Annotated in this window: 50 protein-coding genes (2 of these 50 cut by a window edge); 27 read left to right on the top strand and 23 right to left on the bottom strand. The window is 62.9% G+C overall.

What is annotated here, in order from left to right; translation table 11 throughout:
• Positions 1–720: the 3' portion of a class I SAM-dependent methyltransferase gene (locus tag PF66_RS02940; protein WP_054058476.1), read on the top strand. The gene continues 63 nt to the left of window position 1, outside the view; 720 of the gene's 783 nt are visible here — the last part of the coding sequence; its start codon lies off the left edge, out of view; it ends in the stop codon at positions 718–720.
• A gap of 80 nt (positions 721–800) precedes the next feature.
• On the opposite strand, the gene PF66_RS02935 is transcribed toward PF66_RS02940, so the two are convergent.
• The gene (locus tag PF66_RS02935; RefSeq protein ID WP_054061848.1) at positions 801–1,436 is read right to left on the bottom strand and encodes a TetR/AcrR family transcriptional regulator; all 636 of its coding nucleotides are present in this window, start codon (positions 1,434–1,436) and stop codon (positions 801–803) included.
• 93 nt (positions 1,437–1,529) lie between these two features.
• On the opposite strand from PF66_RS02935, the gene PF66_RS02930 reads away from it, so the two are divergent.
• Both PF66_RS02930 and PF66_RS02925 read left to right on the top strand, forming a co-directional pair.
• The gene (locus PF66_RS02930; RefSeq protein WP_054058474.1) at positions 1,530–2,630 is read left to right on the top strand and encodes an efflux RND transporter periplasmic adaptor subunit; all 1,101 of its coding nucleotides are present in this window, start codon (positions 1,530–1,532) and stop codon (positions 2,628–2,630) included.
• A 6-nt stretch (positions 2,631–2,636) separates the two neighbouring features.
• Positions 2,637–5,708 carry an efflux RND transporter permease subunit gene (locus tag PF66_RS02925; protein ID WP_054061847.1) on the top strand — a complete coding sequence of 1,024 codons (3,072 nt, stop codon included), beginning with the start codon at positions 2,637–2,639 and terminating at the stop codon, positions 5,706–5,708.
• 39 nt (positions 5,709–5,747) lie between these two features.
• Here the strand turns inward: PF66_RS02925 and PF66_RS02920 are convergent, their stop codons facing one another.
• Together PF66_RS02920 and PF66_RS02915 are read right to left on the bottom strand one after the other, a co-directional pair.
• Positions 5,748–6,437 carry a DUF4197 domain-containing protein gene (locus PF66_RS02920; RefSeq protein WP_054058472.1) on the bottom strand — a complete coding sequence of 230 codons (690 nt, stop codon included), beginning with the start codon at positions 6,435–6,437 and terminating at the stop codon, positions 5,748–5,750.
• A gap of 166 nt (positions 6,438–6,603) precedes the next feature.
• Positions 6,604–7,224: a hypothetical protein gene (locus PF66_RS02915; protein ID WP_054058471.1), complete on the bottom strand. Its 621-nt coding sequence runs from the start codon at positions 7,222–7,224 to the stop codon at positions 6,604–6,606.
• A gap of 350 nt (positions 7,225–7,574) precedes the next feature.
• On the opposite strand from PF66_RS02915, the gene PF66_RS02910 reads away from it, so the two are divergent.
• Positions 7,575–8,708, top strand: a complete 1,134-nt coding sequence (locus tag PF66_RS02910; RefSeq protein WP_054058470.1) for a hypothetical protein — start codon at positions 7,575–7,577, stop codon at positions 8,706–8,708.
• Positions 8,709–8,769: 61 nt separating this feature from the next.
• On the opposite strand, the gene plsB is transcribed toward PF66_RS02910, so the two are convergent.
• Positions 8,770–11,271 carry a glycerol-3-phosphate 1-O-acyltransferase PlsB gene (plsB, locus tag PF66_RS02905; protein WP_054061846.1) on the bottom strand — a complete coding sequence of 834 codons (2,502 nt, stop codon included), beginning with the start codon at positions 11,269–11,271 and terminating at the stop codon, positions 8,770–8,772.
• Positions 11,272–11,515: 244 nt separating this feature from the next.
• On the opposite strand from plsB, the gene PF66_RS02900 reads away from it, so the two are divergent.
• Positions 11,516–11,725 (top strand): cold shock domain-containing protein, encoded by a 210-nt coding sequence (locus PF66_RS02900; RefSeq protein ID WP_054058468.1) that lies wholly within the window; start codon positions 11,516–11,518, stop codon positions 11,723–11,725.
• A gap of 84 nt (positions 11,726–11,809) precedes the next feature.
• On the opposite strand, the gene PF66_RS02895 is transcribed toward PF66_RS02900, so the two are convergent.
• The 4 genes from PF66_RS02895 to PF66_RS02880 form a co-directional block, all read right to left on the bottom strand.
• A complete protein-coding gene (locus tag PF66_RS02895) occupies positions 11,810–12,187 on the bottom strand; it encodes a hypothetical protein (RefSeq protein WP_054058467.1) in 378 nt (125 codons plus the stop codon).
• Between the two features lie 84 nt (positions 12,188–12,271).
• A complete protein-coding gene (locus PF66_RS02890; protein WP_054061845.1) occupies positions 12,272–13,081 on the bottom strand; it encodes a putative RNA methyltransferase in 810 nt (269 codons plus the stop codon).
• Positions 13,081–14,232, bottom strand: a complete 1,152-nt coding sequence (gene dapE / locus PF66_RS02885; protein ID WP_054061844.1) for a succinyl-diaminopimelate desuccinylase — start codon at positions 14,230–14,232, stop codon at positions 13,081–13,083. The genes PF66_RS02890 and dapE overlap by 1 nt, the downstream gene beginning before the upstream one ends.
• Positions 14,233–14,465: 233 nt before the next feature.
• On the bottom strand, positions 14,466–17,057 hold the full coding sequence (locus PF66_RS02880) for a glycosyltransferase (RefSeq protein WP_054058464.1): 2,592 nt from the start codon (positions 17,055–17,057) through the stop codon (positions 14,466–14,468).
• A gap of 244 nt (positions 17,058–17,301) precedes the next feature.
• Here PF66_RS02880 and tcdA point away from each other — a divergent pair, with 244 nt between their 5' ends.
• A complete protein-coding gene (tcdA, locus tag PF66_RS02875) occupies positions 17,302–18,114 on the top strand; it encodes a tRNA cyclic N6-threonylcarbamoyladenosine(37) synthase TcdA (RefSeq protein WP_054058463.1) in 813 nt (270 codons plus the stop codon).
• A 34-nt stretch (positions 18,115–18,148) separates the two neighbouring features.
• On the opposite strand, the gene PF66_RS02870 is transcribed toward tcdA, so the two are convergent.
• The 4 genes from PF66_RS02870 to PF66_RS02855 form a co-directional block, all read right to left on the bottom strand.
• Entirely contained in the window at positions 18,149–18,556 is a 408-nt protein-coding gene (locus tag PF66_RS02870; RefSeq protein ID WP_054061843.1) for a SufE family protein, read from the bottom strand.
• Positions 18,553–19,758 carry an aminotransferase class V-fold PLP-dependent enzyme gene (locus PF66_RS02865; RefSeq protein WP_054061842.1) on the bottom strand — a complete coding sequence of 402 codons (1,206 nt, stop codon included), beginning with the start codon at positions 19,756–19,758 and terminating at the stop codon, positions 18,553–18,555. Before PF66_RS02865 ends, PF66_RS02870 begins: the two co-directional genes overlap by 4 nt.
• 227 nt (positions 19,759–19,985) lie before the next feature.
• On the bottom strand, positions 19,986–21,020 hold the full coding sequence (gene dapD, locus PF66_RS02860) for a 2,3,4,5-tetrahydropyridine-2,6-dicarboxylate N-succinyltransferase (protein ID WP_054061841.1): 1,035 nt from the start codon (positions 21,018–21,020) through the stop codon (positions 19,986–19,988).
• A 46-nt stretch (positions 21,021–21,066) separates the two neighbouring features.
• Entirely contained in the window at positions 21,067–21,375 is a 309-nt protein-coding gene (locus PF66_RS02855; protein WP_239687978.1) for an arsenate reductase, read from the bottom strand.
• A 271-nt stretch (positions 21,376–21,646) separates the two neighbouring features.
• Between PF66_RS02855 and PF66_RS02850 the strand changes: the two genes are divergently transcribed.
• Positions 21,647–23,293: a Na+/H+ antiporter gene (locus PF66_RS02850; protein ID WP_054058458.1), complete on the top strand. Its 1,647-nt coding sequence runs from the start codon at positions 21,647–21,649 to the stop codon at positions 23,291–23,293.
• A 17-nt stretch (positions 23,294–23,310) separates the two neighbouring features.
• Here PF66_RS02850 and PF66_RS02845 read toward each other — a convergent pair whose 3' ends face one another.
• From PF66_RS02845 to PF66_RS02815, 7 genes are all read right to left on the bottom strand, one after another.
• Positions 23,311–23,730, bottom strand: coding sequence for a hypothetical protein (locus PF66_RS02845; RefSeq protein ID WP_054058457.1), 420 nt, complete (start codon positions 23,728–23,730; stop codon positions 23,311–23,313).
• 27 nt (positions 23,731–23,757) lie between these two features.
• Complete coding sequence (locus PF66_RS02840) at positions 23,758–24,747, bottom strand: threo-3-hydroxy-L-aspartate ammonia-lyase (RefSeq protein WP_054061840.1); 990 nt, start codon at positions 24,745–24,747, stop codon at positions 23,758–23,760.
• 73 nt (positions 24,748–24,820) lie between these two features.
• On the bottom strand, positions 24,821–26,086 hold the full coding sequence (locus PF66_RS02835; RefSeq protein ID WP_054061839.1) for an aminotransferase class I/II-fold pyridoxal phosphate-dependent enzyme: 1,266 nt from the start codon (positions 26,084–26,086) through the stop codon (positions 24,821–24,823).
• A 4-nt stretch (positions 26,087–26,090) separates the two neighbouring features.
• A complete protein-coding gene (locus PF66_RS02830; protein WP_054058454.1) occupies positions 26,091–26,435 on the bottom strand; it encodes an AzlD domain-containing protein in 345 nt (114 codons plus the stop codon).
• A complete protein-coding gene (locus PF66_RS02825; protein WP_054061838.1) occupies positions 26,432–27,166 on the bottom strand; it encodes an AzlC family ABC transporter permease in 735 nt (244 codons plus the stop codon). The genes PF66_RS02830 and PF66_RS02825 overlap by 4 nt, the downstream gene beginning before the upstream one ends.
• Positions 27,167–27,218: 52 nt before the next feature.
• Positions 27,219–28,100 carry a sugar phosphate isomerase/epimerase family protein gene (locus PF66_RS02820; protein ID WP_054058452.1) on the bottom strand — a complete coding sequence of 294 codons (882 nt, stop codon included), beginning with the start codon at positions 28,098–28,100 and terminating at the stop codon, positions 27,219–27,221.
• 124 nt (positions 28,101–28,224) lie between these two features.
• On the bottom strand, positions 28,225–28,824 hold the full coding sequence (locus tag PF66_RS02815; protein ID WP_054061837.1) for an acyl-homoserine-lactone synthase: 600 nt from the start codon (positions 28,822–28,824) through the stop codon (positions 28,225–28,227).
• A 145-nt stretch (positions 28,825–28,969) separates the two neighbouring features.
• Here PF66_RS02815 and PF66_RS02810 point away from each other — a divergent pair, with 145 nt between their 5' ends.
• Positions 28,970–29,197 (top strand): hypothetical protein, encoded by a 228-nt coding sequence (locus tag PF66_RS02810; protein WP_239687977.1) that lies wholly within the window; start codon positions 28,970–28,972, stop codon positions 29,195–29,197.
• Here the strand turns inward: PF66_RS02810 and PF66_RS02805 are convergent.
• The gene (locus PF66_RS02805) at positions 29,177–29,857 is read right to left on the bottom strand and encodes a helix-turn-helix transcriptional regulator (protein ID WP_239687976.1); all 681 of its coding nucleotides are present in this window, start codon (positions 29,855–29,857) and stop codon (positions 29,177–29,179) included. The two genes, PF66_RS02810 and PF66_RS02805, sit on opposite strands and share 21 nt — an antisense overlap.
• Before the next feature lie 142 nt (positions 29,858–29,999).
• Here PF66_RS02805 and PF66_RS02800 point away from each other — a divergent pair, with 142 nt between their 5' ends.
• On the top strand, positions 30,000–30,950 hold the full coding sequence (locus PF66_RS02800) for a PDR/VanB family oxidoreductase (protein ID WP_054061836.1): 951 nt from the start codon (positions 30,000–30,002) through the stop codon (positions 30,948–30,950).
• Between the two features lie 48 nt (positions 30,951–30,998).
• Here PF66_RS02800 and dapC read toward each other — a convergent pair whose 3' ends face one another.
• From dapC to map, 3 genes are read right to left on the bottom strand one after another with little or no spacing between them, the layout of a single operon-like run.
• Positions 30,999–32,207, bottom strand: coding sequence for a succinyldiaminopimelate transaminase (gene dapC, locus PF66_RS02795; RefSeq protein ID WP_054061835.1), 1,209 nt, complete (start codon positions 32,205–32,207; stop codon positions 30,999–31,001).
• Between the two features lie 41 nt (positions 32,208–32,248).
• The gene (locus tag PF66_RS02790) at positions 32,249–34,951 is read right to left on the bottom strand and encodes a [protein-PII] uridylyltransferase (protein ID WP_054061834.1); all 2,703 of its coding nucleotides are present in this window, start codon (positions 34,949–34,951) and stop codon (positions 32,249–32,251) included.
• 22 nt (positions 34,952–34,973) lie between these two features.
• Positions 34,974–35,756 (bottom strand): type I methionyl aminopeptidase, encoded by a 783-nt coding sequence (gene map, locus PF66_RS02785; RefSeq protein ID WP_054058445.1) that lies wholly within the window; start codon positions 35,754–35,756, stop codon positions 34,974–34,976.
• Between the two features lie 396 nt (positions 35,757–36,152).
• Between map and rpsB the strand changes: the two genes are divergently transcribed.
• The 18 genes from rpsB to tilS all read left to right on the top strand — a co-directional run.
• On the top strand, positions 36,153–36,887 hold the full coding sequence (gene rpsB, locus PF66_RS02780; protein ID WP_017906276.1) for a 30S ribosomal protein S2: 735 nt from the start codon (positions 36,153–36,155) through the stop codon (positions 36,885–36,887).
• A 191-nt stretch (positions 36,888–37,078) separates the two neighbouring features.
• Positions 37,079–37,942, top strand: coding sequence for a translation elongation factor Ts (gene tsf, locus PF66_RS02775; RefSeq protein ID WP_054058444.1), 864 nt, complete (start codon positions 37,079–37,081; stop codon positions 37,940–37,942).
• Between the two features lie 202 nt (positions 37,943–38,144).
• Positions 38,145–38,888 (top strand): UMP kinase, encoded by a 744-nt coding sequence (gene pyrH, locus PF66_RS02770; RefSeq protein WP_017906274.1) that lies wholly within the window; start codon positions 38,145–38,147, stop codon positions 38,886–38,888.
• On the top strand, positions 38,885–39,442 hold the full coding sequence (gene frr, locus PF66_RS02765; RefSeq protein ID WP_054058443.1) for a ribosome recycling factor: 558 nt from the start codon (positions 38,885–38,887) through the stop codon (positions 39,440–39,442). Before pyrH ends, frr begins: the two co-directional genes overlap by 4 nt.
• A gap of 17 nt (positions 39,443–39,459) precedes the next feature.
• The gene (uppS, locus tag PF66_RS02760; protein ID WP_054058442.1) at positions 39,460–40,215 is read left to right on the top strand and encodes a polyprenyl diphosphate synthase; all 756 of its coding nucleotides are present in this window, start codon (positions 39,460–39,462) and stop codon (positions 40,213–40,215) included.
• Positions 40,215–41,027 carry a phosphatidate cytidylyltransferase gene (locus PF66_RS02755; RefSeq protein ID WP_054061833.1) on the top strand — a complete coding sequence of 271 codons (813 nt, stop codon included), beginning with the start codon at positions 40,215–40,217 and terminating at the stop codon, positions 41,025–41,027. Before uppS ends, PF66_RS02755 begins: the two co-directional genes overlap by 1 nt.
• Entirely contained in the window at positions 41,024–42,214 is a 1,191-nt protein-coding gene (gene ispC, locus PF66_RS02750; RefSeq protein ID WP_054058440.1) for a 1-deoxy-D-xylulose-5-phosphate reductoisomerase, read from the top strand. The genes PF66_RS02755 and ispC overlap by 4 nt, the downstream gene beginning before the upstream one ends.
• A 54-nt stretch (positions 42,215–42,268) precedes the next feature.
• Positions 42,269–43,621: a sigma E protease regulator RseP gene (gene rseP / locus PF66_RS02745; RefSeq protein ID WP_054058439.1), complete on the top strand. Its 1,353-nt coding sequence runs from the start codon at positions 42,269–42,271 to the stop codon at positions 43,619–43,621.
• A 75-nt stretch (positions 43,622–43,696) separates the two neighbouring features.
• Positions 43,697–46,084, top strand: a complete 2,388-nt coding sequence (gene bamA / locus PF66_RS02740) for an outer membrane protein assembly factor BamA (RefSeq protein WP_054061832.1) — start codon at positions 43,697–43,699, stop codon at positions 46,082–46,084.
• 45 nt (positions 46,085–46,129) lie between these two features.
• Positions 46,130–46,633 (top strand): OmpH family outer membrane protein, encoded by a 504-nt coding sequence (locus PF66_RS02735; protein WP_017906267.1) that lies wholly within the window; start codon positions 46,130–46,132, stop codon positions 46,631–46,633.
• Between the two features lie 3 nt (positions 46,634–46,636).
• Positions 46,637–47,692: a UDP-3-O-(3-hydroxymyristoyl)glucosamine N-acyltransferase gene (lpxD, locus tag PF66_RS02730; RefSeq protein WP_054058437.1), complete on the top strand. Its 1,056-nt coding sequence runs from the start codon at positions 46,637–46,639 to the stop codon at positions 47,690–47,692.
• Between the two features lie 105 nt (positions 47,693–47,797).
• Positions 47,798–48,238, top strand: a complete 441-nt coding sequence (gene fabZ / locus PF66_RS02725) for a 3-hydroxyacyl-ACP dehydratase FabZ (protein WP_017906265.1) — start codon at positions 47,798–47,800, stop codon at positions 48,236–48,238.
• The gene (gene lpxA / locus PF66_RS02720) at positions 48,235–49,011 is read left to right on the top strand and encodes an acyl-ACP--UDP-N-acetylglucosamine O-acyltransferase (protein ID WP_054058436.1); all 777 of its coding nucleotides are present in this window, start codon (positions 48,235–48,237) and stop codon (positions 49,009–49,011) included. The genes fabZ and lpxA overlap by 4 nt, the downstream gene beginning before the upstream one ends.
• A gap of 2 nt (positions 49,012–49,013) precedes the next feature.
• A complete protein-coding gene (lpxB, locus tag PF66_RS02715; RefSeq protein ID WP_054061831.1) occupies positions 49,014–50,144 on the top strand; it encodes a lipid-A-disaccharide synthase in 1,131 nt (376 codons plus the stop codon).
• Positions 50,145–50,155: 11 nt separating this feature from the next.
• Positions 50,156–50,773 (top strand): ribonuclease HII, encoded by a 618-nt coding sequence (gene rnhB, locus PF66_RS02710; RefSeq protein ID WP_054058481.1) that lies wholly within the window; start codon positions 50,156–50,158, stop codon positions 50,771–50,773.
• A 72-nt stretch (positions 50,774–50,845) separates the two neighbouring features.
• Positions 50,846–54,370, top strand: a complete 3,525-nt coding sequence (gene dnaE / locus PF66_RS02705) for a DNA polymerase III subunit alpha (RefSeq protein ID WP_054058434.1) — start codon at positions 50,846–50,848, stop codon at positions 54,368–54,370.
• Positions 54,371–54,519: 149 nt separating this feature from the next.
• Positions 54,520–55,467, top strand: coding sequence for an acetyl-CoA carboxylase carboxyltransferase subunit alpha (locus PF66_RS02700; protein WP_054058433.1), 948 nt, complete (start codon positions 54,520–54,522; stop codon positions 55,465–55,467).
• A gap of 164 nt (positions 55,468–55,631) precedes the next feature.
• Positions 55,632–56,291, top strand: the 5' end (the start) of a protein-coding gene (gene tilS / locus PF66_RS02695) for a tRNA lysidine(34) synthetase TilS (RefSeq protein ID WP_054058432.1). It continues 669 nt past the right edge of the window; 660 of the gene's 1,329 nt are visible here — the first part of the coding sequence; the start codon lies at positions 55,632–55,634; its stop codon lies beyond the right edge, outside the window.

Raw genomic sequence — 56,291 nt, 5'->3', positions numbered from 1 at the left:
CAGGCCCAGGCCTGGGCCCAGCGTCTGGAACTGCCATTGCAGGAACCCGAGGCGGAGTTCGCCCTGCAGGTCGGCGGGCAGGGTTTGCAGTTGCAGCAACTGGGGCCGGATGCACCGGGGCCGGTTCGGGTGGATTTCGTGGAGGGCGGGGCGGCACACCGGCGCCTGTACGGTGGTGGTAGCGGGCAGATGATCGCCAAGGCGGTCGGTATCCAGCAGGGCGTGCGCCCACGGGTGCTGGACGCCACGGCCGGGCTGGGCAAGGACGCGTTCGTTCTGGCGAGCCTGGGCTGCGACATGAGCCTGGTCGAGCGCCAGCCGCTGATCGGTGCCCTGCTGGAGGATGGCCTGGCCCGTGCCCTGGAGGATCCGGAGGTGGCGCCGATCGTGTCCCGCATGCGTCTGCTCAAGGGCAACTCGATCGACGTGATGCGCCACTGGGAGGGCGAGCCGCCGCAGGTCATCTATCTGGACCCGATGTTTCCCCACCGTGAGAAAACCGCCCTGGTGAAGAAGGAAATGCGTCTGTTCCGGCCGTTGGTGGGCGATGACCCGGACGCCCCGGCGCTGCTGGAGGCCGCCCTGGCCCTGGCGACCCACCGGGTAGTGGTCAAGCGCCCGCGCAAGGCACCGTGCATCGACGGGCCCAAGCCCAGTCACGGCCTGGAGGGCAAGTCGAGCCGCTACGATATCTACCCGAAGAAAGCGCTCAAGCCCTGAAGGCCTCTTCGCGGGCAAGCCCGTTTCCACAGTGGATCATGTCATTGCCGTGGGGCGGCTCGCCCGCGAAAGGAACCGGCTCAGGGCCGATAGGCCCGCATGAACAAGCCCACCACCTCGCGCACATGGGCTTCGCTGTCCTCGGCATTCAATGGCTCGCCGCAGCCATACAGCACGCGGAAGTTCGCCGCGCCCTTGAGCAGGCAGAAAAAGTGCTCGGCGGCGCGGTGCGGCTTGTCGATGACCAGGACCCCGCTCTGATGGATTCTGCTGAGCAGTCGCTCCATTTCGCTCAGCATCCGCTGTGGGCCGGCCTCGAAGAAAATCTGCGACAGCCTGGGATCCTGGCTGCCCAACGCGATGATCAGGCGATGCAGGTTCACCGACTCGTCGCTGTTGATCAGCTGATTGAAGCCACGGGCGATATTGAGCAGCACCGATTCGACCGGGACGCCCTCGGGCAGGGCGAACAGCAGTTCGGGTAGCTGCGCCTCGCACTTGGCCACCACCGCGGCCGAGAACAGGGTCTCCTTGTCAGTGAAGTGGCTGTAGACCGTCAGCTTCGAAACACCTGCCGCTGCTGCCACCGCATCCATGCTGGTGCTGGCGTATCCATTGCTCAGGAACAGATCTTTCGCGGCTTCAAGAATGGCCTGGCGTTTTGCCAGGTCCTTGGGGCGACCCGGGCCGCTGGGCACAGAAAGATTGTCGGACATTTTTCACTTTAATACTGGACTGGTCAGTTTGGTATAAATACCATACTGACCAGTATAATTATTTCAAGCACTCTTTAGCGAAGGGTCTCCACCATGTTCCGCTATGTCCTGCCCCTTGTGTTACCCGCCAGTCTAGCGTTTTTCCTCGTGGGCTGTGATCGCGAAGAGGCGGTTCAGGTTACCGTGCGTCCCGCCATGGTGGTTCAGCCGCAGTTGTCGGCTCAGGCCATGGACAGTTATCCCGGTGAGGTGCGCGCCCGCTTCGAACCCGAACTGGCGTTTCGTATCGCTGGCAAGGTGGCCCGGCGCCTGGTCGAGGAGGGGCAGCGGGTCAAGGCCAACCAGCCATTGGCGGAGCTCGATCCGCAGGATGTGCGCCTGCAACTGGAGGCCACCCGGGCCCAGGTGGCGGCTGCCGAGGCGAACCTGAACCTGGTGCGCTCCGAGCGCGACCGCTACAAGACCCTGCTGGAGCGGCAGATGGTCAGCCGCTCGCAATACGACAATGCGGAAAATGCCTACCGTGCCGGTGAGGCCCGGCTGAAGCAGATCCGGGCGGAATTCGATGTCTCCAGCAACCAGGCCGGTTATGCGGTGCTGCGGGCTCCTCAGGATGGCGTGATCGCCAGGCGCCAGGTCGAGGTCGGCCAGGTGGTGGCCGCCGGCCAGACGGTCTTCACCCTGGCCGCCGACGGCGAGCGCGAGGTGCTGATCAGTTTCCCGGAACAGGCCTTTGGCCGCTTCAAGGTCGGTCAGGAGGTGGCCGTCGAACTCTGGTCCCAGCCGGACCAGCGCTTCAACGGGCATATCCGCGAGCTGTCGCCGGCGGCTGATCCGAAATCCCGGACCTTCGCCGCGCGCATCGCCTTCAGTTCCGGAAAGATCCCTGCCGAGCTGGGGCAGAGTGCCCGGGTCTTCGTCCAGAATGCCGGTGCCGTGCCGCTGTCGGTGCCGTTATCGGCACTCACGGCCGAAAACGGCGCCGCCTATGTCTGGAAAGTCCAGCCGGACAACACCCTCAAGCGCACCCCGGTGCGGGTTGGCGCCTTCGGCGAGAAGAGCGTGCCGGTGCTCGAAGGCCTCAGTGCCAGCGACTGGGTGGTGGCGGCCGGGGTGCACGTGCTGCACGAAGGGGAACAGGTGCGTCCGGTGGACCGCTCCAACCGCGTCGTCAACCTGGCGGCCAAGGAGTAGTCCCCGATGGGTTTCAATCTTTCCGAATGGGCATTGCGCAACCGCCAGATCGTCCTGTTCCTGATGCTGCTGCTGGCGATGGTCGGGGCCATGTCCTACACCAGGCTTGGCCAGAGCGAAGATCCGCCGTTCACCTTCAAGGCCATGGTGATCCAGACCAACTGGCCAGGCGCCACGGCCCAGGAAGTTTCGCGGCAGGTCACCGAACGCATTGAAAAGAAACTGATGGAGACCGGCGAATACGAGCGGATCATGTCGTTCTCCCGGCCAGGCGAGTCCCAGGTGACCTTCATGGCCCGCGACTCGCTGCACTCGGCGCAGATCCCCGAGCTCTGGTACCAGTTGCGCAAGAAGATCGGCGACATCCGCCAGACCCTGCCGCCGGATATACAGGGGCCGTTCTTCAACGACGAGTTCGGTACCACTTTTGGCAATATCTATGCGCTGACCGGCGACGGTTTCGACTACGCGGTGCTCAAGGACTACGCCGACCGCATCCAGATCCAGCTGCAGCGGGTCAAGGATGTGGGCAAGGTCGACCTGCTGGGGCTGCAGGACGAAAAGGTCTGGATCGAACTGTCGAACGTCAAGCTGGCCACTCTCGGGGTACCGATGGCGGCAGTCCAGCAGGCGCTGCAGGAGCAGAACACGGTTTCCACCTCGGGTTTCTTCGAAACACCAACGGAGCGGGTGCAACTGCGCGTCAGTGGCAACTTCAAGAGCGTCGACGAGATTCGCAACCTGCCGATCCGGGTCGGCGACCGGACCCTGCGTATCGGCGATTTCGCCGAGGTCCGCCGCGGCTTCAGCGATCCGCCCGCCCCGCGCATGCGTTTCATGGGTGAAGATGCCATTGGCCTGGCCGTGGCGATGAACGACGGTGGCGACATTCTGGTGCTGGGCAAGGCGCTGCAAGCCGAATTCGCCCGTATCCAGAAAAGCTTGCCGGCGGGCATGCACCTGAGCAAGGTTTCCGACCAGCCGGCGGCGGTCAAGACCGGCGTCGGCGAGTTCGTCCAGGTGCTGGTGGAAGCCCTGGCGATCGTGCTGCTGGTGAGTTTCTTCTCCCTCGGCGTGCGTACCGGGATGGTGGTGGCGCTGGCGATTCCGCTGGTGCTGGCGATGACCTTCGCCACCATGTACTACCTGGGCATCGGCCTGCACAAGATTTCCCTCGGCGCCCTGGTGCTGGCGCTCGGCCTTTTGGTCGACGACGCGATCATTGCCGTGGAAATGATGGCGATCAAGATGGAGCAGGGCTTCGACCGGCTCAAGGCGGCGAGCTACGCCTGGACCAGCACGGCGTTCCCGATGCTGACCGGTACGCTGATCACCGCCGCCGGTTTCCTGCCGATCGCCACCGCGCAGTCGGGGACTGGCGAGTACACCCGCTCGATCTTCCAGGTGGTGACCATCGCCCTGCTGGCGTCGTGGATCGCCGCCGTGATGTTCGTGCCCTATCTGGGAGAGAAGCTGCTGCCGGACCTGGCGAAGATCCACGCTGCCAAGCATGGCGCCGATCAGCCGGACCCTTATGCCACGCCGTTCTACCAGCGGGTGCGGCGCCTGGTGGAGTGGTGCGTGCGGCGGCGCAAGACGGTGATCGTATTGACCGTTCTGGCCTTTGTGGCTTCGGTGGCACTGTTCCGCTTCGTGCCGCAGCAATTCTTCCCGGCTTCCGGGCGACTGGAGCTGATGGTCGACCTCAAGCTGGCCGAGGGCGCGTCGCTGAGCAACACCGCCGAGCAGGTCAAGCGCCTGGAGAGTCTGCTCAAGGGGCATGACGGCATCGACAACTACGTGGCCTATGTCGGTACCGGTTCGCCGCGCTTCTACCTGCCGCTCGACCAGCAACTGCCGGCGGCCAGCTTTGCCCAGTTCGTGGTGCTGGCCAAGACCATCGAGGACCGGGAAAAACTGCGGACCTGGCTGATCGATACGCTCAACGAGCAGTTCCCCGACCTGCGTGCGCGGGTCACGCGCCTGGAGAACGGTCCGCCCGTGGGCTACCCGGTCCAGTTCCGTGTCACCGGCGAGCACATCGAGGTGGTTCGGGCCCTGGCCCGCAAGGTGGCGGCCAAGGTGCGCGAGAACCCCCATGTGGTCAACGTGCACCTGGATTGGGAAGAACCGAGCAAGGTGGTCTACCTGAATGTCGATCAGGACCGTGCCCGGGCCCTGGGGGTGAGTACGGCGAACCTGTCGCGCTTCCTGCGCAGCTCACTGACCGGTTCGACCGTCAGCCAGTACCGCGAGGACAACGAGCTGATCGAGATCCTGCTGCGTGGCACCGTGCACGAGCGCAGCGAGCTGTCGGCACTGTCGAGCCTGGCGGTGCCCACCGACAACGGCACCAGTGTGGCGCTGTCGCAGATCGCGACGCTGGAGTACGGTTTCGAGGAAGGCGTCATCTGGCACCGCAACCGCCTGCCGAACGTGACGGTCCGCGCCGATATCTATGGCCAGGAGCAACCGGTGACCCTGGTCAAGCAGATCATGCCGACCCTGGATTCGATCCGGGCCGAGCTGCCGGACGGTTATCTGCTGGACGTGGGCGGTACCGTGGAGGACTCCGAGCGGGGCCAGGCGTCTGTGAACGCCGGCGTCCCCTTGTTCATCGTGGTGGTGCTGACCCTGTTGATGCTGCAATTGCGCAGCTTCTCGCGGGTGGCGATGGTGTTCCTCACCGCGCCGCTGGGACTGATCGGCGTGACGCTGTTCCTGCTGGTGTTCCGCCAGCCGTTCGGTTTCGTGGCGATGCTCGGCACCATTGCCCTGTCCGGGATGATCATGCGCAACTCGGTGATTCTGGTGGACCAGATCGAACAGGATATCCGGGCCGGCATGTCACAGTGGCAGGCGATCATCGAGGCGACGGTACGGCGCTTCCGGCCGATCGTGCTGACCGCGCTGGCGGCGGTGCTGGCGATGATTCCACTGTCGCGCAGCGTGTTCTACGGACCGATGGCGGTGGCGATCATGGGTGGGTTGATCGTGGCGACGGCCCTGACCCTGTTGTTCCTGCCGGCGCTGTATGCCGGCTGGTTCCGGGTGAAGAAGACCGCCGCCGGGGGATGAGGTCAGTCGGGAGCCAGCGCGCTGGCTCCCGCTGCTGCATCACAGCGCGCCAAACACCTTCTTCGCCAGGCTGGTAGCCGCTTCAGCCGGGTTGGCCCGGATACCTTCCTCTTTCTGGGCGATCAGCTTGAACAGACCGTCCAGCGCCTTTTCGGTCACGTAGCTTTCAATGTTGGCACTCTTGGCGTCGATCACGCCGAGGGTCGCCGCCTGTCCGGCGAACGAGTTGTACTGCTGGGCCAGGCCGACCTGGTCGGTGGCCTGCTTGACGATCGGCAGGAACTTGGCGCGGATCTGCTCGCGGCTGGTCTTGTCCAGGTACTGCGTGGCCGAGTCCTTGCCGCCGCTGAGAATGCTCTTGGCGTCATTCACGGTCATCTTCTTCACCGCATCCACCAGCAGCGCCTGGGCCTGGGGCATGGCTGCCTCGGCCGCCTTGTTCATGCTGGTTTCCAGCTGGTCGACCTGGGCACCCATGCCGAACTGCTTCATCTTGCTGGCGACCTTGCCCAGCTTGCCCGGCAGTTCGATCTTCACTTCAGGGTTGTTGCTGAAGCCACCCGGCTTGCCGAGCGTCGTGACGGCGGCGACGGCCCCCTGGGCCAGGGCGTCCTTGAGCCCGCCCGAGGCTTCGCCCTGGGACAGGCTGCCCAGGGACAGGGCCAGCGCGTTGGCGGAGATCAGCAGGCCGGCGCAGAGGCTGGCCAGACGTAGGGAAGGACGGAGCATGGAAAGCTTCCTTATGCGAAAAGAGAAAATGACCGGGCGGAGTCGGCACGCTTCGGCGAAGGCTGTGGAAACAGGCCGCTCGAACGGGCGCCGGGCTGTCCGCTGGTGATAACAGTAGCTGGCCGGCGAGTTCGATGCGAGCGCTGATCGAAGACATTGCCGGGCTTCAGGCCCTGAGGGTCAGGTTCTGTGGCTTTTCCTTCTGCAATACGACGGTCCGGGGAATGGGTTTCATGGTGAACTTGCGCCGGCTGCCGAAGCTGCCCTGGGTTTCGTAGAGCTGGCCGGGCTTGACCCGGCTGGGGTCATAACGCAGGTAGCGGGGGATCGCGCCCTTGAGCAGGGTGATCTCCTCGCAGAGGATGTAGGGCGGCAGGCCGGAGTCGTTGAGGGCGACCAGTTTCAGGTTGGCCAGGGTGTTCTCGTCCGTGCCGATCAGCGGCACCAGCGCCGCGCTCAGGTACAGGTAGCCAGGTGGGCTCAGGTGAAAGCTCGCCTCCTGGTTGTCCTTGCGCCATCTGAAGTTGTAGCGGATGTCGGCCAGCAGCGAGGCGCCATCGACGCTCATGTCGAACTCGATCTCTATCCTGCTGTTGTAGCGCAGGTCCTGGGGCAGTTCGAACACGAAGCGCCAGGGGCTGCGTGATGGCAGGTCGGCGCTGCTCCAGGTGCCGAGGATGGCATGGGTATCGCGGTTGCGCAGGGTGATCCGGGTTTGCGCCCGGGCCGGAATGGCATAGTCCGGCGGAAAGTGGAAAACAGCTGTGACGAGGTTTTTCGCAGTCATCTCGATATCCTTATCGAACGCGTCAAAGGCAACGCAGGGTCCAGTCTATACGAGTGTTTGCCGGGGAAATTCGGCGATGAAATATCGTTGTTGCTTTGCCGAATTGTCTGTCGTTGGGTTGCCGGTTATCTGATGTAGATCGGCTGATTGGCCCTGTGCCTGTCGCCTTGCAGGGCTGCCTGCAGCCGAGTGTTGCCAGCTGTGGGCAAGAGCGTGTTTTTACAGTTCTTGTCGGAATAGCCCGACATTTACTGATCCTTGTTGCTACGACAGAAAAGGACATGGGGTTATCGCTTGCGTTGCGGCGGGTGCGATACATGTATTGCGCTTGAGAACCGTGGAGTGAACCCATGTCATCCAGACGATACCTGTGCGACGCGCAAATCAGCCAGGCCATGCAGATTGCCGATCTTTCCGAGTTCGAGGCACCTGTGCATGCGGTGGGGCTGATTGCCCAGTGTGTGCTCGGCGGGCTTGAGGCACAGGGTTGGCCGGCTCCCCGGGTTATCCGCGGACCGCGGATCGTCACCGCCGAGCAGAACTACGCCCTGCTTGGGTATGCGCCTGACGAAGTCACTCTCGGCAGCGACCACACCCGCTGGATCAGCGAATCACAATTGTTGCGAACCCAGACGACCAGTCTGATTCCTCCCGCACTGGTCGAGGCAGCAAGGGCGCGAAAGCCGGGGGAAACCATGCTGCTCGCTGCCCCCGGTATTACGTTCAGGCGCGACACGCGCGACCGTCTCCATTGTGCGCAACCGCACCAGATGGACATTTGGGTCATGGGTGATCCACCGCTGTCCTGCCGGGAGTCGCTGCTGAAGCTGGTCGGCGATGTTCTGAAGGCCGCGCTGCCCGATCATGCCTGGACGTGTCAGGACAGCCCTCACCACTACACCGAGGGGGGGATCGAGATCAATGTCGTCTCGGCGCAGCAGTCGGTGGAGGTGCTTGAGTGTGGTTGTATCGCCCGCTCCCTGCTCGAAAGACTCGGGCTCGATCCGCTTCAGCATGGAGGCCTGGCCATGGGCATGGGGTTGGATCGTCTGGCGATGTTGCGCAAGGGAATTCCCGATATCCGCCTGCTCAGGGACCCTCTGCCCCGTATCCAGGCACAAATGAATAGCCTCGATCCCTGGGTGCCGGTCTCTCGTCTGCCTTCGGTCACTCGCGATATCTCGCTGGCCGTGACGCCGGGACAGAGCGAGGAGGAACTGACCGAGTCGATGTTGCAGGCCGCCGGTGTGCGTAGTGGCTGGATTGAAGAGATGCGCCTGCTGGGACGCTGGAGCCATGGGCAATTGCCACCGCAGGCACTGGATCGTCTGGGCATGCTCGAAGGGCAGGAAAACGTGCTCTTGAGAATCGTCCTGAGAGACTGTGCCAGATCCATTACGGCCCAGGAGGCCAATCAACTCTATAACGATATCCAGCATGCCATGCACGAGGGAAAGGCGGGGGGTGGATATCGCAACGGCTGAGTTGCGCACAGCCTTTGCGCGATGAACCCCAGGTTGGCTGGCCTGGGGTTGTCGGTGAGGATCAGGCGGCGTCGGGACTGATGTCGCTCTTCTGCTCCGGGCCGGTGTCGTGCAATGTCACCTGGCGGATCGAAAGGCGTATTTCCGCCGGCAGTACCCGCTTGGCCGCACCTTCGGCCAGTTCGCCGAGCAGTTCGTGGTAACTGAGCTTGCCGGCTTCGTCGCGGCGCAGAACGTCGAGGTCGAGCAGAGTCTGGATGAAGTGGCGGAACAGGCTCTTGTCGAAGAACTCCGGGGCATTGAGACCGTGCAGGATCGACAGGCGCTGGGCCATGATCGTGCACAGGTCCTCCAGTTCCTCGGCGCTGATACTGTGCTGGCCGCTGTTGAGCAGCAGCGAGATTGCCATGTAGAAGCGTTGCAGGGTCTGGGCGATGCTTCTCGACAACAGGGTCAGCAGCACGAAATGCCGTGAACTCGGCGCCGGGCGCAGGTAGACTGCATTCTCGAAACGCAGCAGTCCCTGCTCGACGAAGGCCTCAAGCCATTGATCGACCACCGCGTCGAGTTCGTCCAGCGACCAGCGGATGAACAGCTCCGACTGCAGGTACGGGTACAGCGCCCGGGTGTAGCGCAGCAACTGCTCGCGGCTCATGCGTGATGAGCTCTGGAAGAAGCTCGCCAGCAATGCCGGCAGGGCGAAGATGTGCAGGACGTTGTTGCGGTAGTAGGTCATCAGTACCGCGTTCTGTTCGTCCAGGTAAAGGATCTTGCCCAGCGCATCGTTCTGTTCGGCGAGCAGGTCCATGTCCTTGACGTGCTGGATCAGCGCCCGGCCATCTCCCTCGGGCAGGGTGGTGTGCGGCGAGTAGGGGACGCGGCGCAGCAGCGCCAGGTAGAGGTCGAGCACTCGGGCCAGGGCACGGTCGTCCAGGGCCAGGCGGCTGGTGGAGAGCAGGGCCAGGGCCACCAGGTTCACCGGGTTGATCGCCGCCGCTTCGTTGAGGTTGCGCGCCACGCGCTCGCCCAGGCGGTTGGTGGTCGCGCTCAGCCAGTCCGGCTTGAATTGCGGGCCGAGTTCCTCGGCGCGCCAGCCCGGCTGTTCCTGGTCGAGGAAGTCGGCCAGCTTGATCGGCTCGCCGAAGTTGACCGCGACCTGGCCGAAGCGCTGCTTGAGCGCACCGATGACCTTGAAGATGTCGAAGATCGACTCCTTCTTCTTGCTGGCGCCGCGCAGTTCGCCGAGGTAGGTCCGGCCTTCCAGCACCCGTTCATAGCCGATATAGACCGGGACGAAGACGATCGGCATCCGCGAGGAACGCAGGAAACTGCGCAGGGTAATGGCCAGCATGCCGGTCTTGGGCCGCAGCATGCGTCCGGTACGCGAGCGGCCGCCCTCGACGAAGTACTCCACCGGAAAACCCTTGGTGAACAGCGTATGCAGGTATTCGTTGAAGACCGAGGTGTAGAGCGGGTTGCCCTTGAAGGTGCGGCGCATGAAGAACGCCCCGCCACGGCGCAGCAGGCCGCCGATCAGCGGCATGTTGAGGTTGATCCCGGCGGCGATGTGCGGCGGGGTCAGTCCGTTGCGGAACAGCAGGTAGGACAGCAGCAGGTAGTCGATATGGCTGCGATGGCAGGGCACGTAGATCACCTCGTGCCCCTGCGCCACGGATTGCACGTTTTCGATATGGTTGACGCGGATACCGTCGTAGATCTTGTTCCAGAACCAGCTCAGCACCACTTCGAGGAAGCGGATCGCCGTGTAGGTGTAGTCCGAGGCGATTTCGTTGCCGTAGCGCAGTGCCTGGGCCTTGGCCTTTTCCGCGGGGATGTTCTCGCGCTGGGCGTGTTCGAGGATCGCCTGGCGTACCTGCGGCTCGTTGACCAGGCCCTTGACCAGGTTGCGCCGGTGCGACAGGTCGGGACCGATGACCGCGGTTTTCAGGTTGCGCAAGTGTACCCGCAGAATGCGCTGGGCCATGCGCACGGTGCGCTCGTGGCCCTTGTTGTGTTCCACCAGTTCGCGCAGGTGGATCGGCGCGGAGAACTGCACGCGGGTCTTGCGGCCGAGAATCAGGATGCTCAGCAGGCGGCGCAGGCGACCTGTGACCGCCCAACTGTCGGCGAACAGCAGTTTCCACGGGCTCGATTCGCTGTCCGGCGATTGGCCCCAGAACACGCTGACCGGGATGACCTGGGCGTCCTCGACAGGATTCTGGCTCAGGGCATCGACCAGGCGGGTCAGGGTTGGCGGCGCCCCGCGCTTGTCATGACGGCCGAGCCAGTCGGGCTCCGGAGTCAGGTAGAAAAACGCCGCCGGCTCCAGCAGCGGGCCGACCGACACCGGTAGCACCGGGCGTGGCAGACCGGCCCGGCTGCATTCGTGGTCGACCACCGCCAGGTCGCTCAGCGACGGCGATTGCAGAACGTAGAACACCGGGCGGCTGCGGTCGAGGTTGAGGGTCAGGGACGACTGGTTGATCGTCTCCGAGCGCACCCACAGGTACAGGAGGCGGCGCAGGGTGCCAAACACTAGACGGCGGAACGGCGAACGGGTCATACGATTTCTGCTTCAGATGGAATGAACCGAGCGTTTGCTCGGGCGGGGAGTAGTGTGCCGTATCTGGCGAAAATCGGCAAAAACGCAACGAAGTAATATTGATTGAGAGTTTTTCGTGCTGTCTTATACTCCGGTATTCGCCCTCAGCGGTATGACCCCCGAGCGTCATCCGAAGTTCTGGCGATCAGGCTTGGAGAACCCTGCGAGCGGGGTTCACTCGATAATAAAAAAGGAGTACGGATTCATGGCAACTCGCGAGACAGGCAGTGTGAAGTGGTTCAACGATGCCAAGGGCTATGGCTTCATCCAGCGTGAAGGTGGGGCGGATGTGTTCGTGCACTATCGCGCGATTCGTGGCCAGGGCCACCGCTCGCTGACCGAGGGACAGCAGGTCGAGTACGCGGTGGTGGAAGGCCAGAAGGGCCTGCAGGCCGAGGACGTGGTGGGCTTGTAACCCTCACGCCATCCTGTGGGAGCCGGACTGCCGGCTCCCACAAGCACTCGCGTCGTGCATCAATCCTGCGAACGACGTTCCCCCTCAGGCTGTGCGCCAGGTGATCTCTTCTTCGCCGTCGGCGCTGACACGAATCCAGCGGTCGGCACTTTCCTCGCCTTCCTCCTCGACCCAACTTCCCGGCGCGCAACGCACCTCCACCTGCAGCGCGGCAAAAGCGGCGCGGGCACAGGCGATGTCGTCGTCCCACGGCGTCTGGTCGCTTTCCAGGTACAGGCTGTTCCACTTGCCCACGGCTTTGGGCAGCCAGGTCACCGGTACGCCGCCGGCCTTGCATTTCCAGGTCTGGCCCTTCTGCGTCCACTCGCTGCACGGACCGAGCGCTTCGCCCAGCCAGGCGGTAATCGCCTTGTGGTCGACGTCGGCGTCTTTCAGGTAAATCTCGATATCAGGCTGGCGCATGGATGTCCTCGCTGCGGCTGCTGAAAAATCCATTCGCGGATTCTGGCGCTCGCCAACCGGGGTTGGCGAGTTGGGTCATGGGGATCATTGCAGAACGAAGTAATCGTAGCGCATCGACACGCTGACCTCGAACGGTTCGGCCTGCTCGATCACCCGGGCGCGACGCTCGGCGCTGGCGCGCCAGCCGTGCGGGGTCATGGCCAGCAGGTTGGCACGGTCGGCGGGCCGTTCCAGGCGCAGCTTGAAGTCGAGGACTTCGCTGTGCTGCAGCGCCATGCCTTCCGGCACCAGGGCCAGGTGCTTGTCGTCGGTGTACTCGCGGACTTCGTCATAGAGCTGCTCGCGCAGTTCCATCAGGTGGCCGTTGGTCGGGCCGACCTTCATCAGGCCGCCACCGGGGCTGAGCAGGCGTTTGGCTTCCTGCCAGTCCAGCGGGCTGAAGACACTGGCGAGAAACTGGCAACTGGCGTCCGGCAGTGGAATGCGTGCCATGCTGGCGATCAACCAGGTCAGTTGCGGATTGCGCCGGCAGGCCCGCTTCACCGCTTCGCGGGAGATGTCCAGGGCATAGCCGTCGGCCGTCGGCAGTGCCTCGGCGATCTGCGCGGTGTAGTAGCCTTCGCCACAGCCGATATCGACCCAGCGTTGCGGGGCCCGTTCGGCGGCCAGTTCGGCCAGGCGGCGGGCCACCGGCGCGTAGTGGCCGGCGTTGAGGAAATCACGCCGGGCCTCGACCATGGCCTGGTTGTCGCCGGGATCGCGGCTGTTCTTGTGCTGCACCGGCAGCAGGTTCAGGTAACCCTGGCGGGCCCGGTCGAAACGATGCCCGGCCGGGCAGGCCACGCCATTGTCGACCGCGCCCAGCGGTGCACTGCAGAGAGGGCAGGTGAGCATCAGGCGAGCAACTTGATCAGGGTCTGGTAGTAGATTTCGGTCAGCACATCGAGGTCGCTGGCCAAGACCCGCTCGTTGACCTGGTGAATGGTCGCGTTGACCGGGCCGAGTTCCACCACCTGGCTGCCGAGGGTGGCGATGAAGCGTCCATCGGAGGTGCCGCCGCTGGTCGAGGCCTTGGTTTCGCGCCCGGTGATCTCGCGGATGCTGGAGGAGACCGCGTCGAGCAGCGCGCCCGGCTCGGTCAGGAACGGCAGGCCGGACAATGCCCAGTCCACGTGCCAGTCCAGCTGGTGTTTGTCGAGGATCGCCGCGACCCGTTGCTGCAGGCCCTCGACGGTCGACTCGGTGGAGAAGCGGAAGTTGAACAGCGCCACCAGCTCGCCGGGGATCACGTTGGTCGCGCCGGTGCCGGAATTGACGTTGGAGATCTGGAAGCTGGTCGGCGGGAAGAAGGCATTGCCGTCGTCCCAGTGCTCGGCCGCCAGCTCGGCGAGAGCGGGCGCGGCCAGGTGGATCGGGTTCTGCGCCAGGTGCGGATAGGCCACGTGGCCCTGCACGCCGCGGATGGTCAGCTTGGCGCCGAGGGAGCCGCGACGGCCGTTCTTCACCACGTCGCCGACCAGCGAGGTGCTCGACGGTTCGCCGACGATGCACCAGTCCAGGCGCTCGTTGCGCGCGGCCAGGCGCTCGACCACGGCCTTGGTGCCGTGATGGGCCGGGCCCTCTTCATCGCTGGTGATCAGGAAGGCCACCGAGCCCTTGTGGTCCGGGTAGTCCGCGACAAAACGCTCGGCCGCGACGACCATCGCCGCGAGGCTGCCCTTCATGTCGGCGGCGCCACGCCCGCAGAGCATGCCGTGCTCGTCGATCAGCGCATCGAACGGATCGTTCTGCCAGGCCTGGACCGGGCCGGTCGGGACCACGTCGGTGTGGCCGGCGAAGCACAACACCGGACCGTCGTGGCGACCGTGGGTGGCCCAGAAGTTGTCCACGTCCTCGATGCGCATCGGTTCCAGCTGGAAACCGGCATCGCCCAGGCGCTGCATCATCAGTTTCTGGCAGTCGGCGTCGACCGGTGTCACCGATGGGCGGCGGATCAGATCACAGGCAAGTTGCAGGGTCGGCGAAAGCTCGGCGTGGGCCGTCATGGGAAACTCCGAAAACATGAAAGACGGGCTCGGTCTGCTGTGGGAGCGGGCTTGACCGCGAAGGGGGCACAAGCGCGCCGCAAGCTTCGCGGGCAAGCCCGCTCCCACACAAGTCCGCTGCCACAGTATTTGGGTTTGGCCGTGGAGTCGTGCTCGACCAGGGCGCAGAAAATGGCGGATATCTTAAAGCAAAACGGCGACCATAGGCCGCCGTTTAGAGGATCGCATCGACTTTATGCCGCCGGCACCTGCTCGGGCTCTTCGGCCGGTTTCGGCAGCGAGGAAACGAAGGCCATGAACAGCGCGGCCACGTACGGCAGCGACTGCACCAGCAGCATGGCGACCCAGAAGCGCATGTCGTTGCTCGGCATGCCCTGCACCAGGTAGATCCCCAGGGCTGCGCCCCACAACAGCAGCATGATGAACAGTTCTTCACGGGCTTCCGAGATCGCCACCCAGAAACCGTGCTTGTCGGCGTTCTTCGGCGTGCGGAAAAACGGAATGCTGCTGGTGAAGAAACCGTACAGCACCGCCTTGGCGATGGTGTGCGACAACGCCAGGCCTGCCAGCGCGGCGGCGAAGGCGTCCTTCATGTTGACGCCGACCGCGCGCCGGTACAGGAACAGGATCTTGCCCACCTTGAAGGCGAACAGCGCCAGGGGCGGGATCGCGAAGATCATCAGCGGCGGGTCGACCCGTTGCGGCACGATGATCATCGCCGACGACCAGAGCAGCGCGCCCACGGTGAAGAAGATGTTCATGCCGTCGGCGATCCACGGCAGCCAGCCGGCGAGGAAGTGGTAGCGCTGGCCACGGGTCAGTTCGGTGTCGCGGCCGCGCAGCAGGCTCGCGGTGTGCCGCTTGATGATCTGGATCGCGCCATAGGCCCAGCGGAAACGCTGCTTCTTGAAGTCGATGAAGGTATCGGGCATCAACCCCTTGCCGTAGCTGTGGTGGTGATAGGCAGCCGACAGGCCTTTTTCGAACACCCGCAGGCCCAGTTCGGCGTCTTCGCAGATACACCAGTCGGCCCAGCCCAGTTCTTCCAGGACCGAACGACGGGTCATGGTCATGGTGCCGTGCTGGATGATCGCGTCACGGTCGTTGCGGGTGACCATGCCGATGTGGAAGAAACCCTTGTACTCGGAGTAGCAGAGCTTCTTGAAGGTGCTCTCGTTCTGGTCGCGGTAGTCCTGCGGCGACTGCACGATGGCGATCTTCGGATCGGCGAAGTGCGGCACCATGTGCTTGAGCCAGTTGCGGTCGACGCAGTAGTCCGAGTCGATCACCGCGATGACCTCGGCATCCTTGGCGGTATGCGGAATCAGGTAGTTCAGCGCACCGCCCTTGAAGCCGGCCAGGGGCGCGACGTGGAAGAAACGGAAGCGCGGGCCGAGGGTCTCGCAGTAGGCCTGCACCGGCTCCCAGACCGCCGGGTCCTTGGTGTTGTTGTCGATGATCAGGACTTCGTAGTCCGGATAGTCGAGGGCGGCCAGGGCGTCGAGGGTCTGTTTGACCATCTCCGGCGGCTCGTTGTAGCACGGCACGTGGATCGAGACTTTCGGGCGGTAGTCCGACTCACCCTCGACCGGCAGGAATTCCCGGCGGCGCTTGTGGGTCCACACCGCTTCGGCCAGTTCGTGGGCCTCGGTCAGCAGCACGATGAACACCCCCAGCGCACCGAGGGCGAGCAGGAAGCCCACGGTCAGGCTGAACCAGGTGCTGTATTGCTGGCTGTAGTCGTAGCCGATCCACACCAGTACCGAACCGCAAAGGAAGGCGATGAAGGTCAGGAAGGTGCGGCCGCGCTGGCGCAGTGCCGAGCCGTCGATCAGCAGGACCGCCAGGGACAGCATCGCCAGCACCACCGAGCCGATGGCCAGGACCCGCCACTGCGGAATGGCCACCACTGGCCCTTCGAAGTTGAATTTCTGCTGGCGCGCGGCGTTGTACACGCCCCAGTAGGCGCCCACCGAGCCTTCGTCACTGGCTTTCCAGGGCTGGTCGAAGGCTTCGATGACGAAGTAGTTGAAGCCCTGGCGGTTGAGCTTGTTCACCAGCGTACGCAGGTAGATCGCCTGGTCGGCCTGGGTCGCATCGGCGCCACCGCGCATGCGGCCGTTGCTCGGCCAGCCGACTTCCGACAGCAGCAGCGGCTTTTTCGGGAACATGCGTTTGAGTTCGCGGGCGCGGTCGAGTACGTACTGGCCGGATTTCTCCATCGGGATGAATTCCCAGTACGGCAGGATGTGCGCGGCGATCAGGTCGACGTGCCTGGCCAGTTCCGGGTTGTGTTCCCAGATGTGCCACTGTTCGGAAGTGGTCACCGGCACCTTCACCGCAGCGCGTACGCGATCGAGCAGCACACCGAGTTCCTTGGCGGTGATTTCCTTGCGGAAGATCGCCTCGTTACCCACCACCACGCGAACCACGCTGCGCGAGGTGTTGGCCAGCTCGATGGCCCGGGCGATTTCCCGCTCGTTGCGCTCCTGGTCCGGGCTGATCCAGATGCCCAGGGTCACCCGCAGGCCGAATTCCTCGGCCAGCTTGGGGATGTCCTGCAGCGTGCCGTCGACCGAGTAGATCCGGATGTTGTCGGTCAGCTTGCTGATGATCTCCAGGTCACGACGCATTTCATCGTCGGTCGGGTACTGGTCCTTCTGGGGGAACTGACCCTGCTGGAACGGAGAGTAGGAGAAGCCGGAGATGTGTTCCGGCCAGTTGGGGGCCGAGACCGGACGGTTGATCAACGCCCAGAAACCGGTGAACAGCGCGGCGATTGCCAGCACCACCACCAGGTTGAGTCCAAATTTACGCGATGACATAGAGATTTCGGGTTCCGAAGTAGAACGTTGAACTGCGCGGCGCGCATCCTACACGTGGGATTCGTGCTGGAACACCGCCGAGCTTAGGCAATGGCCTTTGGTTTAAGTTCTTTCCTGAGTCTTTGTAGCTGGTTTCTTGTGAAGATGTTGTCATTTTCGCTCATGTGGCCGCCATTCGTAGGCTGAAGGTGCCTGCTGCCTGCGATGGGCCTATAATGCGCGCCGATTTTTCCGGTGATTGGTCATGAGTGCAGAAGATCCGCGGTTTGCCGGCGTTGCCCGGTTGTATGGCATTGAAGGTCTGGAGCGGCTGAAGGCGGCTCATGTGGCCATCGTCGGTGTGGGCGGGGTCGGCTCCTGGGCGGCGGAGGCGATCGCCCGTTGCGGCGTCGGGGAGATTTCCCTGTTCGACCTCGACGATGTCTGCGTCAGCAACAGCAACCGCCAGTTGCATGCCCTGGACAGCACGGTGGGGCGGGCCAAGGTCGACGTCATGGCCGAGCGGCTCAGGGGTATCAACCCGGATTGTCGCGTGCATGCGGTAACGGATTTCGTCACCCGCGACACCATGGCCGAGTACATCACCGGGCAGATCGACTGCGTGATCGACTGCATCGACAGCGTCAACGCCAAGGCGGCGCTGATCGCCTGGTGCAAGCGGCGCAAGATCCAGATCATCACCACCGGCGGCGCGGGTGGGCAGATCGACCCGACACAGATCCAGGTCTGCGACCTGAACCGTACCTTCAACGATCCGCTGGCCTCCAAGGTGCGGTCGACCCTGCGTCGCGACTACGGCTTCTCCCGCACGGTCAATCGCCATTACAGCGTGCCCTGCGTGTTTTCTTCCGAGCAGTTGCGTTATCCGAAACCCGATGGCGGCATCTGTCTGCAGAAGAGTTTTGTTGGTGACGGCGTGAAGCTGGACTGTGCCGGTGGCTTCGGTGCGGTGATGATGGTCACGGCGACCTTCGGCATGGTTGCGGCGACCAAGGCGGTGGACAAGCTGGTCGCCGGCGTGCGGCGGCCGTCGGAGCGTGCCAGGCCCGCCCAGTGACGCGGGCATGGGCCGGAGCCACAGCCACGGTGCCCTAGGCTCCAGTGAGTTCGCGCATGCGCTGCAGTACGGCATTCAGGCCATTGCTGCGCGACGGCGACAGTTGCCGTGACAGCCCGAGCTGGTTGAACCAGTCCGCCAGGTCGATCCCTTGCAGTTCTTCGGCGCCCAGGCCGTTGACCCGTACCAGCAGCAGCGCCACCAGCCCACGGATCATTCGTGCATCGCTGCTGGCGACGAAATGCCACTGACCGTCCCGCAGGCTGCCGGTCAACCAGACCTGGCTCTCGCAGCCGTGCACCCGGTTGGCCTGGTTTTTCTCGGCCTCGTCCAAGGGGGGCAGGCGCTCGCCCCATTGCATCAACAGGCGGGCCCGCTGTTCCCAGCCGGCCGCCGCCCGAAAGCTGTCCAGGGCAGCCTGTGCTTCGCCCGGCAAGTTCATCGCAACAGCTCCAGGGCCTGGTCCAGTGCCTCGAAGAAGCGCTCCAGGTCATCGGAATCGTTGTACAGCCCCAGCGACACGCGGATCGCCCCGCTCAGCCCGAGTCGCTTCATCAACGGCATCGCGCAGTGATGGCCGGCGCGGACGGCAATGCCCTGCTCGGTCAGCAGGTGGGCGAGGTCGGCACTGTGCACGCCTTCGACGGTGAAACTGGCCAATGCCAACTGCGGCTCGCCCAGCAACTGGATACCGTTGCGTACCCTGAGGCCCTGCAGCAGATGGGCGTGCAGCGCCGCTTCGTGGGCGAGCACCGCGGCCTGGTCCAGCCCGGCGAGATAGTCGAGGGTCGCGCCCAGGCCGATCACACTGGCAATCGGCGGCGTTCCGGCTTCGAATCCGAGGGGGGCGGGGCGGAAGCTGGCGTGCTGGTAGTCGGCGTCCTGGACCATCTCGCCGCCGAACTGCCAGTGGCGCAGTTGCCGCAGCGCTTCGTTGCGACCATAGAGCACGCCCAGTCCGTCGGGGCCGTAGAGCTTGTGGCTGGAAAACACGTAGAAGTCGCAACCCAGCGCCTGCACGTCATGACGACCGTGCACGACGCCCTGTGCGCCGTCGACGACCGTCAGGGCGCCGCAGGCTTTCGCCCGGGCCAACAGCTGCGGCAGCGGCTGCCAGGCACCGAGCACGTTGGACAGTTGGCTGACGGCCAGCAGGCGGGTTCGCTCACCGATCAGGCCGAGCGCGGCGTCGAGGTCGATCAGGCCGGCGGCGTTGATCGGCAGGACCACCAGCTTGAGCCCGCGGCGTTGTGCCAGTTGTTGCCAGGGCAACAGGTTGGCGTGGTGTTCCAGGGCGCTGACGACCAGTTCATCGCCCTGTTGCAATAGTGGCTCCAGACCGTAGGCCAGGAGGTTCAGTGCCGCAGTGGCACCGTGGGTGAAGATGACCTGCCCGCTGTCGCCAGCCCCCAGCCATTGGCCGACCTTCAGCCGGCTGTCTTCGAAGACCTGGGTCGCGTGGGCGCCGGGCAGGTGCTGGGCACGGTGCACGTTGGCTGCGCCGTTGGCGTAGTAATGCGTCAGGGCGTCGAGCAGGGCCTGGGGTTTCTGCGTGGTGGCGGCGCTGTCCAGGTAGGTCTGGTCCTGCCGTTGCAGAGCGGCGAGGGCCGGGAAGTCGGCACGCCAGGGGGAGGGTATCAGCATGGTGTGGGCCCTGTTCAGCGTGGGCGGGGGAAACGAAAACCTGTAGGAGCCGGCGGTGCGGCGATCCGACTTGCCCGCGAAAGGGCTCTTGAGGCCGTCAAAGGCTTCGCGGGCTCTTTCGCGGGCAAGCTCGGCTGCTACAGGCGAAAGCGATTCCAGCAGCCTGCATCCCTGCTGCCTGGAACATCGCTATCGCCAGCAAGCCGGCTCCCAGAGGGAGGGCGCCATCAGTTGTGCGCGTGCAGCGCTTCGTTCAGCTCGATGGCCGACTTGTGGGTCTTGCATTCCACGGCGCCGGTTTCCGAGTTGCGACGGAACAGCAGGTCCGGTTGGCCGGCCAGGTCACGGGCCTTGACCACCTTGACCAACTGGTTGTTTTCATCGAGCAGCGCGACCTTGGTACCGGCGGTCACGTACAGGCCCGACTCGACGGTGTTGCGGTCACCCAGCGGGATACCGATACCGGCGTTGGCGCCGATCAGGCAGCCTTCGCCGACCTTGATCACGATGTTGCCGCCGCCCGACAGGGTGCCCATGGTCGAGCATCCGCCACCCAGGTCGGAACCCTTGCCGACGAACACGCCAGCCGAGACACGGCCTTCGATCATGCCCGGGCCTTCGGTGCCGGCGTTGAAGTTGACGAAGCCTTCGTGCATCACGGTGGTGCCTTCGCCGATGTAGGCACCCAGGCGGATACGTGCGCTGTCAGCGATACGCACGCCGCTCGGCACCACGTAGTCGGTCATTTTCGGGAACTTGTCCACCGAGAACACTTCCAGCAGTTCGCCACGCAGGCGCGCTTCGAGCTGGTGTTCGGCCAGTTCGGCCAGGTCGATCGCGCCCTGGCTGGTCCAGGCCACGTTCGGCAGCAGCGGGAACACGCCAGCCAGGCTCAGGCCGTGCGGCTTGACCAGGCGGTGGGACAGCAGGTGCAGCTTGAGGTAGGCCTCGGGGGTGGAGCTCAGTTGGGCGTCTTCGGCCAGCAGGGTGGCGACCAGCGGCTTGTGGCTTTCGGCCAGGCGGGTCAGCAGGGCGGCCTGTGCGGCGTCGATGCCCTTGACGGCTTCGGCCAGTTGCGAGGCCTGCGCGGGGGTGAAGCTGATGGCCTGGTTGCCGCCGGTGTAGCCCAGTACCGGGGCGACCGTCGCGATCAGGTCGGCCGATGGCTGGATCAGTGGCTGTGCGTAGAACACTTCCAGCCAGGCACCTTGACGATTCTGGGTACCGACACCGAAGCCCAGGCTGAACAGAGTAGTGGACATGCAGTTACCTCTTGCGAAATTGAGTGGGGGCCCTGAGCACTCTGGCTCAGTTGAGGGCCGCCGCGTAGCTATCTGGCTTGAAGCCAATCAGGGTTCGGTTGCCGAGATCGAGCACCGGGCGCTTGATCATCGAGGGTTGGGCGAGCATCAGCTCGATCGCCTTCGCCTGGTCGAGATCGGCCTTGCTGGCATCGTCGAGCTTGCGAAAGGTGGTGCCGGCGCGGTTGAGCAGCACTTCCCAGCCATGCTCGTTGCACCAGCGGGTCAGGTTCTCGCGGTCGATGCCGGCGGTCTTGTAGTCATGGAAGTCGTAGGCTATCGCGTGTTCTTCCAGCCAGGTGCGAGCCTTTTTCATGGTGTCGCAGGCCTTGATTCCGAAAAGGCGCAATGTGTTGCTCGTATCGGTCACGGGAATTGCCCCCTTTTGCAGATATGCGAGATGAACAGTCGGTAATTATGCCATGGCCGAGTCGGTTCGGGGCCAACCCCGTACCTGTCCGTTCGGCTGGCAGGAATCGCCCTTGCGACCTTGGTGCAACGTCCGCGCGGCAGATTAAGCGGTTAATATGGCACTTTGGCGGCTGATTGTTGCCGGATAGCTTGTTGAACGATTGGGAAGTCGCCTTATGCAAACCGCCTACACCGTCCTCATTCTGCTGATGCTGGTCGGCGTCTCGCGGTTGCTGGCGCGGGTGATTCCATTGCCCTTGCCCCTGGTGCAGATCGCCGCGGGCGCGGCGCTGGCGTGGCCGACCCTCGGCCTGCACGTTGCCCTGGACCCCGAGCTGTTTCTCTTCATGTTCCTGCCACCGCTGCTGTTCTCCGATGGTTGGCGCATGCCCAAGCGCGAGTTCTGGCGTTTGCGCGGTCCGGTGCTGACCTTGGCGGTGGGGCTGGTGCTGTTCACCGTGGTCGGTGCCGGTTGCTTCATCCACTGGTTATTGCCGGGCATTCCCCTGCCGGTGGCCTTTGCCCTGGCCGCGGTGCTGTCGCCCACCGATGCCGTGGCGGTTTCGGCGATTGCCCAGAACCGCCTGCCCACGCCGTTGATGCACATGTTGCAGGGCGAGGCGCTGATGAACGACGCCTCGGGCCTGGTGACCTTCAAGTTCGCCCTGGCGGCGGCCATCACCGGGGTGTTTTCCCTGGCCAGCGCCAGCCTCACGTTCCTGCTGGTCGCCATCGGCGGGCTGGCCACCGGTGTCGTGTTGAGCTGGCTGGTCGGGCGGCTCAGGGCCTGGATGATTGCCCGCGGCTGGGACGATCCGGCGACCCATGTGGTGTTCATGTTGCTGTTGCCGTTTGCCGCCTATGTCCTGGCCGAGCGTCTGGGTGTCTCGGGTATCCTGTCGGCGGTGGCGGCGGGGATGATGCAGAGCTGGCTCGATCTGCTACCCCGGCAGACCAGCACCCGGCTGCTCAATCGCAGCGTCTGGTCACTGCTGGAGTTTGCCTTCAACGGCCTGATCTTCCTGCTGCTGGGCCTGCAATTGCCGGATATCGTCAAGGCGGTGGCCAGCCATGAAACCTCGCTGTGGCCGACGCTTCTCTATCGTTGCCTGGATGTGCTGGCGATCTTCCTGGTGCTGCTGGTATTGCGTTATGTCTGGGTACAGAGCATCTGGCGGCTGTCGGTGCTGCTGCGTCGCTGGCGCGGCAAAAGTGAACTGACGTCGATGCCCAAGGCGCGTTCCTGCTGGCTGTTGACGTTTGGCGGCGTGCGCGGGGCGGTGACCCTGGCCGGTGTGATGTCGGTGCCGCTGCTGATCGCTCCGGGCACCGATTTCCCCGAGCGTGACCTGCTGATCTTCATTGCCGCGGGGGTGATCCTGTTGTCGCTGGTGGCGGCCTGTGTCGCCTTGCCGGTGTTGTTGCGCGATGTCGCGCCGAGCCCGGACGATGCCCGTCGCCATGAGGTCCGCGAGGCCTGGCGGCGCACCGCCGAGGCGGCGATCCGTGCCCTGGAAATCGAGGAAGCGGCCGAGCCCAATGCTGTCGCGGATGCTGCCCAGGCGGCGCTGGCCACCGAACTGAAGGCGCGGATCATGTCCGAGTATCGGCATCAACTGGAGGTGTTCAACGATTCCGCCGAGGCCCAGGCCCTGGCCTTCCAGATGGACCTGCTGGAGCGGCGCCTGCGCTTGAAGGCGCTGCGGGCACAGCGCCTGGAGCTTTACAGCCTGCGGCGTCACCACCAGATCGGGGATGATGCGTTGCGTGAGGTGCTGGGTGAACTGGACCTGAGCGAGGCCAATCTGGGGCAGGTGAAATAGCGCCGGGGCTGGCGGGCTCACCAACCCGGTTCGCGGCCGTCGTTGGCGTGGGGAGCGTCGACCACCCGTTCTGGTTGAACGCTGCGGATACGCCGTTCCACATGGTAGGCACCGTCATCGTTGTGGCGAAGGTACAGGCGCCTGCAATGGGAACAGCACCACACGGTGGACTGGTTGTAGGGGTAATAGAGCGGTGCGATGGGGGCCTCGGGTGACCAGTAGGTCGTGCCCTCGGGGTGGTACTCGTCGATGACCGCCTCTTCCGGAGGGTACTTCGACAGCGTGCCGATCGCTGTAAAGGCTTCTTCCTGATAGCCCACCGGCCAACTGCTCCAACCCTGCAGATTGCGCCGAAGGCAGGCACAGTCCACCGTTATGCCCGATGATTCCACGGCAAGGCCGAGCAGGGTCTGGGCGTCTATGAGCCGGTCCTTCATAACGAGTTTCTCTCCATGTTCTATGCACTAGTGCCCCGAGGGCCCGGGCAGCTCGAGCAGCAGGCGGGCGTAGTGTGCGAGGTCCACATTTCCACCTGACAATATCACGCCAACCCGTTTGCCCCGAAGCTGTTCGCGCATCTTGAACGCTGCGGCCGCCGCCAGGCAGCCGGTGGGTTCGACGACGAGATTCATTCTTTCGGCGAGGAAATGCATGGCCCGCAGCAACTCCTCGTCGGTGACGGTCACGATGTCTGTGACCCGTTCCCGGATGATCGGAAAGGTCAGTTTGCCCAGTGACTGGCTCTGGGCTCCGTCGGCGATGGTAATGGGTGTGGCGATGGCGACCAGTGAGCCCGAGTGCAGAGAACGCTGCGCATCGTTGCCGGCCTCCGGTTCCACTCCGAAGATCTCGCAGGCCGGAGACATCGAGCTGGCGATCAGCGCCGTGCCGGCAATCAGTCCGCCGCCGCCCACCGGTACCAGGAGCGCGTCCAGTTGCCCCACCTCTTCGAACAGTTCCAGGGCGGCGGTGCCTTGCCCGGCAATGATATCGGGGTGATCGAATGGCGGGATAAACGTGTAGTCGTGGTCCTGTTGCAGTTGTCGGGCGATCGCCAGGCGATCTTCGGCGTGGCGGTCATATTCGACCACGGACGCGCCGTAGCCCAGTGTCGCGGCCTTCTTCGCGGCTGGCGCGTCCGAGGGCATGACGATCACGGCGGGAATCCCGAGCTCCCGCGCGGCCAGGGCTATCCCCTGGGCGTGGTTGCCCGAGGAGTAGGCCACCACGCCCCGCTGCCTGGCGGTGGCATCGAGTTGCATCAGGGCGTTGAGCGCGCCGCGTATCTTGAACGCCCCCATGCGCTGGAACTGCTCGCATTTGAAATGGACCCGGTTTCCCAGCCAGGTGTCGAGGGTGGAGGAGGTGAACACCGGGGTGCGCCGTACGTGCCCCGCAAGGCGTAGGGCGGCAGCCTGCACATCCTGTGCAGTGGGCAATGACAGTTCGCTCATGGCGACTCCTGGAGTGGTGCGATGAAACGACATGACGGGGGCTGCCCGTCATGCCAGGGTGCCGGGCAGGTCGTCAGTGGCCGGGCTCGCGCTCGGCGCAGGCCAGCCTTACCGAGTTGGCGATGACCTCGGCTGCCTGCTCGATCTGCGCGAGGTTGAGGTAGGACGGCGCAATGCGCAGGTGGCGTTGCCGGGCATCGTGACCATGGCAGTGGGTGGCCCCGGCGGGGGTCATTTTCACGCCTGCCTCCTGGGCGATATCCACAACCCGTCCGGCCAGCCCTTCGGGCACCAGCAGGGTGATGAAATAACCACCGCTGGGATGTGACCAACTGACCTCCGGCAGGCCTGTCAGGTGCTGGCTGAAGATCTGCCGGACCCGCTGGAACTTCGCCCCCAGGGATTGGCCATGGCGCTTCATGTGGGCCCTGAGGTTGTCCGCCGTCTGGAAGAACATCAGGTGTCTGACCTGATTGACCTTGTCCGGGCCGATCGTCTTGTACTGGCGGCACTGCAGCCACCAGCGCAGGGTTTCGGGACTGCCGCCGATCATCGCGATGCCGGAACTGGGAATGACCATTTTCGAGGTCGAGGCGAACAGGATCGCCCGCTCCGGGTTGTTTGCGCGGACGCAGGCCGCGTAGACGTCGGGGGCCGGCTCGGTGTGGTCGTGGAAGTCGTGGACCGCATAGGCGTTGTCCCAGAACAACCGGAAATCCCGGGCTGCGGTCAACATGCTGGCCAGTCGGTTGACCACTTGCTGGCTGTAGATCGCGCCGTTGGGGTTGGCGTGCCGGGGAACGCACCACATGCCTCGAATGCTCGGGTCGCTGGCGACCAGCCGTTCGACCTCGTCCATGTCCGGCCCGTCTTCGTTCAACACCACGGGGACCATCTCGATGCCGTAATACTCGCAGATCGAGAAGTGCCGGTCGTAGCCAGGTTCAGGGCAGATGAAGCGCACCTTGTCGGCCTTGCCCCACGGCTGCATGCCGGCGAAGCCCCGGATCCAGGCATGGCCGATGGCTTCATGCATCAGCGCCAGGCTGGAGTTCTCGCCGATGGCCACCTGGTCGGCGGGAAGCCCCAGCAGCGCCGGGCCGAACAGCTCACGGACCTCCTTGACGCCCTGCAGCCCACCGTAGTTGAGCCAGTCCTGGCCGTCGGCGGAGGCGAACGGGTGGCTGCCGGGCAGGCTTAGAAAGTCATGGGACAGGGCGATCTGCTCCGGCGATGGCAGGCCGCGGGTCATGTTGATCGGCTGTTGGCGGTCGCGAAGTTCGGCGTGGCGTGCACGCAGTTTCTCCAGGTCTGGCTGTGTCGGGCGAGAGTCGGGCATTGCATCAAGCTCCTACGAAGAAGGTCATGGCGATGAAAAAGCCGAGGCAGATGAAGAGTGTCTTGAATACTCCCCGGAAACGCGCGGCGAGAAAGACGGCGAGGCACAGGGTGGCCAGCTTCAGCAGGGCCGTGGGGTTTTCGAAGTGCCCCAGCCAGTCGTCGTAGTAACGCTCGCCCAGCAGGGCGGAGTAGATGATGCCGCCCATGACGCCAAAGGCCGCATAGTTGAGGAATCGATAGATCAAGCCATCGGAAGCGATCGGCAGTTTGTGAAAGACCAGGATGGGCAGCGCGCGCAGCACGTAGGAGGCGAGCGAGGCGACGAGGATAAGCGTCCAGTTGTTCATTGGCTCTTCCGTTCGAACAGTTCGTCCCAGATCAGGAGGGCGGCTCCGAGTGCGAACGGCACCACGAAGATCTGGTAGTCGTGCAGGTAGCGACCGACGATCGGGGTCAGGGCGAAGCCGGCACCGGTGGCGATCATCGGCTTGAGTTTCGGCCAGGCGAGTGAGGCGAGCACGGTGAAGTGGATCGGCAGGATCACGCCGATCACCGATTGCAGCAGCGGGTTCTGATCGCCGCTGACCCAGTAGCCCAGGCCGGTGGCGACGATGGCGATCGACAGGGTGCTGATGCCACAGCCCAGGTAATAGTTGTAGACGTTGGCGATCATGCCCTTCTTGGCGTTGGACAGGGTGAAGGTGGAGATCGACAGCAACTGGGCGGACAGCAACGACTTCCACAGCGGCACGCCCTTGAAGTGCTCGGTCAACACCGAGGACATGATCAGGAAGCGGAAGTTGACCACCAGCGTGGTGAACAGGATCGACATCACCGTCAGGTTCGCGCCGTGTTGGGCGAGGAACACCTGCAGCGGCGCCGCATGCACGGTGAAGGTCATGATCAGGGCCTGCAGGCCCGTGAACCCGGCATCCCGACTGGCGGCCCCGATGGAGAAAAAAAGGAACATGAAGGTCAGGCAGACGGGGAGTGAATCGATGCAACCTTCGGTGAAGGAGTTACGACTGGCCCGGCGTTGTTCGCCGGGCGCATCGGTGATCGACGCTTGGTTTGCCATGAGGGAGCTCCTGGCGCTGACGGCGAAGCGAATCCGCCGTCAGCGCTGCAGATTATCGAGCGCAGGACGCTACGAGTTGGTTGAGAAAATCGACACTGCCACGCAGGGTGCCGCCACGGGTTTCAAAACCGACCATGCCTTTCCAGCCGGTGTACTGAATGGCATCGATCAGGCCCGGAAAATCGAGGTTGCCCTGGCCCAGCGGGAAATGCGAATCCCGGTCACCGTTGTTGTCACTGAAAGACATGCCAACGACCCGGTCGCTGAATTTCCAGAAGAACGACAGGGGATCGCCCTCATTGACGTAGGCGTGGGACACGTCCAGGAACATGTGCAGGCCGGGAACGGACTCCAGCACATGCCCGACCTCGTCTGCCGTGGTGCAGATGTAATAGAAGGGGTGGAAGCGGGTGTAGTTGCACAGGTTCTCCAGCCAGATCTCGACGCCCCGGGCCTTGCCATAGGCCACCAGTTCCCGGAGGTTGCCAACCAGACCCTCCAGGCCCTTCTGGCGGGCTTCCTTGACCAGACGCGGCTCGACCACGCCACCGCCGTGGACGATCAGTGGCGCACCGCCCAATGCGGCGCAGATATCGACCTCTTTTTTCACGTAGTCCAGGGCGGCGGCGGCCAGGTCCTCGACATCGCTGCCCAGCGGGGCCTTGAAGTTGCCGTGGAAAATCGGTTTCACGCCGCTGCTGGCGATCAGTTCGTTCAGCGCCGCCAGGCGTTGCGCTGTGAAGTCGGAGGGACGTTCGCCTTCAAGGCTGCCGTCGATGTACCAATGGCTGTAACCCTGTTCCAGGGCCCGCTGCAGGCCCGCCTCGGCTGCCAGATAGTCTTGCTGGGCGGTGGCGGTAATGAATGCTGGCCAGGTTTCGCGGCTGGCGAATGCGTTGGTGGCGCCTTTTGGCAAATCGGTCACGGTTTCCATGTGTCTTCTCCACAGTCCAATTGTATTTATGATGAGAGCGGTGGTGTTTGCCTCTCGTGGTGGCAACCGGGACGGGCCCGGTGTGGGGGCAAATCATCTATCAATCCGTGGGCGGGACAACCTATCAGTTTGACAGGTTGGACGCGGCCTCGGTTTTCTCCAGGGCGTCCAGCGTTTTCCGGTTCAGGGCGATGGACAGCGCAACGGCGCGTTCCACACCGATGGTCCTGGCCGGGCCCAGTCGCCGGATATCCAGGCCGAGCCGAATGAGCAGTTTCTCGACGCCCACCGTGGTCACCGTGACGAATCGCTTCAGGCCACGCTCGACACCAAAGTGGACGACCGCCCGTATAGCGATCAGCGACTGCTCGGAAAATGCATAGGAGCGACCGCCCTGCTGGCAGATGGCAAAGCGACTGAGTTCCCAGGTGTCCTCCGCGCAGGGAACCGGGGCGCCTGCCAGAAGTTCCGGGAAAGTATCGGCCAGCATATTCGGGCCGGTAGTGGGCAAGAGTCGCCAACAGCCGCGGACACTTTCATCCAGGCCGGCATCCTGCAGGATCATGTAATAGGGGTTCAGTGCATCGTAGCCATCAATCTCCATGCCACCGATGACACTGACATCCCAATCTTTCTTGTCGCGGAATATCTTGGCTCTCAGGATATGCATTTTTTCCAGGCATATATCGTCGAAGTTGTTTCTTTTATCAATGGCTATATTCATGGAAGTTACCTCGAAAAGACGAGGTATTTATATATCCAGTGTGGATAATTAGTAGCCTATCAATCTGATAGGTGGCTGGCCGGGCGGGAGTCGAATATCGTCTGGGTTTCCCTGCGAAGGCGCCGAAATGAGGGTGGAGCGAAGTTTGATCAGGCAGGCCGTTGCCTTGCGGTTGCAGTTGGGCAAGAGCCAGGAGGCGTTCTGGGGCCTGTTCGGGTTGAGCCAGCCGGCCGCGAGCCGGCTGGAGTGTGGGGGCAACGGTTCGGCCAGCCTGCTGGTGCTGCTCAGCCTGTATGTGGCTGGCCGGATCGATGACAACGATCTGCTCTCCGTGTCGGCCCGTGAGGGTGGCCTAGGGCGTCATGAGGTCTAGTTGTATGGCTCTGGCCACGGCGAGCCGCCTGGAGCTGACATTGAGTTTGCGGCGAATGTTCTTGAAGTGAAATTCGACTGTGGGCTCTGCCAGGCTGAGAATCTTGCCAATTTCCCAGGTGGTTTTTTCGGCCCATGCCCAATGCAGTATTTCCAGTTCCCGAGGTGTCAGGTGAGGTGTATTCGAGTTGGAGTTCTGGAGAAAGAAGTTGCTGCCGCTCGTTACCGCGTAGTCACGCAGCATGCTGGCTGCGGGGATGCTGTGTTGCAGGACTTGTGAGTACTCGTTTTGCGGCATCGATTCGCAGCTCAGGCTGAGCATGCCGACCTGGCCCTGGGCCCCGTGGATGGGCAGCGTCAGACCCTGGCTGAGTCCGGCCCGCCGGGCTTCTTCGGCGAACTCCCTTTCTCTTTTGGTTTTGTAGAGTTTGTCTTCCCAGAGAATGGGAAGCGAGGATGAGAAACTATGGGAAACGACAGGATCGATACTGGAGTAATTCTCGTTATCATAAAGGCTTCGCCAGGATTCTGGAAAGTTGCTCATGATCTGTGCCGTACTGTTCTGTGCCTCCTTGTTGGGTTTCAGGGCATACAGGACCTGACTGTATCCGAGTTTCTGCACGGATAGAACAAGCGACTGGAACCAGGTGCGTGCATCCATTGCACTTAACAGCTCTATACATTCATCCATAAGTAGCATAGAAAAAATCCGGTATCGGTGAATCATTATTTTTGTCAGAGATAGAGGCCGCTCCAAACGAGGTCAATAGCCTCTATGCCTCGATATATACAAGGAAGTTGTTATGAACGCCAGCCTTCAGACCGTCCGCGTCAGGAACATCACCCGGGAAACCCCCAGCATCGTCTCGATAGACCTGGCGCCGGTCGGCCCCGGGCACCTGCCGGCATTCGAGGCTGGAGCCCATATCGACCTGCATCTGCCCAACGGGCTGGTGCGCAGCTATTCGCTGGTGAGTTGCCCGACGGACCTCAGTCACTACCGTCTCGGCGTACTCCATGATCGTCAGAGCCGCGGAGGGTCGGCGTTCATTCATAAACACCTGCGGGTGGGTGGGCTGCTCAAGGCTTCGGCGCCGCGCAACAATTTCCCGGCAGGCAGTGCCAGCCGGGCCGTTTTCATCGCTGGCGGCATCGGTATCACACCGCTCCTGAGCATCGCCCGGCACCTGGCCGGCAAGGGGGCTGCCGTCGACATGCTGTATTGCGTGCGCTCGGCGGCGGACGTGGCGTTTCGGGGCGAGCTGGAGAGCCTGCCCGGCTCGGTGAACTACCACTTCGATGACCAGCAGGGCGGGGCTCCGGACCTTGAGGCCCTGATGCGCGGCTACCCTCGCGACACGCATTTCTATTGCTGTGGCCCCGGGCCGATGCTGGAGGCGTTCGAGCGTGCCTGCACGGTGCTGGGGATCGAGCACGGCCATACGGAGCGCTTCAGCGGCGCGGCACTGCCGGTGTCTGGTGGGGCCGGTGGCTTTGAAGTGGTGCTCTCGCGTTCCGCGAAGCAGCTCTATCATGATGGAAAGGGCAGCCTGCTGGATACGCTGATCGCTGCGGGGCAGAGTCTTTCCTACAGTTGCCGGGAGGGCGTTTGCGGGGCCTGTGAAACCGTGGTCCTGGAGGGGACGCCTGATCACCGCGATTTCGTGCTCAGCCCTGCCGAGCGGGCCTCGGGCAGGACCATGATGCTCTGCGTGTCGGGCTGCAAGTCCGACCGGTTGGTGCTGGACATCTAGCTCGCCGGGTGCGGTGCGAGCGGGCAGGCCCGCCCGCACCCTGGCCTGTTAGGCCTGGCCCTGGCGACGCTCGATAAAGGCGCGGATCCGCTGCGCCGCCTCGACACACTCGGCCAGCGGCGCGACCAGTGCCATGCGCACCCGGCCGGCGCCCGGGTTGACGCCGTCGACCTCGCGGGACAGGTAGGACCCCGGCACCACGGTCACGTGTTCCTCCGCGAACAGGTCACGGCAGAATTCGGTATCGTCGCCCTGCACATTCGGCCACAGGTAGAAGCTGCCATCCGGCCGTTGCACATCCAGTACGGGCGCGAGAATCTCCAGCACCGCGTCGAACTTCTCCCGGTACAGCGCACGGTTGGCGCGGACGTGGACTTCATCGCTCCAGGCCGCGACGCTGGCCAGTTGGGTCTGCACCGGCATCGCGCAGCCGTGGTAGGTACGGTACAGCAGGAAGGCCTTGAGGATATCGGCGTCACCGGCGACGAAACCGGAGCGCAGGCCGGGCAGGTTGGAGCGCTTGGACAGGCTGTGGAACACCACGCAGCGCTTGAAGTCCTTGCGGCCCAGGGCCACGCAGGCGCTGAGCAGGCCGGGTGGCGGCGTCTGCTCGTCGAAGTACAGTTCGCTGTAGCACTCGTCGGCCGCGATCACGAAGTCATGCTCGTCGGCCAGGGCGATCAGTTTTTCCAGGGTCGCCTGGGGAATGAGTGCGCCGGTCGGGTTGCCTGGCGAGCAGAGGAAGAGGATCTGGCAGCGTTGCCAGATGTCCGCGGGCACGGCGTCGAAATCCGGGTTGAAGCCGTTTCCGGTCAGGCATGGCAGGTAGTGTGGCTTGGCCCCGGCCAGGAAGGCGGCACCTTCATAGATCTGGTAGAAGGGGTTGGGGCTGACCACCAGCGCGTCTTCGCCACGATTGACCACGGTCTGGGTGAAGGCGAACAGGGCTTCGCGGGTGCCATTGACCGGCAGCACGTTGCGCGCCGGGTCGATCCAGCCGCTCGGTACGTTGAAGCGACGCTCGCACCAGGTGCCGATCGCCTCGCGCAGGGCCGGGATGCCCAGGGTGGTCGGGTACACCGACATCTGCTCCAGGTTGGCCGCCAGTGCCTCGGCGACGAAGCTTGGCGAGCGGTGCTTGGGTTCGCCGATGGACAGCGCAATCGGACGCTTGTCCTCGGCGGGTTTGACGCCGCCGAGCAGGGCGCGCAGTTTCTCGAACGGGTAGGGTTGCAACTGGTTCAACGCGTTGTTCATCGGGTACGGCTCTCAATCGGAATCAGGTTCATGGCCCGCCGTCAGATACTCAGGCGGGTCAGTTCGACAGTCGGTTCGGAGGTGACGCTCAGTTGCTCGACGATGGCGTCCTGCAAACGGCTGCACAGTTGCGGGTCGGACAGCGGCTGGTTCTGCGCGTCGGTGATGAAGAACACGTCCTCCACCCGTTCGCCCAGAGTGGCGATCTTCGCGTTCTGCAGCGACAGGTCGAACTCCAGGAAGATCTTTCCAACCCGTGCCAACAGGCCGGGACGATCCGGGGCGCTCAGTTCGAGCACGGTCACCGGGCGCTGGGCGTCGTTGTGGATGGTCACCTGCGGGGCAAAGGCGAAGTGCTTGAGCTGGCGCGGTACCCGGCGCTGGATGATGGTCGGATAGTCGTCGGGATTGCGCAGGGCTTCGGCCAGGCCTTCGCGGATCTGCTTGACCCGCTTGGGGTTGTCGCCGATGGCGCCGCCATCGGTGTCCAGCACGATGTAGGTATCGAGGGTGAACTGGCTGCTGGAGGTGATGATCCGGGCGTCGTGGATGTTCAGGTTGAGCTGGTCCATCGCTGCCACAGTCACGGCGAAGAAGTCGTGCTGGTCCGGGGCGTAGATGAAGATCTGCGTACCGCCCTCGAATTCGCGCTGGGTGGTTTCCTTGATCAGCACCAGTGGCCCGCCATCGGCCGGCTGCTGGAGGATCGCGTCACTGTGCCAGGCGACGTCGCCGGCGGTGTGACGCAGGAAGTAATCGTCACCCAGTTGTGTCCAGAGCTGTTCGACGTCGTCCGGGTCGGTGCCGTTGCGGACCAGGATGTCCAGGGCCGCACTCTGGGTCTGGCGGATCTGCTCCTCGCGGTCCACCGGGTTTTCCAGGCCGCGACGCAGGGCGCGCTTGGTCTCGGTGTAGAGCTGGCGCAGCAGGCTGGCGCGCCAGGAGTTCCACAGCGTCGGGTTGGTCGCGTTGATATCGGCGACGGTCAGCACGTAGAGGTAGTCCAGGTAGACGTGGTCGCCGACGATCTGCGCGAAGTCGTGGATCACCTGCGGATCGGACAGGTCCTTGCGCTGGGCCGTGGTCGACATCACCAGGTGGTTCTGCACCAGCCAGACGATCAGGCGGCTGTCCCATGCGGGCAGTTGGTGGCGCTTGCAGAAGGCTTCGGCATCGATCGCGCCGAGTTCCGAATGGTCGCCATGCCGGCCCTTGCCGATGTCGTGGTAGAGCCCTGCCATGTAGATCAGCTCGGGCTTGGGCAGCTTGGCCATGAGCTTGGCGGCCAGCGGGAATTTCTCGGAAACCTGGGTGTACTGCAGTTTGCGCAGGTGCTTGATCAGGTTGAGCGTGTGCGCATCGACGGTATAGATGTGGAACAGGTCGTGCTGCATCTGCCCGACGATGTCGCCGAACTCGGGCAGGTAGCGGCCGAGAATGCCGTAGCGGTTCATCCGGCGCAGGTTGCGGTGTACGCCGATCCTGCACTTGAACAGCTCGATGAACAGGCTGGTGTTGCGGATGTCGTTGCGGAAGTCGTCGTCGATCAGGTGGCGATGTTCGCGCAGCAGGCGAATGGTGTCGGCGCGCACCCCCTTGATTTCCGGTTGCTGGGCCATCAGCACGAAGATTTCCAGCATGGCGAATGGCGCGCGGCGGAACACGTTCGGGTTGCTCGCCTCGATGTAGCCATCGTGCAGTTGGAAGCGCGAGTTCAACGGTTGCGGCGGCGCTTCGTCTTCCGGGGCGAGGATGACTTCGGCAAAGTGCTGGATGATCAGCTCGCTGAGTTGGGCGATGCTCATGATCACCCGGTAGTACTGCTGCATGAAGTTCTCGACGGCCTGCTTGGCGTCGTCGCCCTGGAACCCCAGCAGTCCGGCGATGCTGCGCTGGTGATCGAAAAGCAGGCGGTCCTCGGCGCGTCCGGCGAGCATGTGCAACGCATAGCGGACCCTCCAGAGAAACTCCTGGGAGGAGGCCAGCAGGATGTTTTCGCTTTCCACCAGGAAACCTTCGCCGGCCAGCGCCCGCAGGTTCAGGGTGCCGTACTGGCGGCGGGCGACCCAGAGAATCGTCTGGATGTCCCGCAGGCCGCCAGGAGAACCCTTGACGTTGGGCTCCAGGTTGTATTCGGTGTCGTTGTACTTGTGGTGGCGCGCCTTCTGTTCGGCGTGCTTGGCCAGGAAGAAATCCTTGCTCGGCCACATGTGCTCGGTGCTGGTGACCTCGAGCATGCGCTCGCGCAGGCGCTCGGGGCCGGCGATGGTGCGACTTTCCATCAGGTTGGTGATGACGGTCAGGTCGGCCCGGGCCTCTTCGGCGCATTCTTGCACCGAGCGGACGCTCTGGCCGACTTCCAGGCCGATGTCCCACAGCAGGGTCAGAAAGCGCTCGATGGAATCCCGAAAGATCTCATGATCGGCGCTGTCCAGCAGGATCAGCAGGTCGATGTCCGAGTAGGGGTGCAGTTCGCCACGACCGTAGCCGCCAACCGCCACCAGGGCGATATCGGCATCTTCGCTCCAGTCGAACTGTTCCCAGGCCTGCTGCAGGATGTGGTCGACGAACCAGGCGCGATCCTCGATCAGTCGACGGATGTCGCGCCCGCTGCGAAAGCGTTCGTCGAGAACCTCATGGGCGCGACGGATGACTTTCTTGAATGCCGCTATGGGGCTGGCCTTGAGGGCCAGTTCCGCCTGGAACTGGCCACGGTCGAAGAGTTCGGGGTCCACCTGCGGCATCGTTCGGGTTTCCTTTAATGGATCAGGCAGAGGTGCGCGGGATGGTATCGTCGCTGCGCAGGGTGAAGATCTCGTAGCCGGTTTCGGTGACCAGCAGGGTGTGTTCCCATTGTGCCGAGAGCTTGCGGTCCTTGGTGATCGCGGTCCAGCCGTCGCCCAGCACCTTGGTGTCGGCCTTGCCCTGGTTGATCATCGGTTCGATGGTGAAGGTCATGCCGGCCTTCAGTTCCATGCCGGTGCCGGCACGGCCGTAGTGCAGGATCTGCGGCTCTTCGTGGAATACCTTGCCGATGCCGTGGCCGCAGAACTCGCGAACCACCGAGAAACCGTTCTTTTCCGCATGCTTCTGGATGATCTCGCCGATGTCGCCCAGGCGGCAGCCGGGCCTGACGATCTCGATCGCCTTGTACATGCACTCCTGGGTCACCTGGGACAGGCGCTCGGCCCAGACCGGCACGGTGCCGACGTGGAACATCTTGCTGGTGTCGCCGTGGTAGCCGTCCTTGATCACCGTGACGTCGATGTTCAGGGTGTCGCCATCCTTGAGCGGCTTGTCGCTGGGGATGCCGTGGCAGACCACATGGTTGATCGAGGTGCAGATCGACTTGGGGAAGCCCTTGTAGTTGAGGGGGGCGGGGATGGCCTGCTGCACGTTGACGATATAGTCGTGGCAGATGCGGTCCAGCTCCTCGGTGGTGACGCCGGGCTTGACGTGCTCACCGATCATTTCCAGTACATCGGCGGCCAGTTTCCCGGCGATGCGCATTTTGGCGATGTCCTCGGGAGTCTTGAGGGTGACGGTCATACGGGCTCTCTATGCGCTCAGGCGCAGGTAAACACGGAAAAAGGTCGACGGCGGCAACATCCGTTAACGGAGTATTGCCTTCCGGAACCCTGAAAAATGCGATTCTAACAGACGGACGGAGCAAATCATGACGTCCGGGCATCGCTTCTCTTCACAAGGATGGGGCATTCTGGCGCGAATCCAAGGGTGGCGCAAAAGCTGCAGGCGGGATATGCGAATCCGGGTTCCGTTTTCAGCGGCCTTGTGATATAAAATGCGCCGCTTTCCGGGGATAGCCCCGAAAAGCCTAAATCCACACACGTGTCGACACGATGACCTGGGTGCCTTCGGCCTTGCTGCCGATCGGTTGGTCATTGGGATACGTGGAGGCCAAACCCGACTTATCAAGGAACTATCATGTCCCAAGTCAACATGCGCGATATGCTGAAGGCCGGTGTGCACTTCGGTCACCAAACCCGTTACTGGAACCCGAAAATGGGCAAGTACATTTTCGGTGCGCGCAACAAGATTCACATCATCAACCTTGAAAAAACCCTGCCTATGTTCAACGACGCTCTGGCGTTCGTAGAGCGTCTGGCTCAGGGCAAAAACAAGATTCTGTTCGTCGGCACCAAGCGTTCCGCTGGCAAGATCGTCGCTGAAGAAGCAGTACGTTGCGGTTCGCCGTACGTCGATCACCGCTGGTTGGGCGGCATGCTGACCAACTTCAAGACCATCCGTGCTTCCATCAAGCGTCTGCGCGACCTCGAAGTGCAAGCCGAAGACGGTACCTTCGCCAAGCTGACCAAGAAAGAGGCGCTGATGCGCACTCGCGATCTGGAAAAGCTGGATCGTTCCCTGGGCGGTATCAAGGACATGGGCGGTCTGCCTGACGCACTGTTCGTCATCGACGTTGATCACGAGCGCATCGCGATCACCGAAGCCAACAAGCTGGGCATCCCGGTCATCGGCGTAGTCGATACCAACAGCAGCCCGGAAGGCGTTGACTACATCATCCCAGGCAACGATGACGCCATCCGCGCCATCCAGCTGTACATGGGTTCGATGGCTGACGCCGTTATCCGTGGCCGCAACAACGTTGCTGGCGGCACTGAAGTCTTCGTTGAAGAAACTCAGGCTGCAGCTGAGTAATTGACGCCCTGGCGTTGACTCAGTAAGCAAAAAGGGGGCTTGGCCCCCTTTTTGCCACCTCGAAAACCATTTGTCTGCGCGCCGCTACAGCGTCTGTAATGTGCAGCTGCTAACAAGGGTGATTCGGGAAGAATTGAACGCCCGTTCGATCGGGTGGAATGGTTGATAACCTATCCAAGAGGAATTTTGAAATGGCAGCAATTACTGCGGCGCTGGTCAAAGAACTGCGCGAGCGTACCGGCGAAGGCATGATGGATTGCAAGAAGGCCCTGGAAAAGGCCGGCGGCGACATCGAGAAAGCCATTGACGACATGCGTGCCTCGGGCGCCATCAAGGCCGCCAAGAAGGCTGGCAACGTCGCTGCTGAAGGCGCTATCGCCGTCAAGACCGACGGCAAGGCCGCCGTCCTGCTGGAAGTGAACTCGCAGACCGACTTCCTGGCCCTGCAGGACGACTTCAAGACTTTCGTCAGCGAAAGCCTGGAAGAAGCCTTCGCCCAGAAGCTGACCGACGCCGCTCCGCTGATCGCTTCGCGTGAAGCCGCTCGTGAGGCCCTGGTTGCCAAGTGTGGCGAGAACGTCAACATCCGTCGCCTGGCGCGCGTTGAAGGTGACGTTGTCGGTGCCTACCTGCACGGTAACAAGATCGGTGCAACCGTCGTTCTGAAAGGTGGTGACGTCGAGCTGGCCAAGAACATCGCCATGCACGTTGCCGCTTCGAACCCTGAGTTCCTGCTGCCGTCGGAAGTATCGGCCGAGGCCATCGAGCGCGAGAAGGGCGTCTTCCTGCAACTGAACGCCGACAAGATCGCCGGCAAGCCGGAAAACATCGTCGAGAACATGATCAAGGGTCGTATCTCGAAGTTCCTGGCCGAGGCCTCGCTGGTCGAGCAGGCTTTCGTCATGAACCCGGAAGTCAAGGTTGGCGAACTGGCCAAGAAAGCCGGTGCTGAAATCGTTTCCTTCACCTACTTCAAGGTCGGCGAAGGCATCGAGAAGCCGGTTGACAACTTCGCTGAAGAAGTTGCTGCCCAGGTAGCTGCCGCCAAGCAGTAAGACAGACCCGTCTGTCGCCCCGAAGAGGCTGCCCGCTTACGCGCGCAGCCTCTTTTCAAATGGGAGGAAGGTTTTCTCTTTCTCTCGTCGGAACCGGCTTACAAAGCTGTGTTCTGATGGCGCTGTAGCAGCGCCAAGCTAGAGTTAGCAGGCTGCAAAACAGCTCGCAAGAATTTTTATAACGCCGCAGGAGAGATTCGCAATGGCTCAGCAGGGCAGTGGTTATCAAGCTCGCTATAAACGCATTCTACTCAAGCTTAGCGGCGAGGCCCTGATGGGCTCGGAAGAGTTCGGGATCGATCCGAAGGTCCTGGATCGCATGGCGCTGGAAGTCGGTCAACTGGTCGGTATCGGTGTGCAGGTCGGTCTGGTGATCGGCGGTGGCAACCTGTTCCGCGGTTCCGCACTGAGCGCTGCCGGCATGGATCGCGTCACCGGTGACCACATGGGCATGCTCGCGACCGTGATGAACGCGTTGGCGATGCGCGATGCGCTGGAACGTGCGAATATCTCAGCCATCGTGATGTCGGCCATTTCCATGGTCGGTGTGACCGATCACTACGATCGCCGCAAGGCCATGCGCCACCTCAACTCCAAGGAAGTGGTGATTTTCGCGGCCGGTACCGGTAATCCGTTCTTCACTACGGATTCGGCAGCCTGCCTGCGGGCGATCGAAATCGATGCCGATGTGGTGCTCAAGGCAACCAAGGTCGATGGCGTCTATACCGCAGATCCGTTCAAGGACCCGCATGCCGAGAAGTTCGATCATCTGACCTATGACGAGGTGCTGGATCGCAAGCTGGGTGTCATGGATCTGACCGCTATCTGCCTGTGCCGCGATCACAAGATGCCGTTGCGCGTATTTAACATGAACAAGCCCGGCGCCCTGCTGAACATCGTACATGGCGGCGCTGAAGGAACCCTGGTCGAGGAAGGCGTACAATGATCAACGAACTCAAGAAAGACGCTCAGGTGCGCATGCAGAAGTCCCTGGAGTCTCTGGCCCACGCATTTGGCCAAATCCGTACCGGCAAGGCCCACCCAAGCATCCTGGGTAGCGTGATGGTCCCCTACTACGGTACCGACACGCCTTTGAGCGGTGTTGCCAACGTAACGGTGAAAGATAACCAGACCCTGCAGGTCGTGCCGTTCGAGCGCAACATGCTCGGTGCCATCGACAAGGCCATCGGCAGTGCCGGCCTGAACCTCAACCCGACCAACCTGGGCGAGTTGCTGCTGATCAAGATGGCGCCACTGACCGAGGAAACCCGCAAGGGCTTCACCAAGCAGGCGCGTGCCGCCGCGGAAGACGCACGGGTTGCGGTGCGCAATATCCGTCGTGATGTGCTGGGTGACCTGAAGAAGCTGGCCAAGGACAAGGAAATCAGCGAAGACGAAGAACGCCGCGCCGGCGCTGAAATCGACAAGCTGATCAAGGAATTCGAAGCCCAGATCGCCAAGGCCACCGAAGAAAAAGAAAAGGACCTGATGGCCGTATAAGGGTCAGGACACCTTCAATGGAAAAGACCAAGCAGGCTGTGCTGTCCTCGGTGCCGCGCCACGTGGCGATCATCATGGATGGCAACAATCGCTGGGCCAAGAAACGTTTCTTGCCTGGCGTCGCCGGTCACAAGGCCGGTGTCGATGCGGTGCGGGCGGTGATCGAGGTGTGTGCCGAGGCCAAGGTCGAGGTGCTGACCCTGTTCGCCTTCTCCAGTGAGAACTGGCAGCGCCCCGCCGACGAAGTCAGCGCCTTGATGGACCTGTTCTTCAAGGCGTTGCGGCGCGAAGCCAAGCGCCTCGACGACAACAACATCAGCCTGCGGATCATCGGCGACCGCTCGCGCTTCCACCCTGAACTCCAGGCGGCGATGCGCGAGGCGGAAGCCGCGACGGCGGGCAGCAATCGTTTCATTCTGCAGATTGCCGCCAACTACGGCGGGCAGTGGGATATCGCCCAGGCTGCCCAGCGTCTTGCCCGTGAGGTGCAGGCCGGGCATCTGCGCCCGGACGATATCACCCCGGATCTGCTGCAGACCTGCCTGGCCACCGGCGACCTGCCGTTGCCGGACCTGTGCATCCGCACCGGTGGCGAACATCGGATCAGCAACTTCCTGCTGTGGCAGTTGGCGTATGCCGAGCTGTATTTCTCCGACCTGTTCTGGCCAGACTTCAAACACGATGCCATGCGCAACGCGCTGGCTGATTTCGCTTCCCGCCAGCGTCGTTTCGGTAAGACGAGCGAGCAGGTCGAAGCTGGAGCCCGGGTTTAATGCTCAAGCAACGCATCATCACCGCACTTGTCCTGCTGCCTATCGCCCTGTGCGGTTTCTTCCTGCTTTCGGGCTCCGGTTTCGCCCTGTTCATCGGCGTGGTTGTGACGCTCGGGGCCTGGGAGTGGGCGCGGTTGGCAGGTTTTGACGCGCAGCCGGCCCGGGTGGCGTATGCCGCGCTGGTCGCGGTCCTGCTGTTCTTCATGTACATCCTGCCGAACCTGGCGCCCTGGGTGCTGGGTGCGTCGGTGTTGTGGTGGGGGCTGGCGACCTACCTGGTGCTGACCTATCCGCAGTCCAGTGCACGCTGGTCGAGCGCGGCGAGCAAGCTGGTGATCGGTTTCCTGATCCTGCTGCCGGCCTGGCAGGGGCTGATCGAGATCAAGCAGCATGCGTCGGGCCGGGGCAACTGGCTGATCATGGCGGTGATGATTCTGGTCTGGGGCGCCGATATCGGCGCCTATTTCTCCGGCAAGGCCTTCGGCAAGCGCAAGTTGGCGCCGGCGGTGAGTCCCGGCAAGAGCTGGGAGGGCGTCTATGGCGGCCTGTCGCTGAGCCTGGCGATCACCGCGGTATTCGGCCTGGTTTCCGGCTGGGGCCTGGGTCAGATCATCGCGAGCCTGATGGGCGCGGCGATCATCGTTTTCGTATCGGTGGTCGGTGACCTGACCGAAAGCATGTTCAAGCGTCAATCGGGAGTCAAGGACAGCAGCAACCTGTTGCCAGGGCACGGTGGTGTGCTCGACCGTATCGACAGTCTGACCGCCGCCATCCCGATGTTCGCTGTGCTGCTGTGGATCGCTGCATCGTGAGCCGTCCACAACAGGTTACCGTGCTGGGAGCCACCGGCTCCATCGGCTTGAGCACGCTGGATGTGATTGCCCGGCATCCGGAGCGTTACCAGGCGTTCGCCTTGAGCGGTTTCACTCGCCTCACCGAGCTGCTGGCCCTGTGTGTTCGCCATCGTCCGCGTTTTGCGGTGGTGCCTGATGCGCTCGCTGGCCGCCGCCTGCAGGACGAGCTGCGCGCTGCCGGCCTGTCGACCGAGGTTCTGGTTGGCGAGCAGGGATTGTGCGAGGTCGCTTCGCATCCCGAGGTCGACACCGTGATGGCGGCGATCGTGGGGGCTGCAGGCCTGCGTCCGACCCTGGCGGCGGTCGAGGTCGGCAAGAAGATCCTGCTGGCGAACAAGGAAGCACTGGTGATGACCGGTGCGCTGTTCATGCAGGCGGTGCGCAAGAGCGGTTCGGTGCTGTTGCCGATCGACAGCGAGCACAATGCGATCTTCCAGTGCCTGCCAGGGGATTTCGCCCGTGGTCTTGGCGCGGTAGGGGTGCGTCGGATTCTGCTGACCGCCTCCGGCGGGCCGTTTCGGCAGACGCCTCTGGCCGATCTTGAGCATGTCACGCCCGATCAGGCCTGTGCCCACCCCAACTGGTCCATGGGGCGCAAGATTTCGGTCGACTCGGCCAGCATGATGAACAAGGGCCTGGAGTTGATCGAAGCCTGCTGGCTGTTCGATGCGCGGCCGGATCAGGTCGAGGTGGTGATTCATCCGCAGAGTGTGATTCATTCCCTGGTCGATTACATCGATGGTTCGGTGCTTGCCCAGTTGGGCAATCCCGATATGCGTACGCCGATCGCCAATGCACTGGCCTGGCCTGAGCGTATTGATTCCGGTGTGGCGCCGCTGGATCTGTTTGCCGTGGCACGCCTGGACTTCCAGGCCCCGGACGAACAGCGCTTCCCCTGCCTGCGTCTGGCACGGGCGGCTGCCGAGGCGGGCGGCAGTGCGCCGGCGATGCTCAATGCGGCCAACGAGGTGGCGGTCGCGGCATTTCTCGAACGGCGCATCCGCTACCCCGAGATCGCGAGTATCATCGAAGAAGTGTTGAATCTGGAACCTGTTGTCGCGGTCGATGAACTCGACGCGGTATTCGCAGCGGATGCCAAGGCACGGGCATTGACCGAGCAGTGGTTGAGTCGCAACCGACGCTGAGTCTGGCTGGGCGTCCGAGCGATGCGGCACTTGATAGGATTGCGGAGAAAGTAGATGAGCGCACTCTATATGATCGTCGGCACCCTGGTGGCATTGGGGGTGCTGGTCACTTTCCATGAATTCGGTCACTTCTGGGTGGCACGCCGTTGCGGCGTCAAGGTGCTGCGTTTTTCCGTGGGCTTCGGTACGCCGCTGTTGCGCTGGCATGATCGCCAGGGAACCGAGTTCGTCGTGGCGGCCATTCCGCTGGGCGGCTACGTGAAGATGCTCGACGAGCGCGAGGCGCCTGTCGCGCCGCACGAGCTGGACCAGGCGTTCAATCGCAAGACGGTACGTCAGCGCATCGCTATCGTTGCCGCCGGTCCGATTGCCAACTTCCTCCTGGCTATCAGCTTCTTCTGGGTGCTGGCGATGCTCGGCAGCCAGCAGGTCCGTCCGGTCATCGGCGCTGTCGAGGCCGGCAGTATCGCCGCGAAGGCCGGTCTGGCCGCAGGCCAGGAAATCGTCTCGATCGACGGTGAGCCAACCGCCGGCTGGTCTGCCGTCAACCTGCAACTCGTGCGTCGCCTGGGTGAGAGCGGTACGTTGCGGTTGCAGGTCCGCGAGGCGGGCTCGGATGTCGACTCTACGCGTGAGCTGGCGCTGGATCGCTGGCTGCAGGGCGCCGATGAGCCGGATCCGATCAAGTCCCTGGGGATCCGCCCGTGGCGTCCGGCCCTGCCGCCGCTGCTGGCAGAACTCGACCCGAAAGGTCCGGCCCAGGCCGCCGGCCTGAAGACCGGTGACCGTCTGCTGTCGCTGGATGGCGAGGCGGTCAATGACTGGCAGCAGGTGGTGGACTGGGTGCGTATACGCCCTGATACCAAAATTGTGCTGCATGTCGAGCGCGATGGTGCTCAAATCGACCTCCCCGTAACCCTGGCGTCCCGCGGTGAAGGCAAGGCCGCCACCGGTTACCTGGGGGCGGGCGTCAAGGCCGCGGATTGGCCGCCGCAGATGCTTCGCGAAGTCAGCTACGGGCCCGTTGCGGCGATCGGCGAGGGTGCCAGGCGTACCTGGACCATGAGTGTCCTGACCCTGGATTCCCTGAAGAAAATGCTGTTCGGCGAGCTCTCGGTAAAAAACTTGAGCGGACCGATAACCATTGCTAAAGTGGCGGGCGCTTCAGCCCAGTCGGGCGTCGCTGATTTCCTGAATTTCCTTGCTTATCTGAGCATCAGCCTGGGGGTTCTGAATCTGTTGCCCATCCCGGTACTGGATGGGGGACACTTGCTGTTTTATCTGATCGAGTGGGCACGTGGTCGCCCCTTGTCGGAGCGAGTACAAGGTTGGGGGGTACAGATCGGTATCAGTTTGGTGGTCGGGGTCATGCTGCTTGCCCTGGTCAACGATCTGGGTCGACTGTAACGCGTCGCTAAAATTGCGAATCTGCCGCATCTTGCGGCAGTTTGTTTATTGCCAGTTGGAATAAGAAAGGACTTCATGAAACGTCTGCTGCTAACTGCGGTTCTCACCGTATTGATGATCGCCGAAGTTCACGCCGAGTCCTTCACTATCTCCGATATCCGTGTCAACGGCCTCCAGCGGGTATCCGCCGGTAGCGTGTTCGGTGCGTTGCCGTTGAACGTCGGGGATCAAGCGGATGACCGTCGCCTGGTGGAGTCCACCCGTGCGCTGTTCAAAACCGGTTTCTTCCAGGATATCCAGCTGGGGCGCGACGGTAACGTCCTGGTCATCACGGTGGTCGAGCGACCTTCCGTGGCCAGCATCGATATCGAAGGCAACAAGGCAATTTCGACTGACGACCTGATGAAGGGGCTGAAGCAGTCCGGCCTGGCCGAAGGCGAGATCTTCCAGCGCGCCACCCTCGAAGGCGTGCGTAACGAACTGCAGCGTCAGTACGTCGCCCAGGGCCGCTACTCGGCCGAGGTCGAGACCGAAGTGGTGCCACAACCCCGTAACCGCGTCGGCCTGAAGATCAAGATCAACGAAGGTACCGTTGCCGCGATCCAGCACATCAACGTGGTGGGTAACACGGTATTCCCGGACGACGACCTGACCGACCTGTTCGAACTCAAGACCACCAACTGGCTGTCGTTCTTCAAGAACGACGACAAGTACGCCCGTGAGAAACTTTCCGGTGACCTGGAGCGCCTGCGTTCCTATTACCTGGACCGCGGCTATATCAACATGGATATCGCCTCGACCCAGGTGTCGATCACGCCGGACAAGAAGAGCGTCTATATCACCGTCAACATCACCGAAGGCCAGAAGTACAAGGTCCGCGACGTCAAGCTCAGCGGTGACCTGAAGGTGCCTGAGGACCAGGTCAAGTCCCTGCTGCTGGTCGAGCCGGGCCAGGTGTTCTCGCGCAAGCTGATGACCACCACCTCCGAACTGATCACCCGCCGCCTGGGTAACGACGGCTACACCTTCGCCAACGTCAACGGTGTACCGACGCCGCACGACGATGACCACACCGTCGACATCACCTTCGTGGTCGATCCGGGCAAGCGTGCCTACGTGAACCGTATCAACTTCCGTGGCAACACCAAGTCCGAGGACGAAGTGCTGCGTCGGGAAATGCGCCAGATGGAAGGCGGCTGGGCTTCGACCTACCTGATCGACCAGTCCAAGACCCGTCTGGAGCGCCAGGGCTTCTTCAAGGAAGTCAACGTCGAGACGCCAGCCGTGCCGGGTGTCGATGACCAGGTCGATGTGAACTACGCCGTGGAAGAGCAGGCCTCCGGTTCGATCACCGCCAGCGTCGGTTTCGCCCAGAGCGCCGGTCTGATCCTCGGTGGTTCGATCACCCAGAACAACTTCCTCGGTACCGGTAACAAGGTCAGCATCGGCCTGACCCGCAGCGAATACCAGAGCCGCTACAACTTCGGCTACGTTGACCCCTACTGGACCGCCGATGGCGTCAGCCTGGGCTACAACGTGTTCTACCGCACCACCGACTACAAGGACCTCGACGTCGACGTAGCGAGCTATGCGGTGGACAGCCTGGGTGCCGGTGTGAGCGTGGGCTACCCGATCAGCGAGACTTCCCGTCTGACCTTCGGCCTGACCGCACAGCAGGACAAGATCAAGACCGGTCTGTACACCGTCGACGAGATCTTCAACTTCGTCAACGAGAACGGCAGCAACTACCTGAACTTCAAGGCATCGGCCGGTTGGTCCGAGTCGACCTTGAACAAGGGCGTACTGGCAACCCGTGGTCACTCCCAGAGCCTGACCCTGGAAACCACAACGCCGGGTAGCGACCTGTCGTTCTTCAAGCTCGACTATCGTGGCCAGGTGTTTACGCCCCTGACCGACACCTACACCATGCGCTTCCATAGCGAGCTGGGGTATGGCGACGGTTATGGCTCCACCCATGGCCTGCCGTTCTACGAGAACTACTATGCTGGTGGTTTCAACTCGGTCCGTGGCTTCAAGGACAGCACCCTCGGTCCGCGCGGTACGCCGAGCCGTGGCGTGGGCGTGACCGGTAACGTGGGTACCATCGCCGACTCGGACAACGATCCGCTGCCGTTCGGTGGCAACGTGCTGATCCAGGGTGGTGCCGAGTTGCTGTTCCCGCTGCCGTTCGTCAAGGACCAGCGTTCCCTGCGGACCTCGCTGTTCTGGGACGTGGGTAACGTGTTCGACTCCAAGTGCGAACAGGTCAAGAACACCAACGGCACGCTGTCGCAGACGCAGTGCAACGACATCAGTTTCAGCAACCTGGCCAGCTCCGTGGGTGTTGGGGTGACCTGGGTCACAGCGCTGGGTCCGTTGAGTTTTGCCCTGGCGATGCCCGTGAAGAAGCCGGACAACGCCGAAACTCAGGTGTTCCAGTTCTCCCTCGGTCAGACCTTCTAAGGTTCTGCCCCCAGCTAATGACAATGGATTTTGTAGGAGTTTATCGTGCGTAAGTTGACCCAACTGGTGCTGCTGGCAAGCGTTCTGGTAGCGACCCCGGCCTTTGCCGAAATGAAAATCGCCGTGCTGAACTATCAGATGGCCCTGCTGGAATCCGATGCGGCCAAGAAGTACGCCGTGGATGCCGAGAAGAAATTCGGCCCGCAACTGACCAAGCTCAAGGCTCTGGAAAGCAGCGCCAAGGGTATCCAGGATCGTCTGGTCAGCGGTGGCGACAAGATGCAGCAAGGCGAGCGTGAGCGTCTGGAGCTCGAGTTCAAGCAAAAGGCCCGTGACTTCCAGTTCCAGTCCAAGGAACTGAACGAAGCCAAGGCCGTTGCCGATCGCGACATGCTCAAGCAACTCAAGCCGAAGCTGGACAGCGCCGTGGAAGAAGTCATCAAGAAAGGTGCCTACGACCTGGTGTTCGAGCGTGGCGCGGTGATCGATGTCAAACCTCAGTACGACATCACTCGCCAAGTCATCGAGCGCATGAACCAGCTGAAGTAACCCATGACTGCGACTATCAAGCTCGGCCAGCTGGCCGAGATCCTCGGTGCCACCCTGCGTGGTTCCGAGGAGAAGGAAATCACTGGGCTGGCCACCTTGCAGGAGGCCGGCCCAGCTCAATTGAGCTTCCTGGCAAACCCCCAATACCGCAAGTACCTCCTGGACAGCCGGGCTGGCGCGGTTCTGCTCAAGGCCGCTGATGCCGAAGGCTATGCCGGCGATGCCCTGGTGGTGGCTGATCCCTACCTGGCCTATGCGCGAATTTCGCACCTGTTCGATCCGAAACCCAAGGCGGCTGCCGGTATTCACCCGAGCGCCGTGGTGGCCGAGGATGCAACGGTCGACCCGACGGCGAGCATTGCCGCCTTCGTGGTGATCGAGAGCGGTGCGCGCATCGGCGCGGGCGTCACCATCGGCGCCCACTGCTTCATCGGTGCGCGTTGCGAGATCGGCGAGGGTGGCTGGCTGGCTCCACGGGTGACCCTGTATCACGATGTGCGCATCGGCAAGCGCGTGGTCATCCAGTCGGGCGCCGTGCTCGGTGGCGAAGGTTTCGGTTTCGCCAATGAAAAGGGTGTCTGGAACAAGATCGCCCAGATCGGCGGTGTGCTGGTCGGCGACGATGTGGAGATCGGCGTGAATACCGCCATCGACCGTGGCGCATTGGCCGATACGATCCTGGGCAACGGCGTCAAGCTCGATAACCAGATCCAGATCGCCCATAACGTTCAAGTGGGGGATCACACCGCCATGGCCGCCTGCTGCGGCATTTCCGGCAGCACCAAGATCGGCAAGCACTGCATGCTCGCCGGCGGTGTCGGGCTGGTGGGGCATATCGAGATTTGCGACAACGTGTTCCTGACCGGGATGACCATGGTGACCCACTCGATTACCGAGCCAGGTGCCTATTCTTCCGGCACGGCGATGCAGCCAGCGGCCGAATGGCGCAAGAGTGCGGCCCGCATTCGTCAGCTCGACGACATGTCTCGGCGGCTGCGGCAGTTGGAAAAACGTGTCGGGAACGTGACCCCGGACGCGCATGCTTCATCTGAAGGCTGATACCATTTCCATATCAAGTAGTCGTTAGACTGCCTCCTTGATTTGCTAGAGGAGCTCACCCTGCCGGGGTGTGCTCCCCATCTTTACTACAGGCTTCCCCACGAAATGATGGACATCAACGAGATTCGCGAATATCTGCCTCACCGTTACCCGTTCCTGCTGGTGGACCGGGTGGAGGAACTGGATTTCGAGGCCAAGAGCATTCGTGCCTACAAGAATGTCAGCATCAACGAGCCGTTCTTCAATGGTCACTTCCCGGCGCATCCGATCATGCCGGGCGTGCTGATCATCGAAGCCATGGCTCAGGCTGCCGGTATCCTGGGTTTCAAGATGCTGGGAGCGAAGCCTGCCGACGGCACCCTGTACTACTTCGTCGGTTCCGACAAGCTGCGCTTCCGCCAGCCTGTGGTGCCGGGAGACAAACTGGTTCTCGAAGCCAAGTTCTCCAGCCGCAAGAGCACTATCTGGAAGTTCGAATGCCGCGCGCTGGTTGATGGCAAGCCAGTCTGCTCGGCCGAGATTACCTGTGCGGAACGGGCAGTATGAGTCTGATTGACCCTCGTGCAATCATCGATCCGACGGCCGTTCTGGCCGAAGGTGTCGAGGTCGGCCCCTGGTCGATCATCGGCGCAGGTGTGGAAATCGGCGAGGGGACAGTGATCGGGCCGCATGTGATCCTCAAGGGCCCGACCCGGATCGGCAAGCACAACCGCATCTACCAGTTTTCCTCGGTAGGCGAAGATACCCCGGATCTGAAATACAAGGGCGAGGCGACTCGCCTGGTCATTGGTGACCACAACGTCATCCGCGAAGGCGTGACGATTCATCGGGGCACCGTCCAGGACCGTTCGGAAACCACCCTGGGCGACCACAACCTGATCATGGCCTATGCCCATATCGGCCATGACAGCGTGATCGGCAACCATTGCATCCTGGTCAACAACACCGCGTTGGCCGGGCATGTGCACGTCGACGACTGGGCGATCCTTTCCGGCTACACCCTCGTGCACCAGTTCTGCCATATCGGTGCCCACAGCTTTTCCGGGATGGGCACCGCCATCGGCAAGGACGTTCCCGCCTATGTCACGGTGTTCGGCAACCCGGCCGAGGCCCGCAGCATGAACTTCGAGGGCATGCGCCGTCGTGGTTTCAGCGAGGAGGCGATCCATGCGCTGCGCCGTGCCTACAAGGTGGTCTATCGCCAGGGCCTGACCGTGGAGCAGGCGATTGCCGAGCTGGTCGAGCCTGCCGCTCAGTATCCTGAAGTGGCGGTGTTTCTCGAATCGATCCAGTCCTCGACCCGCGGCATCACCCGCTGATCATGGCCGGTCTGCGTATTGCGCTGGTCGCCGGCGAAGCGTCCGGCGACATTCTCGGCTCCGGCCTCATGCGTGCACTCAAGGCCCGTCATCCCGATGCCGAATTCATCGGGGTGGGTGGGCCATTGATGGAGGCTGAAGGGCTGGTTTCCTATTTCCCCATGGAACGCCTGTCGGTGATGGGGCTGGTCGAAGTGCTCGGACGCCTGCCGGAGCTGCTGAAGCGGCGCAAGCTGCTGATCCGGACGCTGATCGCCGAGCAGCCGGATGTGTTCATCGGTATCGATGCCCCCGACTTCACCCTCAATATCGAACTCAAGCTGCGCCGTGCCGGGATCAGAACCGTGCACTATGTCAGTCCGTCCGTCTGGGCCTGGCGTCAGAAGCGGGTGCTGAAGATCCGCGAAGGCTGCGACCTGATGCTGACGCTGCTACCGTTCGAAGCGCGCTTCTATGAAGAGAAGGGTGTGCCGGTACGATTCGTCGGCCACCCCCTGGCCGATACGATTCCGTTGGAGGCCGATCGCGCGGCTGCCCGTGCCGAGCTCGGTTTGCCGGATGGCCCGCTGGTGGCGCTGATGCCCGGCAGCCGTGGCGGTGAGGTCGGACGGCTTGGCGCCTTGTTCCTCGATGCGGCCGAGCGTTTGCGCGCCACTGATCCCGGTATCCGCTTTGTCATGCCCTGTGCCAGCCCGCAACGGCGTACCCAGGTCGAGGCGTTGCTGGTCGGACGCGACTTGCCGTTGACCCTGCTCGACGGCCAGTCCCACAAGGCCCTGGCGGCTTGTAACGCGGTGTTGATCGCGTCCGGTACCGCGACCCTGGAGGCGCTGCTGTACAAGCGGCCGATGGTGGTTGCCTATCGCCTGGCGTCGTTGACCTTCTGGATTCTCAAGCGTCTGGTGAAAAGCCCCTATATTTCCTTGCCCAACCTGCTGGCCCAGCGCCTGTTGGTGCCCGAGTTGCTGCAGGATGACGCCACGCCCGAGGCGTTGGCGAAAACCCTGTCGCCGCTGATCGAGGGTGGCGAGGAGCAGACCCGCAGTTTCGACGAGATCCACCGGACCTTGCGTCTGGATGCTTCGAACCAGGCCGCCGAGGCGGTGCTGGCGTTGATCGCAAAACCCGTATGAGTAATGCCAAGATGCAGATGGGACTGGATTTTTCCCTGGTGGCCGATGCCGGAGAGCTGGTAGCCGGTGTCGATGAGGTCGGTCGTGGTCCGCTTTGTGGTGCGGTGGTGACGGCCGCGGTGATCCTCGATCCGGGTCGCCCGATCCTCGGGTTGAATGACTCGAAGAAGCTGACCGAGGCCCGGCGCGAAAAACTCTTCGACGAGATTCAGGAAAAGGCCTTGAGTTGGTGCATCGCCCGGGCCGAGGTCGAGGAAATCGACGAACTGAATATCCTCCACGCGACCATGCTCGCCATGCAGCGGGCGGTCGAGGGGCTGCATATCCAGCCCCGCCTGGCAATGATCGACGGCAACCGTTGCCCTAGGCTGGCGATGCCGGCGGAGGCGGTGGTCAAGGGTGATAGCAAGGTGCCGGCGATTGCTGCCGCGTCGATCCTGGCCAAGGTCAGCCGCGACCGTGAAATGAGTGCTTTCGAAAAAATCTATCCCGGCTACGGTATCGGCGGGCACAAGGGCTACCCGACGCCGGTGCACCTGGATGCCCTGATCCGCCTGGGCCCGACGCCGATCCACCGGCGTTCGTTCGCGCCCGTGCGGCTGGCCTGGGAGGCCCGCGAAGGGCGCTAGCCTACTGATGTTTTAGCCAAGGCCCGGTACAATCCGGGCCTTGTTGTTTTCAAAGATTTGGACAGGATCACTATGTCGGCTTCATTCGTTCATCTGCGCCTGCACACCGAGTTCTCCCTGGTCGACGGCCTGGTCCGGATCAAGCCGCTGGTCAAGGCCCTGAACGGCATGGGCATGCCCGCGGTGGCGGTGACCGACCAGAGCAACATGTGTTCCCTGGTCAAGTTCTACAAGGCTGCCATGGGCGGCGGGATCAAGCCGATCTGCGGGGTCGACCTGTGGTTGTCGAACAAGGATCCCGAAGCGCCGCTGAGCCGCCTCAGCCTGCTGGCGATGAATGCCGTGGGCTACCGTAACCTCACCGAGCTGATCTCCCGTGGCTACACCGATGGCCAGCGCAATGGCCTGATCATCATCGAGCGCGAGTGGGTGGCACAGGCCGCCGAAGGCGTGATCATGCTGTCGGCGGCCAAGGAAGGCGAGATCGGCATGGCCTTGATCGCCGGCAACCCGGAGATCGCCGAAGCCCTGGCGCTGGAGTGGATGGCGATCTTCCCGGATCGTTTCTATCTGGAAGTGCAGCGCACCAACCGCGTCAATGACGAGGAACACCTGCATGCCGCCGTGGCCCTGGCCGACAGGATCGGTGCGCCGCTGGTGGCGACCAACGATGTGCGTTTCATCAAGCAGGACGACTTCGATGCCCACGAGACCCGCGTGTGCATCGGCGAAGGTCGCGCCCTGGACGACCCACGGCGTTCGCGCAACTACAGCGACCAGCAGTACCTCAAGAGCGCCGAGGAAATGGCCGAGCTGTTCAGCGACCTGCCCGAGGCGCTGGAAAACACCGTGGAGATTGCCAAGCGCTGCAATATCACGGTGCAGTTGGGCAAGTACTTCCTCCCCGACTTCCCGACACCCAACGGCATGGGCATCGACGACTACCTGCGCCACGTGTCCCACGAAGGCCTGGAAGAGCGCCTGGCGGTGCTCTGGCCCAGGGAGACCACGCCCAACTACGAGGAAAAGCGCCAGGTCTATCTGGATCGCCTGAAATTCGAACTGGACATCATCATCCAGATGGGTTTCCCCGGCTACTTCCTGATCGTGATGGACTTCATCAAGTGGGCCAAGAACAACGGCGTGCCGGTGGGCCCTGGCCGGGGCTCGGGTGCCGGTTCGCTGGTCGCCTACGTGCTGAAGATTACCGACCTCGATCCGCTGGCCTACGACCTGCTGTTCGAGCGTTTCCTCAACCCTGAGCGTATTTCCATGCCCGACTTCGACGTCGACTTCTGCATGGACGGCCGCGACCGGGTGATCGACTACGTGGCCGAGGCCTATGGCCGCAACGCGGTGAGCCAGATCATCACCTTCGGTACCATGGCCGCGAAGGCGGTGGTGCGGGACGTGGCGCGGGTCCAGGGCAAGTCCTACGGCTTGGCCGACCGCCTGTCGAAGATGATTCCCTTCGAAGTCGGCATGACCCTGGAAAAGGCCTACGAGCAGGAAGAGATTCTGCGTGACTTCCTCAAGACCGACGAGGATGGCCGGGAAATCTGGGAGATGGCCCTCAAGCTCGAAGGCGTCACCCGCGGCACCGGCAAGCACGCCGGTGGCGTGGTGATCGCGCCGACCAAGCTCACCGACTTCTCGCCGATCGCCTGTGACGAAGAGGGTGGCGGCCTGGTGACCCAGTTCGACAAGGACGACGTCGAGGCCGCGGGTCTGGTGAAGTTCGACTTCCTGGGTCTGCGGACCCTGACCATCATCAAGTGGGCGATGGAGACGATCAATCGCGAGCAGGCCAAGCACAACCTGCCCGACGTCAATATCGACTTCATCCCGCTGGATGACAAGAAGACCTACGAGCTGCTGCAGAAAGCCGAAACCACGGCGGTGTTCCAGCTCGAATCCCGCGGCATGAAGGAGCTGATCAAGAAGCTCAAGCCCGACTGCCTGGAAGACCTCATCGCACTGGTGGCCCTGTTCCGTCCGGGCCCGTTGCAATCGGGCATGGTGGACGACTTCATCAACCGCAAGCACGGCCGTGCCGAGCTGGCCTATCCGCACCCCGACTATCAGTACGAGGGGCTCAAGCCGGTATTGGCGCCGACCTACGGCATCATCCTGTATCAGGAACAGGTGATGCAGATCGCCCAGGTGATGGCCGGCTACACCCTCGGCGGTGCGGACATGCTGCGCCGGGCGATGGGTAAGAAAAAGCCCGAGGAAATGGCCAAGCAGCGCGGCGGCTTCATCGAAGGTTGCGCCAACAACGGCATCGATGCCGACCTGGCGGGCAACATCTTCGACCTGGTGGAAAAATTCGCCGGCTACGGTTTCAACAAGTCGCACTCGGCCGCCTACGGCCTGGTTTCCTACCAGACCGCCTGGCTCAAGACCCACTATCCGGCGCCGTTCATGGCGGCGGTGCTCTCGGCGGATATGCACAACACCGACAAGGTGGTGATCCTGATCGAGGAAGTGCGCAGCATGAAGCTGCGCCTCGACTCGCCGGACGTGAACAACTCCGACTTCAAGTTCACGGTCAACGACGATGGCCGTATCGTCTATGGCCTGGGGGCGATCAAGGGCGTGGGCGAGGGGCCGGTGGAGGCCATCGTCGAGGCCCGCGCCGAAGGCGGGCCGTTCAAGGACCTGTTCGACTTCTGCGAACGGGTCGACCTCAAGCGCATCAACAAGCGCACCCTGGACGCGCTGATCCGCAGCGGTGCGCTGGATCGCCTGGGGCCGTACTTCCATGACGAGCTCAAGGCCTACCAGGCCAACATCGACCGCAACCGTGCGGTGCTGTTGTCGGCCCTGGAGGAAGCGATCAAGGCCGCCGAGCAGACTGCCCGCACCGCCGACAGTGGCCATGCCGATCTGTTCGGCGGGCTGTTCGTCGAGGAGGACGCCGATGTCTACGCCAGCCATCGCAACGCCCGCGAACTGACCCTGAAGGATCGTCTGCGTGGCGAGAAGGACACCCTGGGCCTGTACCTGACCGGTCACCCGATCGACGAGTACGAAGGCGAGATCCGCCGTTTCGCCCGTCAGCGCATCATCGACCTCAAGCCGGCACGTGATACCCAGACCGTGGCCGGGATGATCATTGCCCTGCGGGTGATGAAGAACAAGAAGGGCGACAAGATGGGCTTCATCACCCTCGACGACCGCTCGGCGCGGATCGAGGCCTCGCTGTTCGCCGATGCCTTCATGTCGGCCCAGTCGCTGTTGCAGACCGATGCGATGGTGGTGGTCGAAGGTGAAGTCAGCAACGACGACTTCTCCGGCGGCCTGCGCCTGCGGGTCAAGCGGGTGATGAGCATGGAGGATGCCCGCACCAACCTGGCCGAGAGCCTGCGCCTGAAGGTCCAGGGCGCTGCGCTCAAGGTCAATGAGCTACGCTGGCTGGGCGACCTGCTCAAGCAGTACCGGGGCGCCTGCCCGATCACCATGGAGTACACAGGTCCCGACGCCAAGGCCCTGTTGCAACTGGGCGACAGCTGGAAGATCGACCCGGCGGATGGCCTGATTCAGGCATTGCGTGACCAGTTAGGGCGAGACAACGTCTTTCTCCAATACCGTTGAGGTGGTGGCGCCATCGGTGCGCCCCGACCTTGAACTTACTTTTAATCTCGACCTGAACGCGCCATATCCCGTAATGTAGGGCGCGATACAGATCAATCGGCCGGCCAGGCTGTGTAAAAACTACTGTGCTCGACCCAAGACGGACGCTTATGAACCCGAATTTTCTTGATTTCGAACAGCCGATCGCTGACCTGCAAGCCAAGATCGAAGAACTGCGCTTGGTCGGTAATGACAACTCGCTGAACATCGGCGATGAGATCTCCCGACTGCAGGAAAAGAGCAGCACGCTGACAGAAGATATTTTCGGCAAACTGACCAGCTGGCAGATTGCTCGTCTGGCGCGTCACCCGCGTCGCCCTTACACCCTGGACTACATCGAACACATCTTCACCGAGTTCGATGAGTTGCACGGCGATCGCCACTTCGCCGACGACGCTGCGATCGTCGGTGGTATCGCCCGCCTGGACGACCAGCCGGTAATGGTCATCGGCCACCAGAAAGGCCGCGAAGTGCGTGAGAAGGTGCGTCGCAACTTCGGCATGCCGCGTCCGGAAGGCTATCGCAAGGCCTGCCGTCTGATGGAAATGGCCGAACGCTTCAAGATGCCGATCCTGACCTTCATCGATACACCGGGTGCCTACCCGGGGATCGACGCCGAAGAGCGCAACCAGAGCGAGGCGATCGCCTGGAACCTGCGCGTCATGTCGCGCCTGAAGACCCCGATCATCGCCACCGTGATCGGTGAGGGTGGTTCCGGCGGCGCACTGGCGATTGGCGTATGCGACCAGTTGAACATGCTGCAGTACTCGACCTATGCGGTGATCTCGCCGGAAGGTTGCGCCTCGATTCTCTGGAAAACCGCCGAGAAGGCTGCGGACGCCGCCGAGGCCATGGGCATCACCGCCGAGCGCCTGAAAGGCCTGGGCATCGTCGACAAGGTCATCGCCGAGCCACTGGGCGGCGCGCACCGTGATCCGGCGGCCGCTTCGGCGCTGATCCGTGCAGAACTGAGTTCGCAACTGGCGATGCTGAAGAAGCTCGACAACGAAACGCTGCTGGCTCGTCGCTATGAGCGTCTGATGAGCTATGGTCTCTAAGTAGAGCTACCTTGGTAGCGGGCTTGCTTCGCTCCTGCGCATGACGGTAGGAGCCGAGCTTGCTCGCGAACCGCCGCAGGCGGCCATCCAGTGGGTTCGCCTCATGGGTGAAGTCGCCTTCGCGAGCCAGCTCTGCTCCTACAGGATCTAGGGCGTCTCAATTCATGCGTCAGTCAGATATCGATTTGCCCTCCAGGGTGCTTCAAGCCCTGGCACCCTGGCGCAATGCCTCCACTTGGCGCCTGGCCTTCTCCGGTGGCCTCGACTCCACCGTCCTCCTGCACCTGCTGGCCCGCCTGGGCAAGACCGAATCCCTGCCCGAGCTTCGGGCCCTGCATATCCACCATGGCCTGCAGATCGCTGCCGACAGCTGGCCCGAGCATTGCCAGGCCATCTGCGATTCGCTGGGCGTGCCGTTGCAGGTAGTGCGGGTGAGCGTCCAGCTGGGCACCAGTCTCGAGCGCGCCGCGCGGGATGCCCGCTACCTGGCGTTCGCCGGGGTGACTCAGTTGAATGATGTCCTGCTCACCGCCCAGCACCGTGACGATCAGGCCGAAACGTTGCTGTTTCGCCTGTTGCGGGGGGCAGGGGTCCGTGGCCTGGCGGCGATGCCGAGCGAGCGGGAAGTGGGGGGCGGCTATCTGGTTCGGCCATTGCTCGATGTTTCGCGCGCAGAGCTCGAGCGATACGCCCGCGAGCATGGTCTGAACTGGATCGAGGATCCGTCCAACGCCGACCAGCAGTTCTCCCGCAATTACCTGCGTCACCGGGTGTTTCCTGGGCTGGCCGAGCGCTGGCCGCAGGCGGTCGGCAGCATGGTGCGC

It is taken from the genome of Pseudomonas asplenii, from assembly GCF_001293465.1.
GTDB classification, from domain to species: domain Bacteria; phylum Pseudomonadota; class Gammaproteobacteria; order Pseudomonadales; family Pseudomonadaceae; genus Aquipseudomonas; species Aquipseudomonas fuscovaginae_B.
The sequence above is the reverse complement of the archived record's forward strand: the minus strand, read 5'-3'. Positions and strand labels throughout refer to the sequence as shown.

What these genes read in the sequence shown, in the direction of transcription:
- PF66_RS02830 (WP_054058454.1), bottom strand. Translation starts at nt 26,435, where the DNA reads ATGAACAACTGGACGCTTATCCTCGTCGCCTCGCTCGCCTCCTACGTG.
- dapD (WP_054061841.1), bottom strand. Translation starts at nt 21,020, where the DNA reads ATGTCCACTACTCTGTTCAGCCTGGGCTTCGGTGTCGGTACCCAGAAT.
- tsf (WP_054058444.1), top strand. Translation starts at nt 37,079, where the DNA reads ATGGCAGCAATTACTGCGGCGCTGGTCAAAGAACTGCGCGAGCGTACC.
- PF66_RS02925 (WP_054061847.1), top strand. Translation starts at nt 2,637, where the DNA reads ATGGGTTTCAATCTTTCCGAATGGGCATTGCGCAACCGCCAGATCGTC.
- rseP (WP_054058439.1), top strand. Translation starts at nt 42,269, where the DNA reads ATGAGCGCACTCTATATGATCGTCGGCACCCTGGTGGCATTGGGGGTG.
- PF66_RS02845 (WP_054058457.1), bottom strand. Translation starts at nt 23,730, where the DNA reads ATGAAGGACCGGCTCATAGACGCCCAGACCCTGCTCGGCCTTGCCGTG.
- uppS (WP_054058442.1), top strand. Translation starts at nt 39,460, where the DNA reads ATGGAAAAGACCAAGCAGGCTGTGCTGTCCTCGGTGCCGCGCCACGTG.
- PF66_RS02915 (WP_054058471.1), bottom strand. Translation starts at nt 7,224, where the DNA reads ATGACTGCGAAAAACCTCGTCACAGCTGTTTTCCACTTTCCGCCGGAC.
- PF66_RS02900 (WP_054058468.1), top strand. Translation starts at nt 11,516, where the DNA reads ATGGCAACTCGCGAGACAGGCAGTGTGAAGTGGTTCAACGATGCCAAG.
- PF66_RS02825 (WP_054061838.1), bottom strand. Translation starts at nt 27,166, where the DNA reads ATGGCAAACCAAGCGTCGATCACCGATGCGCCCGGCGAACAACGCCGG.
- PF66_RS02870 (WP_054061843.1), bottom strand. Translation starts at nt 18,556, where the DNA reads ATGAACTTGCCGGGCGAAGCACAGGCTGCCCTGGACAGCTTTCGGGCG.
- PF66_RS02855 (WP_239687978.1), bottom strand. Translation starts at nt 21,375, where the DNA reads ATGAAAAAGGCTCGCACCTGGCTGGAAGAACACGCGATAGCCTACGAC.
- lpxB (WP_054061831.1), top strand. Translation starts at nt 49,014, where the DNA reads ATGGCCGGTCTGCGTATTGCGCTGGTCGCCGGCGAAGCGTCCGGCGAC.
- bamA (WP_054061832.1), top strand. Translation starts at nt 43,697, where the DNA reads ATGAAACGTCTGCTGCTAACTGCGGTTCTCACCGTATTGATGATCGCC.
- dapE (WP_054061844.1), bottom strand. Translation starts at nt 14,232, where the DNA reads ATGACGGCCCACGCCGAGCTTTCGCCGACCCTGCAACTTGCCTGTGAT.
- map (WP_054058445.1), bottom strand. Translation starts at nt 35,756, where the DNA reads ATGACCGTCACCCTCAAGACTCCCGAGGACATCGCCAAAATGCGCATC.
- PF66_RS02880 (WP_054058464.1), bottom strand. Translation starts at nt 17,057, where the DNA reads ATGTCATCGCGTAAATTTGGACTCAACCTGGTGGTGGTGCTGGCAATC.
- PF66_RS02920 (WP_054058472.1), bottom strand. Translation starts at nt 6,437, where the DNA reads ATGCTCCGTCCTTCCCTACGTCTGGCCAGCCTCTGCGCCGGCCTGCTG.
- rnhB (WP_054058481.1), top strand. Translation starts at nt 50,156, where the DNA reads ATGCAGATGGGACTGGATTTTTCCCTGGTGGCCGATGCCGGAGAGCTG.
- PF66_RS02910 (WP_054058470.1), top strand. Translation starts at nt 7,575, where the DNA reads ATGTCATCCAGACGATACCTGTGCGACGCGCAAATCAGCCAGGCCATG.
- pyrH (WP_017906274.1), top strand. Translation starts at nt 38,145, where the DNA reads ATGGCTCAGCAGGGCAGTGGTTATCAAGCTCGCTATAAACGCATTCTA.
- PF66_RS02815 (WP_054061837.1), bottom strand. Translation starts at nt 28,824, where the DNA reads ATGAATATAGCCATTGATAAAAGAAACAACTTCGACGATATATGCCTG.
- lpxD (WP_054058437.1), top strand. Translation starts at nt 46,637, where the DNA reads ATGACTGCGACTATCAAGCTCGGCCAGCTGGCCGAGATCCTCGGTGCC.
- PF66_RS02805 (WP_239687976.1), bottom strand. Translation starts at nt 29,857, where the DNA reads ATGGATGCACGCACCTGGTTCCAGTCGCTTGTTCTATCCGTGCAGAAA.
- PF66_RS02755 (WP_054061833.1), top strand. Translation starts at nt 40,215, where the DNA reads ATGCTCAAGCAACGCATCATCACCGCACTTGTCCTGCTGCCTATCGCC.
- PF66_RS02700 (WP_054058433.1), top strand. Translation starts at nt 54,520, where the DNA reads ATGAACCCGAATTTTCTTGATTTCGAACAGCCGATCGCTGACCTGCAA.
- plsB (WP_054061846.1), bottom strand. Translation starts at nt 11,271, where the DNA reads ATGACCCGTTCGCCGTTCCGCCGTCTAGTGTTTGGCACCCTGCGCCGC.
- PF66_RS02890 (WP_054061845.1), bottom strand. Translation starts at nt 13,081, where the DNA reads ATGCTCACCTGCCCTCTCTGCAGTGCACCGCTGGGCGCGGTCGACAAT.
- lpxA (WP_054058436.1), top strand. Translation starts at nt 48,235, where the DNA reads ATGAGTCTGATTGACCCTCGTGCAATCATCGATCCGACGGCCGTTCTG.
- PF66_RS02850 (WP_054058458.1), top strand. Translation starts at nt 21,647, where the DNA reads ATGCAAACCGCCTACACCGTCCTCATTCTGCTGATGCTGGTCGGCGTC.
- dnaE (WP_054058434.1), top strand. Translation starts at nt 50,846, where the DNA reads ATGTCGGCTTCATTCGTTCATCTGCGCCTGCACACCGAGTTCTCCCTG.
- dapC (WP_054061835.1), bottom strand. Translation starts at nt 32,207, where the DNA reads ATGAACAACGCGTTGAACCAGTTGCAACCCTACCCGTTCGAGAAACTG.
- PF66_RS02800 (WP_054061836.1), top strand. Translation starts at nt 30,000, where the DNA reads ATGAACGCCAGCCTTCAGACCGTCCGCGTCAGGAACATCACCCGGGAA.
- PF66_RS02895 (WP_054058467.1), bottom strand. Translation starts at nt 12,187, where the DNA reads ATGCGCCAGCCTGATATCGAGATTTACCTGAAAGACGCCGACGTCGAC.
- PF66_RS02820 (WP_054058452.1), bottom strand. Translation starts at nt 28,100, where the DNA reads ATGGAAACCGTGACCGATTTGCCAAAAGGCGCCACCAACGCATTCGCC.
- PF66_RS02865 (WP_054061842.1), bottom strand. Translation starts at nt 19,758, where the DNA reads ATGCTGATACCCTCCCCCTGGCGTGCCGACTTCCCGGCCCTCGCCGCT.
- tcdA (WP_054058463.1), top strand. Translation starts at nt 17,302, where the DNA reads ATGAGTGCAGAAGATCCGCGGTTTGCCGGCGTTGCCCGGTTGTATGGC.
- PF66_RS02835 (WP_054061839.1), bottom strand. Translation starts at nt 26,086, where the DNA reads ATGCCCGACTCTCGCCCGACACAGCCAGACCTGGAGAAACTGCGTGCA.
- frr (WP_054058443.1), top strand. Translation starts at nt 38,885, where the DNA reads ATGATCAACGAACTCAAGAAAGACGCTCAGGTGCGCATGCAGAAGTCC.
- rpsB (WP_017906276.1), top strand. Translation starts at nt 36,153, where the DNA reads ATGTCCCAAGTCAACATGCGCGATATGCTGAAGGCCGGTGTGCACTTC.
- PF66_RS02790 (WP_054061834.1), bottom strand. Translation starts at nt 34,951, where the DNA reads ATGCCGCAGGTGGACCCCGAACTCTTCGACCGTGGCCAGTTCCAGGCG.
- PF66_RS02840 (WP_054061840.1), bottom strand. Translation starts at nt 24,747, where the DNA reads ATGAGCGAACTGTCATTGCCCACTGCACAGGATGTGCAGGCTGCCGCC.
- PF66_RS02935 (WP_054061848.1), bottom strand. Translation starts at nt 1,436, where the DNA reads ATGTCCGACAATCTTTCTGTGCCCAGCGGCCCGGGTCGCCCCAAGGAC.
- fabZ (WP_017906265.1), top strand. Translation starts at nt 47,798, where the DNA reads ATGATGGACATCAACGAGATTCGCGAATATCTGCCTCACCGTTACCCG.
- PF66_RS02930 (WP_054058474.1), top strand. Translation starts at nt 1,530, where the DNA reads ATGTTCCGCTATGTCCTGCCCCTTGTGTTACCCGCCAGTCTAGCGTTT.